This window comes from Rhizobium sp. KNZ2-6A (assembly GCF_056755475.1).
The window spans coordinates 56,366-114,036 of the sequence record NZ_JBNDIC010000001.1 but is presented as its reverse complement, the minus strand read 5'-3'; the positions used below and the strand labels follow the sequence as shown (position 1 = coordinate 114,036).

Annotated in this window: 43 protein-coding genes and 1 tRNA gene (2 of these 44 running past the window's edge); 32 read left to right on the top strand and 12 right to left on the bottom strand. The window is 60.6% G+C overall.

Annotated elements, in window-relative coordinates; all coding sequences use genetic code 11:
• Positions 1-1,385 carry the 3' portion of a 5'-nucleotidase C-terminal domain-containing protein gene (locus tag ACPYOP_RS00490; protein WP_481408438.1) on the top strand. It extends 730 nt beyond the left edge of the window, so 1,385 of the gene's 2,115 nt are visible here — the last part of the coding sequence; the start codon falls outside the window, past its left edge; it ends in the stop codon at positions 1,383-1,385.
• A 97-nt stretch (positions 1,386-1,482) separates the two neighbouring features.
• Positions 1,483-2,517 (top strand): ferrochelatase, encoded by a 1,035-nt coding sequence (gene hemH, locus ACPYOP_RS00485; protein ID WP_481408437.1) that lies wholly within the window; start codon positions 1,483-1,485, stop codon positions 2,515-2,517.
• A 75-nt stretch (positions 2,518-2,592) separates the two neighbouring features.
• Here hemH and ACPYOP_RS00480 read toward each other — a convergent pair whose 3' ends face one another.
• Positions 2,593-3,501 carry a S1C family serine protease gene (locus ACPYOP_RS00480; RefSeq protein ID WP_481408436.1) on the bottom strand — a complete coding sequence of 303 codons (909 nt, stop codon included), beginning with the start codon at positions 3,499-3,501 and terminating at the stop codon, positions 2,593-2,595.
• Between the two features lie 300 nt (positions 3,502-3,801).
• Here ACPYOP_RS00480 and ACPYOP_RS00475 point away from each other — a divergent pair, with 300 nt between their 5' ends.
• A complete protein-coding gene (locus tag ACPYOP_RS00475) occupies positions 3,802-4,818 on the top strand; it encodes an SPFH domain-containing protein (RefSeq protein WP_481408435.1) in 1,017 nt (338 codons plus the stop codon).
• 1 nt (position 4,819) lies between these two features.
• Positions 4,820-5,278, top strand: coding sequence for an NfeD family protein (locus tag ACPYOP_RS00470; RefSeq protein ID WP_481408434.1), 459 nt, complete (start codon positions 4,820-4,822; stop codon positions 5,276-5,278).
• On the opposite strand, the gene ACPYOP_RS00465 is transcribed toward ACPYOP_RS00470, so the two are convergent.
• On the bottom strand, positions 5,279-6,274 hold the full coding sequence (locus tag ACPYOP_RS00465; protein WP_481408433.1) for a KpsF/GutQ family sugar-phosphate isomerase: 996 nt from the start codon (positions 6,272-6,274) through the stop codon (positions 5,279-5,281).
• Positions 6,275-6,472: 198 nt separating this feature from the next.
• Here ACPYOP_RS00465 and ACPYOP_RS00460 point away from each other — a divergent pair, with 198 nt between their 5' ends.
• Positions 6,473-7,996: an outer membrane beta-barrel protein gene (locus ACPYOP_RS00460; protein WP_481408432.1), complete on the top strand. Its 1,524-nt coding sequence runs from the start codon at positions 6,473-6,475 to the stop codon at positions 7,994-7,996.
• Positions 7,997-8,074: 78 nt separating this feature from the next.
• Here ACPYOP_RS00460 and galU read toward each other — a convergent pair whose 3' ends face one another.
• Positions 8,075-8,962 carry a UTP--glucose-1-phosphate uridylyltransferase GalU gene (gene galU / locus ACPYOP_RS00455; protein WP_112503007.1) on the bottom strand — a complete coding sequence of 296 codons (888 nt, stop codon included), beginning with the start codon at positions 8,960-8,962 and terminating at the stop codon, positions 8,075-8,077.
• A 202-nt stretch (positions 8,963-9,164) separates the two neighbouring features.
• On the opposite strand from galU, the gene ACPYOP_RS00450 reads away from it, so the two are divergent.
• From ACPYOP_RS00450 to ACPYOP_RS00440, 3 genes are all read left to right on the top strand, one after another.
• Positions 9,165-10,388, top strand: a complete 1,224-nt coding sequence (locus ACPYOP_RS00450; RefSeq protein WP_481408431.1) for a lytic murein transglycosylase — start codon at positions 9,165-9,167, stop codon at positions 10,386-10,388.
• 79 nt (positions 10,389-10,467) lie between these two features.
• Positions 10,468-11,658: an SGNH/GDSL hydrolase family protein gene (locus tag ACPYOP_RS00445; RefSeq protein WP_481408430.1), complete on the top strand. Its 1,191-nt coding sequence runs from the start codon at positions 10,468-10,470 to the stop codon at positions 11,656-11,658.
• 236 nt (positions 11,659-11,894) lie between these two features.
• A complete protein-coding gene (locus ACPYOP_RS00440) occupies positions 11,895-12,644 on the top strand; it encodes an aminoacyl--tRNA ligase-related protein (protein WP_481408429.1) in 750 nt (249 codons plus the stop codon).
• 67 nt (positions 12,645-12,711) lie between these two features.
• Here the strand turns inward: ACPYOP_RS00440 and ACPYOP_RS00435 are convergent, their stop codons facing one another.
• Complete coding sequence (locus tag ACPYOP_RS00435) at positions 12,712-14,166, bottom strand: glutamate synthase subunit beta (protein WP_481408428.1); 1,455 nt, start codon at positions 14,164-14,166, stop codon at positions 12,712-12,714.
• Positions 14,167-14,343: 177 nt separating this feature from the next.
• Positions 14,344-19,068, bottom strand: coding sequence for a glutamate synthase large subunit (gltB, locus tag ACPYOP_RS00430; protein WP_481408427.1), 4,725 nt, complete (start codon positions 19,066-19,068; stop codon positions 14,344-14,346).
• A 566-nt stretch (positions 19,069-19,634) separates the two neighbouring features.
• Here gltB and ACPYOP_RS00425 point away from each other — a divergent pair.
• Positions 19,635-20,681 carry a threonine aldolase family protein gene (locus ACPYOP_RS00425; protein WP_481408426.1) on the top strand — a complete coding sequence of 349 codons (1,047 nt, stop codon included), beginning with the start codon at positions 19,635-19,637 and terminating at the stop codon, positions 20,679-20,681.
• Between the two features lie 400 nt (positions 20,682-21,081).
• On the opposite strand, the gene ACPYOP_RS00420 is transcribed toward ACPYOP_RS00425, so the two are convergent.
• A complete protein-coding gene (locus tag ACPYOP_RS00420; RefSeq protein WP_481408425.1) occupies positions 21,082-21,939 on the bottom strand; it encodes a LysR substrate-binding domain-containing protein in 858 nt (285 codons plus the stop codon).
• A 109-nt stretch (positions 21,940-22,048) separates the two neighbouring features.
• Between ACPYOP_RS00420 and ACPYOP_RS00415 the strand changes: the two genes are divergently transcribed.
• Positions 22,049-23,074, top strand: coding sequence for a bile acid:sodium symporter family protein (locus ACPYOP_RS00415; protein WP_481408424.1), 1,026 nt, complete (start codon positions 22,049-22,051; stop codon positions 23,072-23,074).
• 190 nt (positions 23,075-23,264) lie between these two features.
• Here ACPYOP_RS00415 and ACPYOP_RS00410 read toward each other — a convergent pair whose 3' ends face one another.
• Entirely contained in the window at positions 23,265-23,729 is a 465-nt protein-coding gene (locus ACPYOP_RS00410; protein WP_481408423.1) for an Hsp20 family protein, read from the bottom strand.
• Positions 23,730-24,142: 413 nt separating this feature from the next.
• Entirely contained in the window at positions 24,143-24,559 is a 417-nt protein-coding gene (locus tag ACPYOP_RS00405; protein ID WP_481408422.1) for a DUF2000 domain-containing protein, read from the bottom strand.
• A 132-nt stretch (positions 24,560-24,691) separates the two neighbouring features.
• On the opposite strand from ACPYOP_RS00405, the gene ACPYOP_RS00400 reads away from it, so the two are divergent.
• The 3 genes from ACPYOP_RS00400 to ACPYOP_RS00390 all read left to right on the top strand — a co-directional run bounded on the left by ACPYOP_RS00400 (position 24,692) and on the right by ACPYOP_RS00390 (position 27,519).
• Positions 24,692-25,171, top strand: coding sequence for an Lrp/AsnC family transcriptional regulator (locus tag ACPYOP_RS00400; RefSeq protein ID WP_481408421.1), 480 nt, complete (start codon positions 24,692-24,694; stop codon positions 25,169-25,171).
• Positions 25,172-25,271: 100 nt separating this feature from the next.
• Positions 25,272-26,339: a cyclic nucleotide-gated ion channel gene (locus ACPYOP_RS00395; RefSeq protein ID WP_481408420.1), complete on the top strand. Its 1,068-nt coding sequence runs from the start codon at positions 25,272-25,274 to the stop codon at positions 26,337-26,339.
• Positions 26,340-26,544: 205 nt separating this feature from the next.
• Positions 26,545-27,519, top strand: coding sequence for an alpha/beta fold hydrolase (locus ACPYOP_RS00390; protein WP_481408419.1), 975 nt, complete (start codon positions 26,545-26,547; stop codon positions 27,517-27,519).
• 5 nt (positions 27,520-27,524) lie between these two features.
• Here the strand turns inward: ACPYOP_RS00390 and hisN are convergent, their stop codons facing one another.
• The gene (hisN, locus tag ACPYOP_RS00385) at positions 27,525-28,298 is read right to left on the bottom strand and encodes a histidinol-phosphatase (RefSeq protein WP_481408418.1); all 774 of its coding nucleotides are present in this window, start codon (positions 28,296-28,298) and stop codon (positions 27,525-27,527) included.
• 479 nt (positions 28,299-28,777) lie between these two features.
• Positions 28,778-29,677, bottom strand: a complete 900-nt coding sequence (locus ACPYOP_RS00380) for an N-formylglutamate amidohydrolase (RefSeq protein WP_481408417.1) — start codon at positions 29,675-29,677, stop codon at positions 28,778-28,780.
• Between the two features lie 273 nt (positions 29,678-29,950).
• On the opposite strand from ACPYOP_RS00380, the gene cpdR1 reads away from it, so the two are divergent.
• From cpdR1 to ACPYOP_RS00360, 4 genes are all read left to right on the top strand, one after another.
• On the top strand, positions 29,951-30,313 hold the full coding sequence (gene cpdR1 / locus ACPYOP_RS00375) for a response regulator CpdR1 (RefSeq protein WP_004117561.1): 363 nt from the start codon (positions 29,951-29,953) through the stop codon (positions 30,311-30,313).
• 84 nt (positions 30,314-30,397) lie between these two features.
• Positions 30,398-30,472: transfer RNA gene (locus ACPYOP_RS00370), tRNA-Val, on the top strand.
• Positions 30,473-31,442: 970 nt separating this feature from the next.
• Entirely contained in the window at positions 31,443-31,622 is a 180-nt protein-coding gene (locus tag ACPYOP_RS00365) for a hypothetical protein (RefSeq protein ID WP_481408416.1), read from the top strand.
• Entirely contained in the window at positions 31,619-32,287 is a 669-nt protein-coding gene (locus tag ACPYOP_RS00360; protein WP_481408415.1) for a Fic family protein, read from the top strand. Before ACPYOP_RS00365 ends, ACPYOP_RS00360 begins: the two co-directional genes overlap by 4 nt.
• Before the next feature lie 381 nt (positions 32,288-32,668).
• On the opposite strand, the gene ACPYOP_RS00355 is transcribed toward ACPYOP_RS00360, so the two are convergent.
• Positions 32,669-32,977, bottom strand: coding sequence for a hypothetical protein (locus ACPYOP_RS00355; protein ID WP_481408414.1), 309 nt, complete (start codon positions 32,975-32,977; stop codon positions 32,669-32,671).
• Positions 32,978-33,189: 212 nt separating this feature from the next.
• On the opposite strand from ACPYOP_RS00355, the gene ACPYOP_RS00350 reads away from it, so the two are divergent.
• Together ACPYOP_RS00350 and ACPYOP_RS00345 are read left to right on the top strand one after the other, a co-directional pair.
• Positions 33,190-33,432 carry a hypothetical protein gene (locus ACPYOP_RS00350; RefSeq protein ID WP_481408413.1) on the top strand — a complete coding sequence of 81 codons (243 nt, stop codon included), beginning with the start codon at positions 33,190-33,192 and terminating at the stop codon, positions 33,430-33,432.
• 172 nt (positions 33,433-33,604) lie between these two features.
• Positions 33,605-34,075: a hypothetical protein gene (locus tag ACPYOP_RS00345; RefSeq protein ID WP_481408412.1), complete on the top strand. Its 471-nt coding sequence runs from the start codon at positions 33,605-33,607 to the stop codon at positions 34,073-34,075.
• A 29-nt stretch (positions 34,076-34,104) separates the two neighbouring features.
• Here ACPYOP_RS00345 and ACPYOP_RS00340 read toward each other — a convergent pair whose 3' ends face one another.
• Entirely contained in the window at positions 34,105-34,356 is a 252-nt protein-coding gene (locus ACPYOP_RS00340; protein WP_481408411.1) for a hypothetical protein, read from the bottom strand.
• Between the two features lie 432 nt (positions 34,357-34,788).
• Here ACPYOP_RS00340 and ACPYOP_RS00335 point away from each other — a divergent pair, with 432 nt between their 5' ends.
• The 13 genes from ACPYOP_RS00335 to ACPYOP_RS00275 all read left to right on the top strand — a co-directional run.
• A complete protein-coding gene (locus ACPYOP_RS00335) occupies positions 34,789-35,901 on the top strand; it encodes a DUF475 domain-containing protein (protein WP_481408410.1) in 1,113 nt (370 codons plus the stop codon).
• A gap of 289 nt (positions 35,902-36,190) precedes the next feature.
• Positions 36,191-37,618, top strand: coding sequence for a mannose-1-phosphate guanylyltransferase/mannose-6-phosphate isomerase (locus ACPYOP_RS00330; protein WP_481408409.1), 1,428 nt, complete (start codon positions 36,191-36,193; stop codon positions 37,616-37,618).
• A gap of 183 nt (positions 37,619-37,801) precedes the next feature.
• On the top strand, positions 37,802-41,122 hold the full coding sequence (locus ACPYOP_RS00325) for a transglutaminase family protein (protein WP_481408408.1): 3,321 nt from the start codon (positions 37,802-37,804) through the stop codon (positions 41,120-41,122).
• A gap of 13 nt (positions 41,123-41,135) precedes the next feature.
• Positions 41,136-43,553 carry a circularly permuted type 2 ATP-grasp protein gene (locus tag ACPYOP_RS00320; protein ID WP_481408407.1) on the top strand — a complete coding sequence of 806 codons (2,418 nt, stop codon included), beginning with the start codon at positions 41,136-41,138 and terminating at the stop codon, positions 43,551-43,553.
• 4 nt (positions 43,554-43,557) lie between these two features.
• Entirely contained in the window at positions 43,558-44,436 is an 879-nt protein-coding gene (locus ACPYOP_RS00315) for a transglutaminase family protein (protein WP_481408406.1), read from the top strand.
• Between the two features lie 148 nt (positions 44,437-44,584).
• The gene (locus ACPYOP_RS00310) at positions 44,585-45,787 is read left to right on the top strand and encodes a vWA domain-containing protein (RefSeq protein ID WP_481408405.1); all 1,203 of its coding nucleotides are present in this window, start codon (positions 44,585-44,587) and stop codon (positions 45,785-45,787) included.
• A gap of 297 nt (positions 45,788-46,084) precedes the next feature.
• Entirely contained in the window at positions 46,085-48,547 is a 2,463-nt protein-coding gene (locus ACPYOP_RS00305; protein ID WP_481408404.1) for a glycogen/starch/alpha-glucan phosphorylase, read from the top strand.
• A complete protein-coding gene (gene glgB / locus ACPYOP_RS00300; RefSeq protein WP_481408403.1) occupies positions 48,544-50,751 on the top strand; it encodes a 1,4-alpha-glucan branching protein GlgB in 2,208 nt (735 codons plus the stop codon). The genes ACPYOP_RS00305 and glgB overlap by 4 nt, the downstream gene beginning before the upstream one ends.
• A 25-nt stretch (positions 50,752-50,776) precedes the next feature.
• Positions 50,777-52,039: a glucose-1-phosphate adenylyltransferase gene (gene glgC, locus ACPYOP_RS00295; protein ID WP_120665028.1), complete on the top strand. Its 1,263-nt coding sequence runs from the start codon at positions 50,777-50,779 to the stop codon at positions 52,037-52,039.
• A gap of 3 nt (positions 52,040-52,042) precedes the next feature.
• Positions 52,043-53,485, top strand: coding sequence for a glycogen synthase GlgA (gene glgA, locus ACPYOP_RS00290; RefSeq protein ID WP_481408402.1), 1,443 nt, complete (start codon positions 52,043-52,045; stop codon positions 53,483-53,485).
• A gap of 4 nt (positions 53,486-53,489) precedes the next feature.
• Entirely contained in the window at positions 53,490-55,118 is a 1,629-nt protein-coding gene (locus ACPYOP_RS00285) for an alpha-D-glucose phosphate-specific phosphoglucomutase (RefSeq protein WP_481408401.1), read from the top strand.
• A 210-nt stretch (positions 55,119-55,328) separates the two neighbouring features.
• Complete coding sequence (gene glgX / locus ACPYOP_RS00280) at positions 55,329-57,299, top strand: glycogen debranching protein GlgX (protein WP_481408400.1); 1,971 nt, start codon at positions 55,329-55,331, stop codon at positions 57,297-57,299.
• A gap of 68 nt (positions 57,300-57,367) precedes the next feature.
• Positions 57,368-57,671: the 5' portion of a MaoC family dehydratase gene (locus ACPYOP_RS00275; RefSeq protein WP_481408399.1), read on the top strand. 185 nt of this gene lie beyond the right edge of the window; only the first 304 of its 489 coding nucleotides appear in the window; its start codon is at positions 57,368-57,370; its stop codon lies off the right edge, out of view.

Sequence of the window (57,671 nt, the reverse complement as noted above, 5' to 3'; positions counted from 1 at the left end):
GCCACTCGCATACGCTTTTGTCGAATACCGACCCGAAGGCGGCCGGCCCCTATCCGACCATGGTCGACAATCCGGCAGGCTATAAGGTGCCTGTCGTCCAGGCCGCCTCCTATGGCAAGTACCTCGGCGATCTCGTCGTCACCTTCGACGACAACGGCATCGTCAAGGATGCCAAGGGTGACCCAATCCTTCTCGATGCCTCCATCAAGCCCGATCCGGCGATCGCCGCGCGCGTGCAGGAAATGGCCAAGCCGATCGAGGAGTTGCGCAAGAAGGTCATCGGCAGCTCGCAGGCGCCGATCGAAGGCACGCGTGAAGTCTGCCGTGTTCAGGAATGCTCGATGGGCAATCTCGTCACCGATGCGATGCTCGACCGCACCAAGACGCAAGGCATTTCCATCGCCATCCAGAACGGCGGGGGCCTGCGCGCCTCCATCGGCGCCGGCGATGTCAGCATGGGCGACGTCCTGACCGTGCTGCCCTTCCAGAACACGGTCGCGACCTTCCAGCTGACCGGCGCGGAGGTAAAGGCGGCGCTGGAAAACGGCCTCAGCCAGATCGATGAAGGCGCCGGCCGCTTCCCGCAGGTTGCCGGCCTCAAATACAGCTTCGACAAGACCAAGCCGGCCGGTAGCCGTCTCGTATCCGTCGAAGTGCAGGAAGGCACCGAATTCAAGCCGATCGATCCCGAAAAAACCTATGGCATCGTCAGCAACAATTACATGCGCGCCGGCGGCGACGGCTATGCGGTTTTCGCCAAGGACGGCAAGAATGCCTATGATTTCGGCCCCAATCTGGAATCGGTGGTCTCCGATTATCTCGGCGCACACAACCCCTATAAGCCCTATACGGACGGCCGCATAAGCCAAGTCGGCACCGTCGCGGCGACTGCGCAGCCCGAGCCGGCAAAACCCGCCGATACGACGCAGCAGGCCGCGCCCGAGCAGAAGCCGGCACCGGCCACCGATGGCGGCGCAGCTTCTTCCACGGCGACGCCACCCGCCTCTTCGGCTCCGACCGTCACCACACCCAGCACGACCATGCCGGCAAATCCGACCGCAACGCCATCCGCTCCGCCAAAATCGGACCCGGCCGCGTCGACGCCTGCCACGGCAGCGCCCACGGCCGAAACTCCGGCAACGTCGGCACCCGCGACGAGTGCTCCCGCGGCAACAACGCCGGAGACAACCGCGCCGGCAGCTACGGCCAGCGAGCCGCCGAAGACACCGACGACGCATGTCATCGTCGCCGGCGATACGCTCTGGGATCTTGCCAAGACCTATTATGGCAATGCCGGCCAATGGCACAAGCTTTTGGCCGCCAACTACAATATCAAGCCGCATCATCTCCCGGTCGGCGAAAAATTGAAGATCCCGTCCAAGTAAGGACGATTTGTCTCGCATGAGAGAGCCGGTCCGGGCTTTCCCGGGCCGGCTTTTGTTCTTATGTGAAGTGCTTCATATCTTGAAAGGAATCCAATCGATGACAGCAGACCTCGCCGCGTTTCCGCCCAATCACCCAAGCGCGAAATACGGTAAGGTCGGTGTGCTGCTCATCAATCTCGGAACACCCGACGGCACCGACTATTCCTCGATGCGGCGCTATCTGCGTGAATTCCTGACGGACCGCCGCGTCATCGAATGGTCCCGCTGGAAATGGTATCCGATTCTGTTCGGCATCGTGCTCAACACCCGGCCGCGGAAGGTCGGCAAAGCCTATGAGACGATCTGGAACAAGGAAAGGAACGAGAGCTACCTGCGCACCTACACGCGCAACCAATCCGAGATGATGGCCGAGCGCCTGCGCGACCTACCCAACGTCAAGGTCGACTGGGCCATGCGTTACGGTCAGCCCTCTATCGACGATCGCATTCAGGCACTGAAGGATGAAGGTTGCGAACGCATCGTGCTCTTTCCGCTGTATCCGCAATATGCGGCGGCAACCACGGCAACCGTCAATGATAAGGCGTTCGAGAAACTGGCGACGATGCGCTGGCAGCCAGCAATCCGAACCGTCCCGCAATATCACGATGACGAGACCTATATCGAAGCGCTCGCCAATTCCGTGACCCGACACCTTGCGACGCTGGACTGGAAGCCTGAAAAGATCATCGCATCCTTCCACGGCATCCCCATGTCCTATTTCAAATTGGGCGATCCCTATTATTGCTTCTGTCAGAAGACCGGCCGCCTGCTGCGTGAAAGGCTCGGGCTCTCCGAAGATCAGTTCATGGTCACCTTCCAGTCACGCTTCGGCCCGGAGGAATGGCTGCAGCCCTATACCGACAAGATGGTGGAAGAGCTTGCCAAAGGCGGCACCAAGCGCATCGCCGTTCTCAATCCAGGCTTCGTCTCCGACTGCCTGGAGACGCTGGAGGAAATCGCCGAACAGGCAGCCGAATCCTTCCATCACAATGGCGGCGAGAAATTCACCCATATTCCCTGTCTCAACGACAGCGAAGACGGCATGAAGGTGCTGGAAAAGGTCGTGCGGCGGGAGCTGCTCGGCTGGGTGTAAAAGCCCGCCGGAACTGCGTAAAACAAAGAGATAGAGCGGTTCAGAGATTCCGTGAAAAACCGAACCGCTCGAAGCCTATTGCAGCTGCGGCTTCTTGAGGAAGCTGCCGCGATCGGCCGACTTCACACGCAGCCAGGCCTCGCGGCCATCGCGCAGCACTCGCATGGGGATCTCGGCGCCGGCCGGCCCGCTCTCCCATACCTTGCGGTAGAAGTCCGCGAGCCCGTCGACTTCTCCGTCGCGGATCTCCGAAATGACGTCGCCCCGGCGCAAGCCCGCCTTGGCCGCCGGGCCGCCCTCGGTGACGCTCATGACAACGACCTCGCCATTGCTTTCGGCCGAAAAAGCGCCGAGCCAGGGGCGTGGCGGCTTGTTGACCCGGCCACGCTTGATGAGATCCTCCAGGATCGGCAATAGCAGGTTGATCGGCACGACCATGTTGATGTCGGCGCTATCGCCGTTCTGGGTTGCCATCTGCAAATGCAGCGAGCCGACGCCGAGAAGCTTGCCATCTTCGTCGAGAAGAGCCGCGCCGCCCCATGAGGGATGCGCCGGCGCAACGAAGATCGCCTCATCGACCAGATATTCCCAATAACCGGCAAACTCCTGCTTTGCGACGATCTTCGCCTCGACGAATTGGCCGATCCCGTCGGCAACGACGACTGCATCGCCGATCTCGGCCTTGTCCGCGTCGCCGAACTCCAGGGCGGGCACGTCGAGCGGGCCGAGTGCCTGCACCAGGCCGAACCCGGTTTCCTGATCGTAAGCCAAGGCATGGCCAGGCACGACGCGTCCGCTATTGGTCGTCAACCAGACATTGTCGGCTTCCGTGATCAGGTAGCCGATGGTCAAGACGAGCCCGTTGCCCCGGATGACCACGCCGCTGCCTTCCCTGCGGGTGCCGAGCGTTGCCGCTGTGAAGGCATCTTCCGGAATTGAGGCGTGCACGGCCACGACCGACCGCAAGGTCCTATCGATATTCATAGCTCCACCCTGATGATACGCGATGGTTTGGCTCGAAAGGCTGCATAGCAGCGGAGCCGAAAATTCTTACAATAAAGTATGAAGATCAACCGCCGGAAGCAAGACCCGGTCGCAATTGATTGATTGGAGCCTGCAAGCGCCTTCCCCTTCGACGCCCATTCCTCACTTGTCGAGAACATGCTAACCCACCACATTTGATTGAGCTGCCGCCTCCTATGCTCGGGCGAGCAATGGGAGGCAGAACGGCAGCGATTGACGCGACGCGGTTCGCTGCAGGCGGGGCGTCCATGGAGGAATTCGATGGTAGTCGGTGGTTTCAGCATCGTGGTGATTGCCCTGATCGTCCTGGTCATCCTGGTGCTGTTCGCAGGGATCAAGACCGTACCGCAGGGATATCGATACACGGTCCAGCGCTTCGGCCGCTATACCCGCACGCTGGAGCCGGGGCTCAACCTGATCGTGCCCTTCATCGAAACGATTGGCGCACGCATGAACGTGATGGAACAGGTGCTGGCCGTGCCGACACAGGAAGTCATCACCAAGGACAATGCCAGCATCTCGACCGATGCGGTCGCCTTCTTTCAGGTGTTGAACGCAGCGCAGGCCGCCTATCAGATCACCAATCTCGAAAACGCGATCCTCAATCTCACCAAGACCAACATCCGCTCTGTCATGGGATCGATGGATCTCGATGAATTGCTGTCGAACCGCGATGCCATCAACGAGCGGCTACTGCGCGTGGTCGATGAGGCGGCCGAACCCTGGGGCATCAAGATGACGCGCATCGAGATCAAGGACATCCAGCCGCCGAAGGATCTTGTGGATGCCATGGCGCGGCAGATGAAGGCGGAGCGTGAGAAGCGCGCGCAGGTTCTGGAGGCGGAGGGTCTGCGCAACGCCCAGATCCTGCGCGCCGAGGGCGCCAAGCAGGCAGCCGTGCTGCAGGCGGAAGGCCAGCGCGAGGCGGCGTTCCGCAATGCCGAAGCGCGCGAGCGTCTCGCCGAGGCCGAAGCGAAGGCAACCCGTGTGGTGTCCGAAGCCATCGCCGAGGGCAATGTACAGGCGATCAACTACTTCATCGCGCAGAAATACACCGAAGCTTTGACCGCGATCGGCTCCGCCGGCAATTCGAAGATCGTGCTGATGCCGATGGAGGCCAGCTCCATCATCGGCTCGCTCGGGGGCATCGGCGCCATCGCCCGCGAAGTCTTCGGCGACAATGGCGACGGCAATGGCGCGCCGCAACCCTCCCGGCCCCGGTCGGGCACGGCTCGCACCACACCTTCCGTCAATCCGCTGCCGCCTCGGGAGAGCTGAGATGTTCGACAATCTTGTCGTGGAACTCGGCCCCTGGAGCTGGTGGCTGTTCGGATTGGTGCTGCTTGCCGCCGAGTTGATCCTCCCGGGCTTCTTCCTGGTGTGGATCGGGCTTGCCGGCGTCATCGTCGGCGCTTTGTCGCTGCTTTTTTGGGACAGCGCCTTCTGGGTCTGGCAGGTGCAAGGGCTCGTTTTCGCCGCCACGGCGGTGGTCGTCACCCTGATTGGGCGCCGTTATCTCTATAACAACAACCAGGTTACGGACGAGCCGTTCCTGAACCAGCGCGGCGCTAGCCTGGTCGGACGAACGGCAACGCTGGATCAGCCGATCACCGAAGGCCGGGGGCGCATTCGCCTGAACGATACTTATTGGACGGTCAGCGGGCCGGACTTGCCGATCGGCACGCGCGTCAAGGTCGTCGCCAGCAACGGCCGCGAGCTTACGGTCGAACCCGTCTGATCAGGCTACGCCGATCCGCAGCAGATCGTGGAAATGCACGACGCCGATCGGCCGGGCTGCATCATCGACGACGATAAGCGCCGAGATATTGTGGCGATTGAGCACGGCCATGGCGCTCGTCGCCAGCGTCGTTTCCTTCACCGTCTTCGGATTGGGGGTCATCACCTCATCCACGCGCATCTCGGCGAGACTGGTGCCGAGATTGCGGGCGATATCGCCATCGGTGACGATGCCGCAGAGGCAACCGTCGTCATCGATCACGCCGACGCAGCCGAAACGCATTCGCGAGAGGGTCATCGCCGCTTCCGGCATGCCGGTGCCGAGCTTGACCAGGGGCACACGATCCCCCTTGTGCATGATATCTGCGACATGCGAGAGGCTGGCACCCAACTTGCCGCCTGGATGGAAGGTGCGGAAATCCTCGGCCGTAAAGCCCCTCGCCTCCAGCAGCGCCACGGTCAGCGCATCGCCGATGGCAAGCTGCAGCAGCGTCGACGTCGTCGGCGCCAGCCCGTGCGGGCAAGCCTCCTGCTCCTTCGGCAGCAGCAGAACCACATCCGACTCGCGTGCAAGGGTGGAAGTCTCGCCTGATGTAATGGCGATCATCGGGATCGAGAAGCGGCGAGAATAGCTGATGATGCCGCGCAGCTCCGCGCTTTCACCGCCCCAGGATATCGCGATGATGACGTCATCCTGCGTGATCATGCCGAGATCGCCATGATTGGCTTCGACGGGATGCACGAAGAAAGCCGGGGTCCCGGTGGAGGCCAGGCTGGCGGCGAGCTTGTTGCCGATATGGCCGCTCTTGCCGACGCCGGTGATGACGACGCGGCCGCTGATGTCGCCGATGATCTCCACCGCGCGGCTGAAGGGCTCGGCCAGACCGTTGGTCAGAGCGCGTTCCAGCGCCTCCATGCCCCGCCTCTCGGTCTCGATCGTTCGCATTGCGGATTCGATCGCACCGTTCTCGATGAGTCTTACAGCTCTCTTATTCATGAGCGAGGCCTAACGCTTTTCTCCAAATCTGTCCACAGAAGATCGACTTATGGCCATAGCGCCGGCCGGCCATGCCATATCGATAATATTGCCGATCCACATCCATGCGTAGTCCTTTGGCAACCAAGCGTTAACCACGCGGCTTTACACTTGGGTAAGAATTTTAAGACATTTCCAGCAGGGTCAGACATAAATAAAATGAACATCGGCAAGGATAAGGCGGGTCATGGTGCCCTCCGGCTGACGGCATGGGCGATCTCCGCCGTGCTCGGCTGGGGTATCGCATTCGCCGCGCCGGTGTCGGTCAACGCGCAATCTCTCTCGCCCGGCCAGAACCTCGACGACAGTTTACCTGCATCGACATTGGCATCCCCAACCGATCCGGCGACCGCCTCCGCAGGCGGTACGCAAGCAGCCCAGCCAACGAACCCGGCATCCACCAGTTCGTCGGATAGCGGCTCGCCGAACATGCGCCTCCGCCTTGACGGCGTCGATCCCACGACCACGGGCTCCACGCTCGATAACGACCTGCGCCGCGTCAACCTGCCGGAGCAGACCGTCGACGGATTGAAGGCGCGGCAATATCCGGATCGCGGCGAAGTCCAGGGCTTACCGCTTGGCACTTTCACCCTGCGCCCTTCCGTCAACCAGTCGATCAATGTCGAGCGGGATCGCACCGGCTCCACCGAGGACAACCGCACTTTCCTGCAGACGGATCTGCGCAGCACCTTGACCTCGGATTGGGACCGTCATGCCCTGACCGTTACCGGCGAAGGCGTTTGGCAAAAGAACCTCAGCGGCACGAGCGAAGAAAAACCAACCATCAATCTCAACGCCGACCTGCGGCTTGATCTTCCCGCCGATACCACCGCGCACGTCACCGCCGGCTATCAGTTCTACCGCGAGGATACGAGCGACCCGAACGCGATTGCCGGCGCCTCGAAGCAATCGGCCGTCAACCAGTTCACGACCGGGCTTTCGCTGGAACGCGACTTCGGCCTGCTGCGCGGCACAACGGCACTGGCGCTGACGCGCACGGTCTATTCCGATGCCGTGCTTTCCGACGGAACCAAGGTCACGCTCAGCGACCGCGACCAGACGGCCGGCACCTGGCGCGGACGCATCGGCTACGAGCTCTCGCCGGCCATCATTCCCTTCGTGGAAGTCAATCTCGGCCGAGCCTTCTACGACCAGACGCGCGACAGCAACGGCTATGCCCGGTCGAACCAGAGCTATGGCGGCAAGGGCGGCGTCGAATTCGACCTTGGCGAAAAGTTCAAGGGCGAGCTCGGTTTCGGCTATCAGCATACGCAATTCGACGATTCGCGCCTGGCGTCTGTGGACTCGCCGACGATCGACGGCAATCTCGCCTGGTCGCCGCAGCGCGGCACGGATGTCAGCATCGGCCTTTCGACCACGGTCCAGCCCTCCACCACGGCCGGCCTCAGCGGCTATACCGCCTACCAGCTCACGAGCACCGTAAGCCATCAGTTGCGCGACGACCTGACCGCCAAAGTGACGGGCGGAACGATCTGGCGCGACTATCCTTCCAACGGCGGCGCCTCCGACGAAACCGAATACGACACGGCTTTCGGCCTGACCTGGGGGATCAACCGCTACCTCGATCTGACCAGCAATATCGGCTATCAGCTGACCACCAGAAAGGCCGGTGACGATACGCACCAGCTTCAGGCCGGCGTCGGCCTGACGGTGAAGCGCTGATGAAATTTTATCAGCGCAAATGAAATGAGGCCCGGCATGACCGGGCCTCGATGTTTTACCTGCGAAGATCGTAAGCGCCTATTTCAGGGCTGCGATCAGCGCCTTCAGCTCATTTTCGATGGTCGGGCGGATATCCGCGCGCGCCAGCGAGAAAGCGACGTTGGCGAGGATGAAGCCATCCTTTGCGCCACAGTCGAAGGTCTGGCCTTGAAAGTGATAGCCGGCGAAATCCTGCGTCTGCGCAAGCTTCAGCATGCCATCGGTCAGCTGGATCTCGTTGCCGGCGCCGCGTTCCTGGCTTTCAAGGATACGGAAAATTTCCGGCTGCAGGATGTAGCGGCCGTTGATGAAGAAGTTGGACGGAGCCGTGCCCTTGGCAGGCTTTTCGACCATTTCGGTGATGCGGAAACCGTTGCCGATCGTCTCGCCGACACCGACGATACCGTATTTATGGGTCTGGTCCGGCGCGCATTCCTCGACGGCGATGACGTTGCCGCCGCTGTGCTCGTAAAGCTCGATCATGCCCTTCATGCAGCCCTTTTCGGCGCGCATGACCATGTCGGGCAGCAAAAGCGCAAAGGGCTCGTCGCCGACGATCTCACGGGCGCACCAGACGGCGTGGCCGAGGCCGAGCGGTTCCTGCTGGCGCGTGAAGCTCGCCGTACCCGCCTTCGGCAGCAGGCCGTTCAGCAGCGACAGTTCGGCATTCTTGTTGCGCTGGCGCAGCGTCTGCTCGAGCTCGAACTGGATGTCGAAATAATCTTCGATGACGTGCTTGCTGCGGCCCGTCACGAAGACGAAATGCTCGATACCAGCTTCCATCGCCTCGTCGACGACATACTGGATCACCGGCTTGTCCACGACAGTCAGCATTTCCTTCGGCACTGCCTTGGTCGCCGGCAGGAACCGCGTCCCTAGTCCGGCAACCGGAAATACTGCCTTACGCACCTTCTTATGCTGTCCCACTCATACCTCCTGGGCATTAAAACGCTGGCGCCAAGCCATTCGAAACGTCAGTAGATTAAATTTGCTACTGTTTTGCAAATAATGACTGACCCTCACTTCCATGGTAAAGAATTTGTTGACTTCGTTCCTTTAGTGTCACGCTTGGGCGAATGCTGTTTGCTTCGCCGCACCGAAATCCAACGATTGATGGACCAGGCTGTAGATGACCTTAAACCGCAAAAACTCCCTTCGTGGTCTTGCTCTGGCGCTCGCGCTCGGCGCCTTTGCGGGATTCTTCCCCGTTAACGCCAATGCTGACCCTGGGTTCCAGAAATGGATCGCGGGCTTCTACGCTACCGCTGCAAAGAGCGGCATTACACAATCGACCTATCGCGATGCATTTGCCGGCGTGACGGACCCCGACCCCACGGTCCTCGAAAAAGCGCAGTATCAACCGGAGTTCAAGTCCCAGATCTGGGACTACCTCGACTCCCGTGTCAATCCCTATACCGTGGATATTGGCCGGAAGATGGCGGTCAAATATGCATCCACACTGCGCGTGCTCGAGCAGCGCTTCGGCGTCGACAGGAACATCATCCTGGCGATCTGGTCGATGGAATCGAACTACGGCGCCGTGCTGGCGAAGAACGACCGGCTGCATTATGTGCCCCGCGCGCTCGCGACGCTCGCCTACGCCGACCCGAAGCGGGCCAATTATGCCAAGAAGCAGCTGGTCGCCGCGCTGAAGATCCTGCAGAAGGGCGATATCTCGCGCAAGGAGCTGAACGGCTCCTGGGCCGGCGCCATGGGTCACACGCAATTCATTCCGACCAGCTACCTGCTCTATGCCGTGGATGCCGATAACAGCGGCCATCCGGACATCTGGAACTCCATTCCGGACGCCTTGGCGACCACGGCCAATCTTCTTGCTAAGAATGGTTGGGATACCGGGCGCACATGGGGTTATGAAGTCGTGGTTCCGCCCGGCGGCGGCGCACAGGCTGGCAAGACCCACACCGTCGCTCAATGGGCAGCGCTCGGCTTCGTCCGTCCGAACGGCAAGGGCTTCCGCCAGACCTCGGACCGCGCCCAGCTGAAGATGCCGGGCGGCCCGGACGGCCCCGGCTTCCTGATGACCGGCAACTTCTTCACCGTCAAGCGCTACAATGCCTCCGACAGCTATGCACTGGCCGTCGGCCTGCTTGCGGATCAGATCGCCGGCTATGGCGGCATGCAGCAATCCTGGCCGCGCCCGAGCGGCACACTCGACGTTAAGCAGAAATTCGAGCTGCAGACGCGCCTGAAGGAGCTCGGCTATTATGACGGCGTCGTCGACGGCAATTTCGGATCGGGCTCCAAGGCTGCGATATCAGCCCTTCAGCAACGCATGGGCATGGATGCGGATGGCGAGCCCTCGATGGGCCTGCTGAAGGCATTGCGCAAGTAGGTAGCATAGAACGAACCCGGGATCGCTGGACGGGAAAATTGTCCTCACGCGATCGCGGGGCGTGAGCGGAAAAGTAGCTATGATAAAACCACCTGCCCGCGCGACCATGGCAATGATAAGGATTGTCCTTACGGCATTTCTTGCCGCCGTCATCATGCTCGGCTGCCTGTGGAGCGCAGCCGAAGCGCAGGAGCGGCCGCGCAGAAACCTGCTCGATATGCTGTTCGGCACCCGCGAGCCCGACTATCCCGACCAGTCCGCCGAGCAGCCGCCGCCACGGCGAAAGGCCCAGCCACGCAAGCGGCCGACCCCGCCACCCCGCCAGGCGGTCGTGCAGTCGGAAACGCCGGCGCCGGCGGAAAAGCTTACTGATGCCAAGACCATCCTCGTTGTCGGCGACTTCCTGGCGAGCGGCCTGGCGGCCGGACTGGAGGATGCGTTCTCGACCTCCCCCGGCGTCGTCATCCAGGCGCGCGGCAACGTCGCTTCCGGTCTTATCAGGCAGGATTATTACAACTGGCCGCAGCAACTGCCCGGGATGATCGATCAGCTGAAGCCGGCCATGGTCGTCGTCATGATCGGCGCCAACGACCGCCAGCAGATGATCGGCGACGGACTCAACGAGAAATACGGCACCGACCCGTGGTTCCTCGCCTATGAAGAGCGCGTGCAGCAATTCGCCAAGCTGGTGACGAGCCGCCATATCCCGCTGCTCTGGGTGGGGCTGCCTTCCTTCGGTTCGGATCAGTTGAGCGCCGGTGCGGTCAAGCTCAATCAGATCTATCAGAGCCAGACGACTAGCGTCGGCGGCGAATTCATCGACATATGGGACGGATTTACCGACCAGAACGGCGAATTCATCGTCACCGGCTCCGATATAAACGGCCAGCAGGTCCGATTGAGGACGGCCGATGGCGTCAACCTGACGGTGGCCGGCAAGCGCAAGGTCGCCTTCTATGTCGAAAAGCCGGCGCGCCGAATATTGGGAGATCAGGCAAGCCCCGACATCACCCGCCTCGACACCGGCAATCCGCTGCCGGCGCAGCAGGCCAACCTGCCCGCAACGGAAATGGAAAAAATAACCCGCACGCAGCCGATAAGTCTCTCCGATCCCGATCTCGACGGCGGCTCGCAGCTACTGGGCAGCGCGCCCGCTCCCGCCGTGACGACGCCCTCGCCACGCGACCTGCTTGTCGACAAGGGCCGAATGGACCCCGCGCCCGCCGGCCGCGTGGACGACTACCGGTTGCCGGGATCGGTGGCGCGATAGGTGCCTGGAACGGTTTGACAAGCTCGCAGCCCGCCAATAGAAGAACCGCATGAGCACAAACAGCGCAGATCATATCGATCGTAACCGCACCTGCCCGCAGGCTGTGGTTTTGCGCGCCTTCTCCGGCCGAGGTCTCCGCGTCCAGTCGTGACAGCCGGAGCGATTGGCGTGTCCGGCGACTGCTGGACGTAAAGCCCTCACCTCAAGACATCAACGTTGCCCATGGAGAATGGCACGTGCTCAATATCTATAACGTCAATTCGCTCGTTCATTGGGAAGAGCGGGACATCAAGCTGCGCGACGACCTCGTCCGGTTCTTTTCCGATGAAGTCGCAAGCTTTCTGCGGTCCGCAAACCCTGCCTGGGATATCCGCAGGGTCGAGGCTCCGACCCTGATGCCTCGAAGCCTCGTCTCGGATGCCTATTCCAATTCGGACATATGGGTGCAGGAGCAGATATCGAACACCGAGGCCGAACTTGTGCTTCGGCCCGAAACGACGCCGTCGACCTATGTCTACATGCAGCATCTTCTCGGAAACCATTCCAGAACACGGCTGCCTTTGTGCGTCTGGCAGGCGGGGAAATCCTACCGCCGCGAACAGGACCAGCCGAGCAAGCATGTGCGCCTCAAGGAATTTTGGCAGCTTGAATTCCAATGCGCGTTTACCGCCGATAGCGGCAATGATTACCATGCCGCCTCCTTGGAACCGATTCGCCGCATGATCGCTTCAATGATCCATTTGCCGACAAGAATCGTGCCATCCGACCGCCTTCCGGCCTATTCGGAGATCACGATGGATATCGAGGTCGATAACGGCGACAAATGGATGGAGGTCTGCTCGATTTCGAGACGCACGGACTTTCCCCAGCGCTATCGCAGTCAACCGAAGAAGGGGCCGGCGATAGAGCACGACGTCGCAGTGCTGGAAATCGCCATCGGTCTCGATCGCTGCATCTACAACTGGAACATCGCCGCAAGCCGATGAAAACAAAGAAGGCCGGGTTCGTCGTGAACCCGGCCTTTTGACAGCCACACAAAAACGGCAGCAATGTTTACTGCGGCAGAACCGTCGAGCCCATCAGGGCCTCGTCGATGGCGCGGGCGGCCTGGCGGCCCTCGCGGATGGCCCAGACCACCAGCGACTGGCCGCGGCGAATGTCGCCGGCCGTCCAGAACTTGTCGATCGAGGTCTTGTAGTCCTTGTCGTTGGCAACGACGTTGGTCGAACCACGGCGATCCGTGTTCAGCGTCAGCTTGCCGTCGAGTTCCTTGAGCACGCTGTCTGTGAACGGGCCGCGGAAGCCGATGGCGATGAAGGCGAGGTCGGCGCGGATGACGAATTCCGTGCCGGCGATCGGCTTGCGGCGCTCATCGACTTCGCAGCACTTCACGCCCGTCAGAACGCCATCTTCGCCGATGAACTCAAGCGTCGCGACCTGGAATTCACGAACGGCGCCTTCTGCCTGAGAGGAAGAGGTGCGCATCTTCGTCGCCCAGAACGGCCATACGGCGAGCTTGTCTTCCTTTTCCGGCGGCTGCGGACGAATGTCGAGCTGGGTCACCTTCACCGCACCCTGGCGGAATGCCGTGCCGACGCAGTCCGATGCCGTATCCCCGCCGCCGACGACGACGATATGCTTGCCGCCGGCAAGGATCGGATCGCCGGGCCAGCCGACGCTGTCGATGTTTTCGCGGCCGACGCGGCGGTTCTGCTGCACGAGATAGGGCATGGCGTCATGGACGCCGGCAAGTGTCGTGCCGGGAATGCCGGCTTCGCGCGGGGTTTCCGAGCCACCGCAATAGAGCACGGCATCATGGTCGGCCAGAAGCTGCTCGACCTTGACGTCGACGCCGACATTGACGCCGCAATGGAAGGTGACGCCTTCGCCCTTCATCTGCTCGACGCGGCGATCGATGAAGTTCTTCTCCATCTTGAAGTCCGGGATACCATAGCGCAGTAGGCCGCCCGGCTTGCTTTCGCGCTCGTAGACGTGGACGTCGTGACCTGCGCGGCCAAGCTGCTGAGCGGCAGCCATGCCGGCAGGGCCGGAGCCGATAATCGCGACCTTCTTGCCCGTATGCACGGTTGCCGGCTGCGGCCGGATGAAGCCGAGCTCATAGGCCTTGTCGGCAATCGCCTGTTCTACCGTCTTGATGGCGACCGGGGCATCTTCCAGGTTCAGCGTGCAGGCTTCCTCGCAGGGTGCGGGACATACCCGGCCGGTGAATTCCGGGAAGTTGTTGGTCGAATGCAGGTTGCGGATCGCCTCTTCCCAATTGTTGTTGTAGACGAGGTCGTTCCAATCGGGGATCTGGTTGTGCACCGGGCAGCCGGTCGGGCCGTGGCAATAGGGAATGCCACAGTCCATGCAGCGCGCTGCCTGTTTCTGCACTTCCGGGTCCGACATGGGGATCGTGAATTCACGGAAATGCCGGATGCGATCCGACGCCGGCTGATACTTCGCCACCTGCCGGTCGATTTCCAAGAAGCCTGTTACCTTGCCCATGCTTTCGTTTCCTCACTCTAAAAGAGGAGCTTGTGGCTCCCGTGCCTGAGGGTCATCTCGGTTTCCCTGTCCGGCACTTTAATTCAATTCCGATTCCGCTGTTCGACCGTCGCGATCGCCATAGTGGCGACCGCAATGCGAGGCGAAACCCTCGACTGGCTTTTGAGCCGGGGCGGATTACTCCGCCGCCACGCTCATCCGGCTGCGCTCCATTTCCTCAAGGGCGCGACGGTATTCGACCGGCATGACCTTACGGAATTTCGGGCGGTAGTCGGCCCAGTGATCGAGGATCTCCTTGGCCCGCGTCGAGCCCGTATAATGGACGTGGTTCGAAATCAGCTGGAAGAGACGCTCTTCATCATGGCGCGTCATGTCATCGGAGACGTCGACGCGTCCCTTGTGCATGATGTCGCCGCCATGATGATGCAGCTTCTCCAGGAGTTCGTCCTCTTCGGGAACCGGTTCCAGTTCGACCATGGCCATGTTGCAGCGACGGGCGAAATCGCCCTTCTCGTCGAGCACATAGGCGACACCGCCCGACATGCCGGCTGCAAAGTTGCGCCCGGTCTCGCCGAGCACGACGACGACACCGCCGGTCATGTATTCGCAGCCATGGTCGCCCACGCCTTCAACGACGGCGATCGCGCCGGAGTTTCTGACCGCGAAGCGTTCTCCCGCGACACCGCGGAAGTAGCACTCGCCCTCGGTCGCACCGTAGAGCACGGTGTTGCCGACGATGATCGAGTTTTCAGCAACGATCTTCGAGTTCTCCGGCGGGCGGATGATGATGCGGCCGCCCGAAAGGCTTTTGCCGACATAGTCGTTGCCGTCGCCGACGAGGTTGAAGGTCACGCCGCGCGCCAAGAACGCACCGAAGGACTGACCGGCGGTCCCCTTCAAAGTGACATTGATCGTGTCGTCCTTCAGGCCGCGATGACCGTAGCGCTTGGCAACCGCACCCGACAGCATGGCACCGGCGGAACGGTCGACGTTCTTGATGTCGACCTCGAAGGCGACGGGCGTCTTGGAAGAAAGCGCCGGCTCCGCCTTCTCGATCATCTTGCGGTCGAGAATGTCGTGGATCGGATGCTGCTGCACCGTCGTCCAGTAGGTCTCTTCCTTCGGCGCATCGACCTTGTGGAAGATGCGGCTGAAATCGAGGCCCCTGGCCTTCCAGTGGGCGAGCATATCGTCCTTTTCCAGAAGCTCGGACGCGCCGATGATATCGTCCAGCTTGGCAACGCCAAGCGAGGCGAGGATCTCGCGCACTTCCTGAGCCACGAAGAAGAAGTAGTTGATGACATGCTCCGGCGTACCCTTGAAGCGCTTGCGCAGGACCGGATCCTGGGTGGCGACGCCAACCGGACAGGTGTTGAGGTGGCACTTGCGCATCATGATGCAGCCGGCCGCGATCAGCGGCGCGGTGGCAAAGCCGAATTCGTCGGCGCCCAGCAGCGCGCCGATGATGACGTCGCGGCCGGTCTTGAGGCCGCCATCCACCTGCAGGGCGATGCGCGAACGCAACCCGTTCAGGACAAGCGTCTGCTGGGTTTCGGCAAGACCGATTTCCCAAGGCGAACCTGCATGCTTCAGCGAGGTCAGCGGCGAAGCGCCGGTGCCGCCGTCATAACCGGAGACGGTGATGTGATCGGCGCGGGCCTTGGCGACGCCGGCGGCAACCGTGCCGACGCCGACTTCCGAGACGAGCTTGACCGACACATCCGAGGTCGGGTTGACGTTTTTCAAGTCGAAGATCAGCTGTGCCAGATCTTCGATCGAATAGATGTCATGGTGCGGCGGCGGCGAAATGAGGCCGACGCCCGGTGTCGAATGCCGGGTCTTGGCAACCGTCGCATCGACCTTGTGGCCGGGCAACTGGCCGCCTTCGCCGGGCTTGGCACCCTGTGCGACCTTGATCTGTAGCACGTCGGCATTGACCAGATATTCGGTCGTCACGCCGAAGCGGCCGGAGGCGATCTGCTTGATGGCGGAGCGTTCCGGGTTCGGCGAGCCGTCGAAGAGCGGCATGTAGCGGTCGGATTCCTCACCGCCCTCGCCGGTGTTCGACTTGCCGCCGATGCGGTTCATGGCGATCGCCAGCGTCGTATGTGCCTCGCGGCTGATTGAACCGAAGGACATGGCGCCCGTCGAGAAGCGCTTCACGATATCGGCGGCGGGCTCGACCTCATCAACCGAGATCGGCTTGCGGCCGAGCGCTTCCGCGCCCTTGATCTTGAAGAGGCCGCGGATGGTGTTCATCCGGAGCGCCGATTCGTTGACCATTTCGGAGAATTCGCGGTAGCGGTCCTCGGCGTTGCCGCGCACGGCATGCTGCAGGGCAGCCACGGCATCCGGCGTCCAGGCGTGGCTTTCGCCGCGCATGCGGTAGGCATATTCGCCGCCGATGTCGAGCGTGCTTGCCAGCAGCGGATCGCGGCCGAAAGCAGCCTTATGACGCGAGACGGTTTCCTCGGCGATCGTCTCGAGGCCGATGCCCTCGATCATGGTCGCCGTGCCGAAGAAGTACTGGTCGACCAACTCCTGCTGCAGGCCGATCGCATCGAAGATCTGCGCGCCGCAATAGGATTGATAGGTCGAGATGCCCATCTTCGACATGACCTTGAGGATGCCTTTACCGACCGCCTTGATGTAGCGGTAGACGACTTCCGTCGCGTCCACTTCCTTCGGGAATTCGCCGCGCTGATGCATGTCGAGCAACGTGTCGAAGGCGAGGTACGGGTTGATCGCTTCCGCGCCGTAACCGGCCAGCAGGCAGAAATGATGCACTTCGCGCGGCTCGCCGGTTTCGACGACGATGCCGACCGAGGTGCGCAGGCCCTTGCGGATCAGGTGGTGATGCACCGCCGCGGTCGCCAGCAGCGCCGGGATCGCGATGCGGTCCGGACCAATCTGGCGGTCGGAGAGCACAATGATGTTGTAGCCGCCGCGAACGGCCGCTTCCGCGCGTTCGCAGAGGCGGTCGAGCATTTCGGGCATGCCTTCGGCGCCGCGTTCGACATCATAGGTGAAGTCGAGCGTCTTGGTGTCGAAGCGATCCTCCGTATGACCGATGGAGCGGATCTTTTCGAGATCGCCATTGGTCAGGATCGGCTGGCGCACTTCCAGGCGCTTGGCGTTGGCCATGCCGGTATGGTCGAGCAGGTTCGGGCGCGGGCCGATGAAGGAGACGAGGCTCATCACCAGCTCTTCGCGGATCGGGTCGATCGGCGGGTTCGTCACCTGCGCGAAGTTCTGCTTGAAATAGGTGTAGAGCAGCTTCGGCTTGTCGGACATGGCCGAGATCGGCGTATCCGTGCCCATGGAGCCGACGGCCTCCTGCCCGGTCGTCGCCATCGGCGACATCAGGAGCTTGGTGTCTTCCGTGGTGTAGCCGAAGGCCTGCTGGCGGTCGAGCAGCGACACGTCGCGGCGCAGCGCCCGCGGCTCCACCGGCTTCAGGTCTTCGAGGATCAGCTGCGTGCGGTTCAGCCAGTTGCGATAAGGATGCTTGCTTGACAGTTCCGACTTCACCTCGTCGTCGGAGATGATGCGGCCCTTTTCCATGTCGATGAGCAACATCTTGCCCGGCTGCAAGCGCCACTTCTGGATGATCTTCTCTTCCTCGACAGGCAGGACGCCGGCTTCGGAGGCCATGATGATGCGGTCGTCGTTGGTGACGAGATAACGGGCCGGACGCAGGCCGTTACGGTCGAGCGTCGCGCCGATCTGTTTGCCATCGGTGAAGGCGACGGCGGCCGGGCCATCCCACGGCTCCATCAGGGCGGCGTGATATTCGTAGAACGCCTTGCGTTCCGGCGCCATCAGCTGGTTGCCGGCCCATGCCTCGGGGATGAGCATCATCATGGCATGCGCCAGAGAATAGCCACCGCGCACGAGGAATTCGAGCGCGTTATCGAAACAGGCCGTGTCCGATTGCCCCTCATAGGAGATCGGCCAGAGCTTGGAGATATCCTCGCCGAACAGCGGCGAAGAGACCGATGCCTGGCGGGCGGCCATCCAGTTGACGTTGCCGCGCAGCGTGTTGATTTCGCCGTTATGCGCGACCATGCGGTAGGGATGCGCGAGCTTCCATGACGGGAAGGTGTTGGTCGAGAAACGCTGGTGCACCAGGGCAACCGCCGTCTCGAAACGCGGGTCGGACAAGTCCTTATAATAGGCGCCGACCTGGTAGGCGAGGAACATGCCCTTGTAGACGATGGTCGAGCTCGACAGCGACACGGGGTAGAAGCTGCTCTCCTCGCCCTCATATTCCGCGTAGATGCGGTTGGAGATCACCTTGCGCAGGGTGAAAAGGCGGCGTTCGAACTCCTCGTTCGTGCCGGCATCGCGGCCGGCGCCGATGAAGACCTGCACATGATGCGGCTCGGTGGCGGCGATATCGGCCGCCTTCGACAGCGAGGAATTATCGACAGGCACGTCGCGGAAGCCGAGCAGCACCTGGCCCTCTTCGGCAACGACCTGCGTGATGGCAGTCTTGAAATGCTCTATCAGCGCCTCGTCGCGCGGCAGAAAGAAATGGCCGACGCCATATTCGCCCGCCTTCGGCAGGATCACGCCCTGCTTCGCCATCTCCTCGCGGAAGAAGCGGTCGGGAATCTGTACGAGAATGCCAGCACCATCGCCCATCAGCGGATCGGCACCAACGGCACCGCGGTGCGTCAGGTTCTCGAGAATGAAAAGGCCGTCGCGCACGATCTGGTGCGACTTCTGGCCCTTCATGTGGGCAACAAAGCCGACGCCGCAGGCATCGTGCTCGTTGCGCGGATCGTAGAGGCCCTGCTTCGGCGGGATGCCAACAGCGCGTTTCGACGTTTTGGCCGTAGCGGCAGCATTCACTGCAGCGGTCTGGTCAAAACTCGTGGACGTCGTCCTGTTCGTCATCGTCTTCCCTCCGGTAAGGCCCGCGTCGCGGGCGCTCCTTCGTCCCGCGCGGTCCGTTACCAGGGCCGACGCGCGACAGCGCTGTTGCATTGTGAAGATCCGGCCGCGAACAGCGGCTCCTGAAGTGGAGCCCGTCGTCAGCGTTCCGCGCCTTGCTATTCCACCGCCGCATTGCCCGTCGCCTGAAAGGCTTGAAAGGGCATGCTCCGGATAACTATAGCTCGAAATCCCGACATCGTCAGGACCCTCTAGCGCATCTTCGGCCTCGGCGGCCAAAATAGGACAGCAACCCTGTCCTAATTCATCAGCTCTATGCCAGAAAGTGGACGCCTTCGCAAGAGCAAAACGGCAAAATTTCGTCAACGAAAGACGGAAGATTGCCAATGCCGCACAAATCAAGCAATAAAGTTTCGCTGCGGCGCATCATTTTATTTGTTGATTGCGTATATCAATTTCTGTGATGCATTCTTCAAGTTCATGCGCTTGATAGGTTTTTGCATTGGCGTAAGGTCCGGCGGACTCTATTTATGTCACCGCAATTCACTCCTTATAATTGGTGCACCTCCATGTTTTTTGCCTCCGACAATTGGGCCGGCGCCCATTCCAAGATCGCTGAACGTCTGCTTGCAGAGTCGGGAGGCTTTGCCACCGCCTATGGCTTGAGCGAACTGGACCAGAAGGTCGAGGCAAAGTTCTCGGAGATATTCGAGCGCGAGGTCGCTGTCTTTTTCGTTGCCACCGGCTCCGCCGCCAACTCCCTGTCGCTCGCCAGCGTCCAGAAGCCGGGGGGTATTACCTTCTGCCATAGCGAAGCGCATGTTGCCGAGGACGAATGCGGTTCGCCGGACTTTTTCAGCGGCGCGCGTCTGGCAACCGTCAAGGGTGGGTCCGGCAAGATCGACCCAAAGGCTCTTGCTGTGAAAATTGCCCGCTTCCCGCAGGATGCCATCCATCACGGCCGCGCCGCCGCCGTGACGATCACCCAGGCAACGGAGATCGGCACTGTCTATTCGCTCGACGAGATCGATGCCATCGCCGCCGTCGCCAAGGCGGACCGCCTGCCGCTGCATATGGATGGCGCGCGCTTCGCCAACGCCCTAGTCGCGCTCGGCGCCAGCCCGGCTGAGATGACCTGGAAGCGCGGTATCGACATCCTTTCCTTCGGCGGCACCAAGAACGGCTGCTGGTGCGCCGAGGCGATCGTCGTCTTCGATCCCGAGAAGGCAAAGGAAATGCATTTCATCCGCAAGCGCGCCGCCCAGCTGTTCTCCAAATCGCGCTTCATTGCCGCCCAGTTCGACGGTTATTTCCAGGATGGCCTCTGGCTCGATCTGGCCCGCCATTCCAATGGCATGGCCGATCGTCTGCGCGCCGGCATCGAAAGGGCGCGGGGCGCCCGCCTCGCCTGGCCGACGGCGTCGAACGAGGTTTTCGCGATCATACCGAAATCCTCCGCCAAGACAGCCGAGGATAAGGGAGCGAAGTTCTACGAATGGCCGATCCCGGAATCACAACCGGATCTCGTCGGCAATAATGAAACCCTGATCCGCCTAGTGACGAGCTTCGCCACGACCGAGGCCGATGTGGCGAACTTCCTCGCCTGCTTGGCGTGACACATATGAAAAAGAGCGCCGGAGCCGGCTTAGGCCGGACGGCGCTGAAATGGCGACAACGAGGGTTAGTTTTGATTCCGATGGGCGAACATTGCAAAGTTCGATAAATCATCGCGATCGGACGCGGGCTTATGATGAACGATCATCGTCATCGCCACGACGCAGGCTACAAGTCCGGAAATGAAGATGGCACCATATATCATCGAGACGGATATTCCCCCGCAGTTCACCCATCGCCACCTAGGATAGCAGCAGAAGCTGACTTTGAGCTGAATCTTGGGCGTCGCAAGGCGCGGCGCGCGCAGAAAACGACAGCCGGCAAAGGAAATTCCAGAAAACTCCCAGCGCTATCCGCATGATCCGCATTGCCTTTATCGCGAGGCCGCGAGCGGCATCATCCTCAGTTTGATCTCGGCCCTCGGACCTTTGTCAGAATGTCTTCCGACAGGGCGTTGATCAGGAGTTGACTGGCGCCCTTGCGTGGCACCAGCACGAATTCGACATCCTCCAGCGCCGGCAGCCAGCCCGGCGCAATTTCGCTCAGGCCGGCTGGGGCCATGCTCTGCGGCTGGACGAGAACGCCCATGCCCGCGCGGGCAGCAGCTGTCAGCCCGCTGAGGCTGCCGCAGGTACAGACGATTCGCCACGGCACCTGCTGCCGGCGCAATGCCTCCAGCGCCACCGCACGGGTGACGCTGGGCGCGGGAAAGGCAATCAACGGCAAAGGTGCCGCAAGCCGGCGAATGCGCTCCGGATCGCGCGCCAGCCAGACCAGCGGCTCGCGATAGACGAGCTTGCCCCTCGCATCACCGAGCCGCCGCTTGGCAAGCACCAGATCGAGATCGCCATTGTCCTGCATTTCATAGAGCGTCCCGCTGAGCGCAACCGTCAGCTCAAGATCGACGGACGGATGCGAGCGCACGAATTCCTCCAGCACATCGGGGAGCTGGCTGGTGACGAAATCCTCGGAAACGCCGAGCCGAAGATTGCCGCGCAGGCTGTTGCCGGCAAAAAGCTGCCGCACCTCCCCTTCGATCGACAGCATCTGGCGCGCATGGCCGAGCAACACCTCACCGTCATCGGTCAAAACGACGCGATGTGTGTCCCGCGCCAGCAATTTGCGTCCGATCTCCGTCTCCAGCCGCTGTATATGCTGGCTGACGGTCGATTGCCCGAGACCGAGCCGCTCCGCCGCCAACGTGAAGCTACCCATCTGGTCGACGGCGACGAAGCTGCGCAACTGGGTAAGGTCTAGCATCCCGCTTATCCTATATTACGATAACTGTTATTCCTTGCATCGTGGATCAGGATAGGTCTATCTGCAAGGAGTATCATCAAGACTTGTAATTGCGATTGGGGTAGGCACGATGCGCCGCTTTCTTCCTGACACCTTCACCATGCTGTTGGTGCTCACCGTCCTGACGGCATCCTTCTTTCCGGTGCAGGGGGCAAGCGCTCATTATTTCGGCATTGCCACCAACTTCGCCATCGGGCTCCTGTTCTTCCTGCACGGCGCGCGCCTGTCGCGCGATGTCGTCATCGCCGGCATGCTGCATTGGCGGCTGCACCTTGTCATCCTTTTGACGACCTTCGGCATCTTCCCGCTGCTGGTACTGGCCATGGGCCATATCGTCCCGAACAGTATCCTACCCGTATCGCTCTATACCGGCATGCTGTTCCTGAGCGTGCTGCCCTCGACGGTGCAATCCTCCATCGCCTTCACTTCGATCGCCGGCGGCAATGTGCCCGCCGCCATCTGCGCCGCGTCGGCTTCAAACATCTTCGGCATGTTCCTGACGCCGCTGCTCGTCGGCATCCTGTTTTCGGTCGGCGGCCAAGGCGGTGGCTTTTCTTGGGATGTCCTGTGGCAGATCATGCTGCAGCTGCTCGCTCCCTTCATCGCCGGCCAGCTGCTACAGCCATGGATCGGCGACTGGATCCGCTCGAAGAAGAAGATCCTGATGCCCGTCGATCGCGGCTCGATCCTCATGGTCGTCTATTCGGCCTTCAGCGAGGCCGTGGTCGAGGGGCTGTGGCACACCTTCTCGGTGATCGACATCGCCACCGTGATCGTCGCCAACATGGTGCTGCTTGCCATGGTAATCTGCATCACCATGTTTGGCAGCCGCGCCCTTGGTTTCTCGAAGGTCGACGAGATCACCATCACTTTCTGCGGCTCGAAGAAGTCGCTGGCGAGCGGCGTGCCGATGGCCAACGTCATCTTCGCCGGCCAGGGTATCGGCGCTATCGTGCTGCCGCTCATGCTGTTCCATCAGATCCAGCTGATGACCTGCGCCGTGCTTGCCCAGAAATATGCCGATGCCGCCAAACGGCGCGAGGCTGCAAAGGCACAGGCGGGCGCAAAGTCCGGTGAAGCCACCAACGCGGCCTGAGTCCTTCGACATAGCGGCAAAACAAAAGCGGCGCCCCGATGGAGCGCCGCTTCGTTTTGATCTTGGGAGGATCAAGGGCATGACGTTCTAAGTCCGTCAGCCCGGGCATGACGGCTCAAGTCCGTCAGCCCGGGCATGACGGCTCAAGTCCGTCAGCCCGGATATGACGATCGAGAACCGTCAGCCCGCATTAGTTGATGTGAGCCTCGATGGACTTCGGAGCATCGACCTGTTCGGCCGCAATGGAGATGCGGCGGGGCTTCATGGCTTCCGGAATGTTGCGCAGCAGATCGATGTGCAGCAAACCATTCTTCAGCGAAGCAGCCTGGACCTCGACATGGTCGGCGAGCTGGAAACGACGCTCGAAGGCGCGCTTGGCGATACCCCGATAGAGATATTCGCTGGCTTCAGCCGGCTCCTCGCTCTTTTCACCCTTGACCTGAAGAACGTGGGCGTGAGCCTCGATGCTCAGTTCCTTTTCATCGAAACCGGCAACGGCCATGGTGATGCGATAGGTGTTTTCACCGGTGCGCTCGATGTTGTAGGGCGGATAGGTCTGGGCCTGATCCGGCTGGGCAAGGCTGTCGAGCATGGTGAACAGACGGTCGAAACCGACGGTGGAACGGTAAAGGGGAGAGAAGTCTACGTGACGCATGGAGTCCTCCTGTGAGCGACAATTGCGATTCAAGCTTTGCCCCACGGCCCCACTACTGGCGGCCTCGGGACGGTTCTGCGAGCCCGTTTGGCACCCGCGAAAAAGAGATGGGGATCGCTTTTGCGGAGTTCAAGACCCCTGCGCCGATCGGGAAATTCCAAGGAAAAACCTGCGTGAACCGCAGATGAACGCGTGGTTCGGAACCCGTTCAGGCGGGCCGACCTATCGTCAAATCATCGGAACACCATCGTCCGATGACTGAAGTGTATCGTCCCTTCTTCTTCAGTCCTTGCTCGGCCGGCGAAGCGGATCTCTCTATCTCCGCAAGCCGGCCTTTTTTCTTTTGGGCGCCCAAGCAATTCCAGGAAAAGTGTGAAGCGGTTTTCCGTCCGGAATTGCATCGAAGCACACAGCTACCGCAGCAATTTCAGCGAGCCGGTCAGCGACTTCACCCACTTCGAAGGCCCCGCCAGTCCCAGCCCATCGATCGCCTCACCGGCGAGATCGCGATCGGGAAACGTTGCCTCATATTCCCTGTAATCGTGCAGCGAGCGGGCAAAGGCAGGAAAGGGAACGATCGCGCGGTCGTCTTCCACCGGCAAGGTCTTCAGCAACAGAGATCGTATGGTCTCGGCGTCCGCCTGCAGTATCGGAACGGGCATGCTCGAGCTGATGTCGATGGTACGCTCCTCCCTGTCGGTCAATTGCCTGGCCGCGAGCGCGGGAAACTTTGCACCCAGTCCGATCGAAATGGCGCCGGCGGTGTTGGCGATCAGACCGAGCGGCAATGCCGGATTGATGACGATGGCAAGACGAATATCGGGAAGCATGGAGACCTGCTGCTGTTGAGACTGATGTGCGCATAGGATATCCCCGAGATCCGGGATATTCTTACCTTTCGTTGTCGCGAATAATGCAATTATGGTAGATCCTACCAAATTCTGCTGAAATTGAGGTTGGACATGCCTGAGCCCCTTGAACCCGTCGATCTGCGCATCCTCGACGCGCTCCAGAAGGACGGGCGCCTGACGAATCAGGCGCTTTCCTCCGAAGTCGGGCTCTCGACATCGCCATGCTGGCGGCGCGTGCGCCAGCTGGAGGAAACAGGCGTGATCCAGGGCTATTCGGCCACGCTTGACCGACGTCGGATCGGCCTCGGCGTTCTTGCCTTTATCAGGGTGAAGATCGACAGCCACAGCGAGGCCGAAGCCGAGGAATTCTCGCGCGATGTCCTGAAACTCAGCGAAGTCGTAGCCTGCTACAGCATCGCCGGCGACGCCGATTTCCTGCTGCAAGTGGTCGCGACCGATCTCGACAGCTATGCGGATTTCGCCATGGCGGTCGTTCGCCGCTTGCCGCGCATCAAGGAAATGCAGACGACCTTCGTGCTCAAGGAAATCAAGCCTTTCAAGGGCCTTCCACTTGAGGTCGGCCAGCGATAACGGCACAACGCCTGGCTGCCACGTCTATCCTGCAAGCCCTTTACGTTTGGATAGAAGCCATCCTATTCTAGCTGAGTGGCAGCCCACCCCGGGGTATTGAATGTCGGCGCTCCCTTTTTCGAAGATTTCCGCATCGCTGAACGCGGTGCTCGCTGCAATCGGTCTGTTGACGGTGGCGGCACTCACGACGCCTGATATAACCGGACAGACCAGGCTCATCCTGCATGTTTTGCTCGCCGGCATCTGGGCCGTCTACGTTCTGCAACTCATCGAGACGCTGATCGTGCAGCGGACGAAAGACCTTCGCGGTAGCGCGCCGGAGATCGCCGTCGACATACTGGCTGTTTTAGTCCCTCTGGCCGCGTTCCTTCTGGTGCGCGGGCGCGACCAAAGCCTCTATTGCGCCATATGGCTCTTGAAGCCGCTGCGTGGCTCGACCTTTTTCCGGCTGCTGGGCAGGGTCCTCACCAAGGAAGCGCGCAACCTGATCGGCGTCACCTCGATCTTCGGCATCGTCCTGTTCGGCGCGGCGCTCATTGCCTATGTCATCGAGCGCGACGTCCAGCCGGACAAATTCGGCAGCATCCCGCTGGCAATGTGGTGGGCGGTGGTGACGCTGTCGACGACGGGCTATGGCGACGAGATTCCGCAAAGTTTCGCCGGTCGCGTCCTTGCCGGCCTGGTCATGATGAGCGGAATCGGCATCTTTGCGCTCTGGGCCGGCATCCTCGCCACCGGCTTTTATGAAGAAGTCCGTCGCCAGGACTTCGTGCGCAATTGGCAGCTGGTTGCGGCGGTGCCGCTCTTCCAGAAACTTGGTTCGGCCGCGCTCATCGAGATCGTGCGGGCGCTGAGACCGCGTGTCGTGCCGGCGGGCGGCATCATCTGCCGCAAGGGCGAGGCCGGCGATCAGATGTTCTTCATCGTCGAGGGCCGCGTCAGCGTCGCCACGCCGAACCCTGTGGAGCTCAGCACCGGCAGCTTCTTCGGCGAGATGGCCCTGATCAGCGGTGAGCCACGCTCCGCGACCGTCAGTGCCGCAACCGAGGTCTCCCTGCTGTCGCTCTATTCCTCGGATTTCCAGATGCTGTCGAGCAGTAGCCCGGAGATCGCCGACATCATCCGCAAGACCGCGCTCGAACGACGCGGCGCGACGCCGAAGACCTGAAGCCGACGACCTTCGCGCGGAAGGAGATCAAGCCCTTTCCAAGGGCTTTCCTCTTGATATCGGGCAACCATAGGCGGGGAGAGCACGGCTGTCGCGTCGGCCCTCGCGCGCACCGTTCCGAGAAAAACCATAAACCTGTTGCAATTCGCTCCACCTGCGCTATCCCCTTGAGATGAACCATTTGTCAGCGAGGCGCGACATCGTTATGGATTCGGTCCTCTATTCCACGGCAGACAATCCGGTGCCGGAGAACCGCACTGAAGGGTTTTTCGAGAGCTTCGACGGGCGCAAGCTGCGCTACGCCATCTTCCGTTGCGAACAGCCGGTTGCCAAGGGAACCGTGGTTCTGCTGCAGGGACGCAACGAATTCATCGAGAAATATTTCGAGACGATCCGCGACCTCACGGCCAAAGGTCTCTGGGTCGCGACCTTCGATCTGCGCGGCCAGGGCGGATCGGAACGGTTGCTGAAGGATCCCTTGCGCGGCCATATCCGACACTTTTCCGACTATGAACGCGACCTGACGGCCTTCCTCGACAAGATCGTCCTGCCGGATACGCGCCTGCCCTTCTTTCTGCTGGCCCATTCGACGGGCGCGCTGATCGCGCTGTCGGCTGCACCGGGGCTGGCAACCCGCATCGACCGCATGGTGCTGTCTGCCCCCTTCATCGGCCTGACCGGTCACGGCGTATCGCCGGCCTTCATCCGCTTTCTTTCCGGCACGGTCAGCGGCATCGGTCTTGGCCGGATGCAATTCAGCAAGAAATTCAAGGAGAGACCCTTCGCCGACAATCCGTTGACGACGGACGAGCAGCGCTATCGGCGTAATATCGGCATCGGCACCACCTATCCGCAGCTTTGCCTGGGGCCGCCGACGGCGCGCTGGCTGTCGCAGGCCTTGCGGGCGATCGAACGGGTCAACAGGCCCGAACACCTGTTTTCGATTCACGTTCCCACTGTCCTGCTCGCGCCGACGCGGGACGGCGTGGTGCCCTATGCCGATCAGGAGCGGTTGTCGCGCTATTTCCGCGCCGCTCAGCTCGTACCCATTCATGGCGCCAAGCATGAGATCCTGCAGGAGCGCGATGTCTACCGCAATCAGGCTCTCGCCGCGATCCACGCCTTCATTCCCGGCAGCGATGCCGAAACCAACGCCTACGAGATAGAAGCGGAAGCCTGAGTAATTTACAGGGACAGAACCGCCAGAGCCTGCTCGTAAACTGCGCGGCTACCGGCTGCGATGATCGTTCCACCCATCTCCGGCCGGCCGCCATCCCAGGTGGTCATGATGCCGCCGGCCTGCTCGACGACGGGGATGATGCCGCCGACATCATAGGGTTTCAGCGAATTCTCGATAACGAGATCGACATGGCCCGCGGCCAGCAGCGCATAGGCATAGCAATCCGTGCCATAACGGAAAAGCCGGACTTGGCTTTCTATCTCGCGATATCTCTCAAGCTCCTCGCCGACGAAGAGATGCGGCGAGGTGGTGAAGAGGATTGCATTCGAAAGGCTGCCGCAATCGCGGACCTGCAGCCGCTTTTCGCCATCCGGCCCCGAATAGGTGGAACCATTGCCATCGGCAAAATAGCGCTCGCCCGTAAAGGGCTGGTCGATCAGCCCCATGATGGCGCGGCCGTTCTTCTGCAGGCCGATCAGCGTTCCCCAGACCGGAACGCCCGAGATGAAGGCGCGCGTGCCGTCGATCGGATCGATCACCCAGACATGCTCGCGATCGAGCCCGACGCTGCCGTGCTCCTCGCCTAGAATGCCATGCTCCGGAAACTCGGCCTCGATCAAGGCGCGAATCGCCTCTTCGGCGGCGCGGTCCCCTTCCGTCACCGGATCGAAGCCCCTCGCTTCCTTGTTGACCACATCTATGCCGGCGCGGAAGCGCGGCAGGGTTTCAGCCTTAGCCGCCTCGGCCAGACGATAGAAGAACGAGCGATCGGGAAGCATGGTCAATCCACGTAGAGAACAGGATGGGCGATGTCATATCCCATATGGGCCGTGAAGCAAACCGGATGATGATACGGCAGGCGCCCTGCCCGCCAATCAGGCAGGATTTTTGAATCTGCCCAAATATTTTGCAGTGCAATAAAGTGCTTGACATTTGTGCAATGCGATATCAATATCCAGTTACAGTCTTCTGACTGTAAATACCCTCCTTGGGTGTTTCCTCCCTAGACTTAGCCGCGCCACAAGCGCGGTTCTTTTTTGGCGGAGTGATTCCCTCGCTCCACTTGCGGGGAGAGGGCCAGGTACTAAGCAAGCAACGACAAACACGTCTGACCATCACCATAGCCAAACGATTCGACGGATTCTGTTCGCTCTGAAAGTTCCGAGACAACCCCTCATCCGAGGCGTCGACATTTCGTCCTGCTCAATGTCTCCGCCCGATCTTCTCCCCTGCCTTTGCGGGGCGAAGGGGCTTTGCCTTATTCCGCCGCCAGCGCCGGATCGCCCGTATAGGATTCCACATGCTCGGCCATGCGCTTCATGAAAAGCGTAATGGCGGCGGCGACTTCGTTGAAATCGGGACGCTTCTCCAGCGTCGTCTCGTCGACATAGAGCGAACGGTTGACTTCGATCTGCAGAGCATGCAGCCCGCGGGAAGGACGGCCGTAATGCTCGGTGATAAAACCGCCGGCATAGGGCTTGTTGCGCACGGCGTTGAAGCCGAGCTCCTCGAGGATCTGCATGGCGGCGCGCGAAAGCTCAGCCGAAGCACTCGTGCCGTAGCGGTCGCCGAGGATGAAATCCGGGCGCATATTGCTGCCGGCGATCCGGATATTGCCCGGCATGGAATGGCAATCGACCAGCACGCCGAAGCCGAATTTGACATGGGTGCGCGCAATCAGCCGCCGAAGCGTCGCATGGTAAGGCTTGTAGATCGTATCGATGCGCTGCAGCGCATCTTCGACCGGCACACGCCGCGCATAGATTTCCATGTTTTCAGCGACGATTCGCGGGATCGTCCCGAGCCCGCCGGCGACCCTGAGCGAATTGATGTTCGCGTAAGGCGGCAAGGCGCCGTCGAACATACGCGGATCGAGCTCATAGGGCTCACGATTGACATCGATATAGGCGCGCGGAAAATTGGCAAGCAGCAGCGGCGCGCCGAGAGAACTCGCCGCCGAAAAAAGCTCGTCGACGTAATGATCTTCCGAGCGACGGATGGCGATGCCTTGCAGGCGGGACTGGGCGATGAAATCGGGGGGATAGATGCGACCACTATGAGGCGAGCTGTAGACAAACGGTATGGTCTGGGAGACAGGCTCCAATACCTCGAAAATCTCGAAACTACGCATTTCCGCGGACATCAACGTCTTTACCATGTCAACAACTTGTCGCAGCAATCATGTTGCCAGTTGCATGACCGCAAGTCCATAGTAACTTGACCGAAATGGCCTTAATCCAAAGCGCCGTATTCGAAATCTCCCGATGTCCGCGCAGCGGAAACGCAGGGCGTTTTCGCAGAACGAAGTCATGCTTTGAACAAAAGCGGGATTGGCGCGTTTTGGCCGACTATTCACGGCTTGTTTACGGCGTGGCGCTACCCTAAAAGCTGGACAAGTCCAACAAGACAAAGTTGATTAGCGATAGAGATGATGACCCAGAAGATACTTCTTGCCGAAGACGACAACGACATGCGTCGCTTTCTCGTGAAGGCACTCGAAAAAGCCGGCTACAAGGTCTTATCCTTCGACAACGGAGCAAGCGCCTATGACCGGCTGCGCGAAGAGCCCTTTTCGCTGCTCTTGACCGATATCGTGATGCCGGAGATGGATGGCATCGAGCTGGCGCGGCGCGCCACCGAACTCGATCCGGACCTGAAAGTGATGTTCATCACCGGCTTTGCCGCCGTCGCGCTGAACCCCGATTCGAAGGCGCCGAAGGATGCCAAGGTCCTTTCCAAGCCTTTCCACCTCCGCGAGCTCGTCGACGAAGTCAACAAACTCCTTGCCGCGTAAGGCTTTCGGCGGCGACGTCACAAAACCGAAAAAAAGCCTATTGACGGCCACCAAGGTTTTGTGATCTATGCGCCGCCATCGGATGGGCGTGTAGCTCAGCGGGAGAGCACTACGTTGACATCGTAGGGGTCACAGGTTCAATCCCTGTCACGCCCACCATCCGATCCCTTTGACCCAAAAAGGATTTTCGCCAAGTCGTTGATTGGTGAAGTTTCGACTTTCATAGAGTTGCCCGTTTATCGCCACAAACCATCGTTTGGTGGCGATAAGGAAGTCCGGGTTATGATGCCCGTAACTTTCCGGATCATTTATTCAGATGTGCCGGAAAAGGCGCCCCTCAAATCGGATCGCCGCGCTGCATCATGAATGTATGCTTAAGGATGTGTGGCGTAATATCCTCCCCAAGTCTTGGCAGCTCGCGAGCACGAGCAAAGCCTTTACGCTCCTTCACTACAAGCTGAGCGTGATGTTCCATAGGCCGAACGACTGTGATTCACCTCCAACGCTCGACGTAAGGAACGAGGCTTTCAGGAATCGGAACGGGAGGACGGCGCTTGTTCGTCTCGCGCTCGCCATGGCTACGTCGATACAGAATAGCGCTGACGAGATCGAGCCAGCCACCACTTGAGTTAACACCTCACCGCGGTTTGAGGATGGCTCATGTCTATCGTCGCCGAATAAACGGCTATCAGGATGAAGCGAGCGATATAATAGGATGGCCGAAACGTTGCCCCCCATTTGCCGACCGCCCGGCTCCGCGGTGGCTTCCTGTTATAAGTCAATGTGTTACAGCATTTGTTCGCTGCGAAACATCCAGCTTCTTTTCGACATCCATGAAGGACTCCTTGCCGAGGTCTAACAGGTGCCATACATTACAGGCAAATCAGTATGCGGAGCCTTACAGCCGCCTGTCTCGACCGACGTGATGCGTAACCGGAAAAATTGACCCTGACCAAGGAGCGGCGGAAGTTGGCTGATGTTCTTTGGAGCGCGTCCGATGCATGAGACCTTTGCTCGAATTGCAACACAGCTTCATAAGGTTGGCGCAAAGGCTGCGCATTATACGATTTTGGATTTGCCATAAATCGCCGATTTGGCTTTATGGGCGAACTTATGAAAGGAACTCGCGATGAATGAGCCGCTCAAAAACCTGCTGGAAGCAGCAAAGAAGGTCGCGCCATCTAAGACGGATATGGAAGTGCAACGCCGCAGCTTTGCCTATGGCAACACTCACTTTGAAAATTCGATGATCACACGCGAGATGGTCGACCGAATCGCTGACGATATGGCGAGCAAGCAGCAAAAATGAGTGACGAAACGCGCCGCCACAGCGTGGCATCTGAAGCCTATCTAATAACAGATCCTGCTCAGAGAGCCGAAGCAGAAGCCCGTAACGGGCTTCTGCAATTTGATGCGGCGTGCCATATGATTATTGATGCGATTGAAAAAGCTCCGAACTGGAAGCTGCGGCCATCGACGATCCTCGCGTTGCACCGTGAAGCGCTCCAGGGCATCAGCTCATATGCGGGTAACTTCCGTCCGGCGTCAGTTGAGATCCAGGGTAGCGCCCATAAGCCGGTAGATGCACATCAGGTTCCGGAGCTGATCGAAGACTTATGCGACTATGTGAACGCACACTGGAACGACAAGACGGCCGTTCACTTGGCGTCCTTCGTGATGTGGCGTTTGAACTGGATTCACCCCTTCAGCGACGGCAACGGCCGCACCTCGCGAATGGTGTCGTATCTTGTTTTGTGCGTTAAGTCGGGGTTTCTATTACCTGGTCGAAACACGATTCCAGATCAGATCGTCGACAATCGAAATCCATATTTCGCGGCACTGGAAGCCGCAGACAAGGCAAATTTCCAGAACGGTGCCTTGGATCTTTCTAAGATGGAAGAGCTAATCGAAGGCATGCTCGCGACCCAGCTGGCGGCAGCCTTAGAAACGGCGACTGGAAAGCAGTTTTTGTAAGCAAAGCGTGCCCAAGCGTCGCCTCCATTTATTATGCCCTCCAATTGATCAAGAATTCGCTATGAGCAGACTATCCGAGATCATACGACCACAAACGACGACGTGCGGACAATCAAGAGGAGCGCGGTCGATAAATTGAATGGTGTAGAATCCGGCAGGCGCATTGCAACGGAGATGCTTACAAAAGCATTGACCGCCGAAAACGACTAAATAATACAGACTAGATAATTGGGATGGTTGGCACTGAACCACTACCGAATTAAAGGCCTTTCGAGAAATCGAAAGGCCTTTTTAGTTTCGTCATCGACTTACAGAATCTCAAGTTTGCCTTGGAGCGGATCGGCCAAAGAGCCGAGCGGAAGGCAAATGAATTGCAGACGATCAGCGATCCAGAAAATGCCGGAACACCGCCGTCGTCGGATAGGCATAGACACCGCGATCGACAAAGCCCTGACGATAGAGGCAGGCTCTCAGTGCCAGCCAATACATCGTGCTGTTCGGATCCGGCGAGCTGCGGTACCAGGAATATGCTTCGGGCTCGCAGCGATTGAGAGCCCTGTCGTATTGTGCCAGCACCACCGGATCGCCGTCGGCGCGAATGCCGTGATAGGTCTGATAGTTTGAAGGCGCCTCACCTGCGGAGACGCATGCCAGGCTCAAAATCGCTCCCAGCGCTAACATCATTCTCATGTGCTTCGATCTCCAACTTGCCGCGTCTCGAAAATTCGAGCGCAGGTCGAGAATAGTAGTCTTTTGGAAGATAGCCAATCACATGCTGATGTTCGCGGCGATTGCGAGTTGCGCGCAGCCTGCGACACAAGTTCCCGCCAGAAGCCGCTTGACTTCCGGCCGCGCCGTCATCCTACTGTCATATCAGCGCATCGATCATACGGGAGGACGAGATGACGGTGATGAAGCGGCAGTTCTACAAGAACCACAAGCCCAATGGCGATGAATATATGTTCCACCTCGCCCGCGACACCGATAGCGGCGAAGTCTACGTCATCCGCCAGGCGGATTACGTCGTCGACGGCGGCAGCGAGAAAACCATGACCCTCTACGAATTCCTGGCCGGCGGCGGCAACCGCCAGAATGCGTTGCTGCAGCTGATCGGCTCGCTCGTCCCGGAGTCGGCCCCACACTGAAATTCGCACAACCCTGAGCGGTCGTTTCGCGATAGCGATGTGCTCCGGTCACGGGCCTGAAGCGCAATGAGCGATCGGATCGACCGGCGGCCGCTTTAAGCTTGCGCCCGCTTTGGGTTGACTGCCACATTTTGATCGGCGAACCTGTATGGGCTTGAAAGGAGCCCTTCTTATGCGATTCGCAGGCATTGCTTTTGGATTGACCGCCTTGGCCGCCACGTCGGCCGGCGCAGTGGAAAATTTTCCGTCGCAAGGCGTCACCGTCGTCAGTGGAAAATGTTCCAAACTCATGGTCGGCAAGCTCGATGCCTCCAAAGGGTGCAAGGCCGAAATCGCTAGCGTGACGGGTCCCGACGGCTCGGTGACCTTCATCTTCACCTCGGGCGGCAAGATGCTCGGCTTCCAGGGCAACGGCAAGGGCATCAAGCCCGGCAATCAGAACGGGACCGCGCAGCTCCCGATCGATGTCATCTCGACCGGGGCCGGCAGCAAGATATCCGGCCAAGTGGAGGCAAAGGGCACATGCACCTTTGCCAATCCCTACGCGGGCAAGCCGGTTGCCATCCAATGCTCGGCAAAATCCCCGGAAATGAGCTTCAACGGCAGCTTCACGTCCGACGGCAAGGCGCCCCGGCACAAGTAAGTATTGTCGCCGTACGAGGCGCGGCCTGGTTAATGCTGCGGCCCGTTCTTTCGCTTATGGCCGTGGTCGGCATCGGCCGGCGCTTCGCGCGAAAGATCCGTGCCGTTGACATGGGCTGGGACATGCACATCCTCATGTGTCACGGGATGCAGTGTCAAATCCACCTGATGTGGCGGCAGAACCTGGGCCTGGCGAAGCGTGTTCGGCCGAGCCTTCTTCTGCCGCTCCGTCAATTCCGGCTTCTGCGATGGTTCGTTGCGGTGAATGGGATCAGGGCTCATGGGAGCTTCTCCTGTCGATCGCTGTTTTGAAGGTAGCAGATCCGCCCGAGGGATCCGCGTGGCGGACGGCGCAAACATGCCTGAGGGCCAAACGCGGTCTTTTCTGTTTGGTTCCCCAATTCGCAATTATGAATTCGCAATTATTGGGAGCAACATCGGCGCGCACCATTTCAACTCTTGACCTGCGTCGCGACATCACTAGATATTGACTATCTCCGCGCCTTCCTGACATCGGCGACGGATTGAACTTTGGTGCCGGGCCCCTCTGGCGAGAGTTTTTACGGCGCTCTCGCGATGTCGGTACCGCCTGCAGATGAGCCGGCGGACTTCTTTCATGAACAGCTTGACCATGCCTCGCCCGCATGCCGTCCTCGGCACACGGCTGCCCGCTCCATCCGAAAATCATCGATCCCTTTGCGGCGAGGTGCGCCCATGACGCCGCCCGCCGCCTCCAAATCCGTGTTCGGCTATTTCGGCTGGGCCTTCGTCGTCACCATCGGCGGCCTTGCTCTCGGCGCCTTCCTGGGCTGGAACACCACCGGCACGATGGGTGGCCTCGCCACGGCCTTCTTCATCTGCGCGGTCCTCGCCGTGTTGGAGATTTCGCTCTCTTTCGACAATGCCATCGTCAATGCCAACAAGCTGAAGGAGATGACGCCGGTCTGGCAGCATCGCTTCCTGACATGGGGTATCATCATCGCCGTCTTCGGCATGCGCATCGTCTTTCCGCTGGCAATCGTCGCGATCGCCGCGTGGATCGATCCGTGGGAAGCGCTGAAGCTCGCCGCCACCAGGCCGGAGCAATATGCTGAGATCATGCAGAATGCGCATCTGCCGATCGCCGCCTTCGGCGGCACCTTCCTGATGATGGTCGGCCTGACCTATTTCTTCAATCACGAAAAGGATGTGCACTGGATCGGCTTCATCGAGAAGCGCATGGCGCATTTCGCCACCGTCAAGGGCGTTGAAATCGCCTTCGTGCTGATTCTCGTCCTCATCTTCAGCTCCCTGCTCGACGGCGAGGATTCGACGACCTTCCTGCATGCCTCCATCTATGGCCTCCTGACCTTCCTCCTGGTGGAAGTCCTGGCCGGCTTCCTGGATGCGTCGCAGAAGACGATGAGCGCTGCCGCAAGGGGCGGCTTCGGCGCATTTCTCTATCTCGAAATCCTCGATGCTAGCTTTTCGTTCGACGGTGTCATCGGCGCATTCGCCCTGACGCAGAACCTGTTCATCATCGCCATCGGCCTTGGCATCGGCGCCATGTATGTCCGCTCCATGACGATCATGCTGGTGGAAAAGGGCACGCTTGCCCATTACCGCTACCTCGAGCACGGCGCCTTCTACGCCATCCTGATCCTCTCGGTGATCATGTATGTACAGACGCTATTCCACATTCCGGAAGTCATCACCGGCCTCGGCGGCGCGGCGCTGATCGGCATCTCGCTCTGGTCGTCGATCCGCTACAACAGGCGCAATGCCCTCAACGATGTGCCAGTGCACGGCGAGCAGCACGAAGAACGGCACGACAGGGCGGAAGCGTAGACAGCAACGCGCTGAAGGCTGCCGTTTGTGAACGAGCAATCCTGCATCCATGGCGGAGACCGTTTCGACGGCCTCCGCCTTTTCATTCGGGATGGTGCCTCCGACGGGTTTTCATCAGAGTTTCCAGGCCAAGATCGCCGAATGTTTACGCTGCCGGCATATTAGCGCTAGCGTTTTGCCGAAAAATATCGCAATGGCGATTGACGTTGTCGAAGGAGCATGGCGGAAAGCGCAGCGGTTGCGCTTCGGGCAGCCGGCTCTCGAAGGAAGTGTCTAGGAGAGGCAGAGTATGGCAGCAAAGATCGTTCCGGTGATTATGGCAGGCGGCAAGGGTACACGGCTATGGCCGCTATCGCGCGCATCCGCTCCGAAGCAATTCATTCAGTTCATCGGCGACAAGACGCTGTTTCAGAACACGCTGGAGCGCGTTGCCGATCCCGAGCTTTACGAAGCGCCGATCGTCCTCACCAATGAGGAATTCCGTTTCCTTGTTGCGGAACAGGCCCGCGAGCTCGATCTGAAACTGGCCGCCGTGCTGCTGGAGCCGGTCGCCCGCAATACCGCCGCCGCCGTCGCAGCCGCCGCCGCGCTCGTCACCGAGCTTTTCGGCAAGGACGCGATCATGCATGTCCTTGGCTCCGACTATGAGATCGACGCCAACGCGACCTATTACGATTGCGTGCGCCAGGCGCGCGACACGGCGCTGCAAGGCAAGCTCGTCACCTTCGGCATCAAGCCGACCGAACCGGCCACCGGCTATGGCTATATCGAAAGCGGCAAGGCGCTTTCGACCGGCGCCCATGCCGTCAAGCGCTTCGTCGAAAAGCCGGCGCTGGACAAAGCTCAGGAAATGGTGGCAAGCGGCAGCTTCTACTGGAACTCCGGCATGTTCATGTTCTCGGCCGCGCAGCTTTTGGACGAAATGAAGGAATATGCATCCGACGTAGAGAAGGCGACCAGCAAGGCCGTTTCCAAGGCGACTCGCGACCTCGATTTCACCCGCCTGGATGCGGACGCCTTCTCCAAGAGCCCCAACATTTCCATCGACTATGCGCTGATGGAAAAGACGGCGAATGCCGCCGTCGTTCCCTCACCCTTCACCTGGTCCGACCTCGGCAGCTGGGACGCGGTCTGGAAAGTCGGCAATCGTGACGAGAGCGGCAACGTGTCGGCCGGCGCCACGACACTGGTCAACACGAAGAATTCGCTCGTGATGACGCATAGCCTTCACGTCGCCGTGCAGGGTCTTGAAGACGTCGCCGTCATCGCCAGCGAGGACGCCGTCTATGTCGGCCACCTCAAGGACAGCCAGGAAGTCGGCAAGCTCGTGAAGCTGCTCGCAAGCGAGAAGAAGACGGCCAAGCTCACCGAGACGCACCCGACCTCCTATCGCCCGTGGGGCGGCTATACCTCGGTGCTGAACGGCGAGCGCTTCCAGGTCAAGCGCATCTTCGTGCTTCCGGGCAAGAAGCTGTCGCTGCAGAAGCATCATCATCGCTCCGAGCACTGGATCGTCGTCAAGGGCACGGCCGAAGTGACGGTCGGCGAAAACGTGCAGATGCTGCGCGAAAACGAGTCGGTCTATATCCCGCTCGGCGAAGTGCATCGCTTGTCGAACCCCGGCAAGATCCTGCTGGAGCTCATCGAAGTGCAGACCGGCTCCTATCTCGGAGAGGACGACATCATCCGCCTGGTCGACGAGTTCGGCCGAAGCTGATCGGAAGCGTGCAAACCAGGGATTTCAAAACGGCGGGCAAAAGCTCGCCGTTTTTGTTTCCGCGTTACATGGCAGGACTTCCCGAAGCGCTGAGAGACGCCTTGCTTTCTTTCGCTGCATTGCACACACTGCCTTCGGGAACAGCAATCACCGCACAACGATGCGGGCTAGGCGAAGAGACATATGGCGATCAAGGCAAGCATCTATCATCTCACCCATTATAAATACGACAATCCGGTTCGTCTCGGTCCCCAGATCATTCGCCTGAAACCCGCCTCGCATTCCAAGACGCGCGTGCTGAGCCACTCGCTGAAGGTCACGCCGTCAAATCATTTCGTGAACCTGCAACAGGATCCCTACGGCAATTATCTCGCCCGCTTCGTCTTTCCCGATCCGGTGACCGAGCTGAAGATCGAAGTCGATCTCGTCGCTGATATGACGGTCTACAATCCCTTCGACTTTTTCGTCGAAGAGGAAGCCACCAAATGGCCTTTCGATTATCCCGAGACGATCCGCGAGGATCTGTCCATCTATGTGAAGCCGGAGGAGCCCGGCCCCCGGCTGAAAGCCTTCCTCGCTACGCTCGATCGCTCGGAACAAAAGACCGTCGACATGATCGTCGGCCTCAATGCACGGCTGCAACGGGAGATCGGCTACGTCATCCGCATGGAGGCCGGCGTCCAGACGCCCGAGGAGACGCTGGAGAAAGCCAGGGGATCCTGCCGCGACACCAGCTGGCTGCTCGTGCAGGTACTGCGCCACCTTGGCCTCGCCGCCCGTTTCGTCTCCGGCTACCTCATCCAGCTCACGCCCGACCTGAAAGCGCTCGACGGCCCTTCGGGCACGGAGGTCGACTTCACCGACCTGCATGCCTGGGCGGAAGTCTATCTTCCCGGCGCCGGCTGGGTCGGCCTCGACCCGACCTCGGGGCTTCTGACAGGCGAGAGCCATATCCCGCTTGCCGCTACGCCGCATTACCGCAATGCCGCGCCAATCTCGGGCGGTTATTTCGGTGAGGCCAATACCGAATTCGACTTCGCGATGACGGTCACCCGCGTCGCCGAGCATCCACGCATCACCAAGCCTTTCTCCGACGAAAGCTGGGATGCGCTGAATGCCCTCGGCGACGAGGTCGATCGTATTCTCAACGAAGATGACGTGCGCCTCACCATGGGCGGTGAGCCGACCTTCGTCTCGATCGACGACTTTCAGTCGGAGGAATGGAACACCGCCGCCGTCGGCCCGACCAAGCGCGACATGGCCGATCAGCTGATCCGCCGCCTGCGCGAACGCTTCGCGCCCGGCGGCTTCCTGCACTACGGCCAGGGCAAGTGGTATCCGGGCGAAAGCCTGCCGCGCTGGACCTTCTCGCTCTACTGGCGCAAGGACGGCCGACCGATCTGGCAAAACCCCGCCTTGATCGCCGAAGAGACCGCAAGGACCGGCGTGGGCGCAGACGATGCCGGCAAGCTTCTCAACACGATCGCCAGGGAATTGGGCGTCGAGCCGGAGATGGTGCAGCCAGCCTACGAAGACCCGGCCGAATGGATCGTCAAGGAAGGCAGCCTGCCGGAAAATGTCGACCCGTCCAATTCGAAACTGAAGGACCCCGAGGAGCGCAGCCGCATCGCCCGCGTCTTCGAGCGCGGCTTGACGACTGCGACCGGCTATATTCTGCCGGTACAGGCATGGAACGCCCGCGCCGGTGGCACACGCTGGGTCAGTGAAAAATGGCGAACGCGCCGCGGCAAGATTTTCCTCGTCCCAGGCGATTCGCCGGTCGGCTATCGTCTGCCGCTCGGCACACTGCCCTATGTGCCGCCGTCGCACTATCCCTATATCCACACCGCCGACCCCTCCATCCCGCGCGTACCCTTGCCCGATGTCATCGTGCCGGCAGGCCGCGCCATGCCGGAAGCCTCGTTCCAGGCCGACGAGAGTTCGCAATCGCGCGTTGAGCAGACACTCGGTGAAATTGGCGGTGCGGTGCGCACGGCGATCTCCGTCGAACCGCGCGACGGCCGGCTTTGCGTGTTCATGCCGCCTGTCGAACGGATCGAGCACTACCTCGAATTGCTGGCCGCCGCAGAGAATGCAGCCGCCAATCTCGGGCTGCCGGTGCATATCGAAGGCTACTCGCCGCCGCAGGACGAGCGCATCAACGTCATCCGCGTCGCACCCGATCCCGGCGTCATCGAGGTCAACGTCCATCCCGCATCGAACTGGCAGGAATGCGTTGACATTACCACCGCGGTTTATGAAGAGGCGCGGCAAACGCGTCTCGGTACCGACAAGTTCCTGATCGACGGCCGTCACACCGGCACTGGCGGCGGCAACCATGTCGTCGTCGGCGGCGCCAATCCGAACGACAGCCCATTCCTGCGCCGTCCCGATCTGCTGAAGAGCCTGATGCTGCACTGGCAGCGCCACCCTTCCCTCTCCTATCTTTTTTCCGGCCTGTTCATCGGCCCGACCAGTCAGGCGCCCCGTATCGACGAGGCGCGTCACGACAGCCTTTACGAGCTGGAAATCGCGATAGCCCAGGTGCCCACACCCGGCCACGGCATCCCGCCTCTGCCCTGGCTTGTGGATCGCCTCTTCCGCAATCTTCTGACCGATTCCAGCGGCAACACCCACCGCTCGGAAATCTGCATCGACAAGCTGTTCTCGCCGGATGGACCGACGGGACGCCTCGGCCTCGTCGAATTCCGTGGCTTCGAAATGCCGCCGAATGCCCGCATGAGCCTTGCCCAACAATTGCTGGTGCGCGCGCTGATCGCCCGCTTCTGGCGCAACCCAATCGACGGAAAGTTCGTGCGCTGGGGCACGACGCTGCATGATCGCTTCATGCTGCCACACTATATCTGGCAGGATTTCCTCGACGTACTCGCCGATCTCCGCGAAAACGGTTTCGATCTGCGGCCTGAATGGTTCCAGGCGCAGCTCGAATTCCGTTTCCCCTTCTGTGGGGAAGTCGAATACGAAGGCAACAAGCTGGAACTGCGCCAGGCGCTGGAGCCATGGCATGTGCTGGGCGAAGAAGGTGCCATAGGCGGCACCGTGCGCTACGTCGATTCGTCGGTCGAACGCCTGCAGGTCCGTTTCGAAACTTCCAATCCATCGCGCTATACGGTGACCTGCAACGGCCGGCCCGTGCCGCTGACACCGACGGGAATTTCAGGCGTTTCGGTCGCTGGCGTGCGCTACAAGGCATGGCATCCGGCCTCGGGCCTGCATCCTGTTCTGCCCATTGATACGCCGCTGACCTTTGACATCTACGATACCTGGTCGCGCCGCTCGATCGGCGGCTGCATCTACCATGTTGCCCACCCGGGCGGCCGGAACTACGACACATTCCCCGTCAACGGCAACGAGGCTGAAGCGCGACGACTTGCGCGTTTCGAACCTTGGGGGCATACAGCGGGTGGCTACGCCTTGAGACCGGAGACTGCGTCGGTGGAATTTCCGCTGACGCTCGACCTCAGGCGGCCGGCAGGAATTTGAGACGGAACTGTGCATGGCTAGAAAACCGGCGACGGAACGACGGGATCAAATAAAGACCGGAACCGGCAAGGACCCGGCCTTTGCCTATCGTCCCTTGCCTGGCGTCGCCGATGAAATGGTCGACAATAAAGGCGCTGTCCGCCCGGTCTGGCAAAACCTCCTGTCGGCGCTGTCGCGCATGTCGGAACTGGAGCTGACGGAGCGCTTCGCCCGGGCCGACCGCTACCTGCGCGATGCGGGCGTTTTCTATCGCGCCTATGGGACGACTGGTGTCAGCGAACGCGGCTGGCCGATCTCGCATATTCCCGTCCTCATCGATGAACGCGAATGGCAATCGCTTTCGGAAGGGCTGCGCCAGCGCGCCGATCTGCTTGAAGAGGTCATGGCCGATATCTACGGCGACAGCCGGCTGGTCAGCGAAGGTCTGTTGCCACCGGCCCTGATCGCGGCCAATTCGGAATTCCTGCGTCCGCTCGTCGGCGTCAAGCCCGCGAACGGTCACTATCTGCATTTCCTGGCGTTCGAAGTCGGCCGCGGCCCGGATGGGAACTGGTGGGTGCTGGCCGATCGCGCGCAGGCGCCGTCGGGCGCCGGCTTCGCATTGGAAACCCGCGTCGCAACCACCCGCGCCTTCTCCGATATCTATGCGGAAACCAAGGTTCATCGCCTCGCCTCCTTCTTCGGCGCCTTTCGCGATGCCCTGCTGGGCGGCAAGCGCGGCGCCGAAGGGCGCGTTGCGGTGCTGACGCCGGGGCCTGCCAATGAGACCTATTACGAGCACGCCTATATCGCCCGCTATCTCGGCTTCATGCTGCTCGAGGGCGAGGACATCACCGTCGTCAACGATCAGCTAATGGTGCGCACCGTCGCCGGGCTGCGGCCGATCAGCGTGCTCTGGCGCCGCCTTGATGCCGCCTATACGGACCCGCTGGAGCTCAACCAACTATCCCATATTGGCACGCCGGGCATGATCGAAGCCTTGCGGGCGCAGACGGTGAGCATCGTCAATGCGCTCGGCTCCGGCATCCTCGAGACACGCGCCCTGCTCGCCTTCATGCCCACCATCTGTCGGCATTTGCGCGGCGAGGAACTGAAGCTGCCGTCGATCGCCACCTGGTGGTGCGGCCAGAAGACCGAGCGCGAGCATGTCGCCGCCAATATCGAGAAGATGGTGATCGGCCCCGCCTATTCCTGCATGCCCTTCTTCGACGATAACGGCCAGTCGGTTCTGGGCTCGACCTTGCGCAGCACTGCCCGCGATTCGATCGCGGACTGGCTGGCGAGCGAAGGTCACAAGCTGGTTGGCCAGGAGGTCGTCACGCTTTCGACGACACCGGCCTGGGTCAACGGCAGGCTGACGCCGCGGCCGATGAGCCTGCGCGTCTTCGCCGCCCGCACCGAAAACGGCTGGCAGATCATGCCCGGCGGCTTTGCCCGCATCGGCAGCGGCGACGATGTCGCCGCCATCGCCATGCAGGCCGGAGGTTCGGCCGCCGACGTCTGGATCGTCTCCGACAAGCCCGTCGAAGCCCATACGCTGCTGCCGGCCGAAGAGACCTTCACCCGCAACATGCCGGGCAGCCTGCCGAGCCGGGCCGCCGACAACCTCTTCTGGCTTGGCCGCTATATCGAGCGCGCCGAAGGCGCCTTGCGCATTCTGCGCGCCTGGCATGGGCGTTTCGCCGAAGCGGCGGATCCGAAGCAGCCGCTGCTTGCCGATGTCAGCGCCTATCTCGCCGCCATCGACATCGACACCCGGGAAGCGGTGCCCGAAAACCTGCTGCGCAACATAGACAGCGCGGTTTATTCGGCCAGCAACATCCGCGACCGGTTTTCCCCGGATGGCTGGCTGGCGCTGAACGACCTCGCCAAGACCGCCCGCCGCTTCAAGGAAAGAGTGAAGCATGGCGATGACGCCAGCCATGCCATGACGATCCTGTTGCGCAAGCTCGCAGGCTTCGCCGGCCTCGTGCACGAAAACATGTATCGCTTCACCGGCTGGCGCTTCCTGTCGCTCGGGCGCTACATCGAGCGCGGCCTGCATATGACGCGGCTGCTCGGCCATATGTCCGGCCCCGATGCGCCCGATGGCGCGCTCGACATGCTGCTGGAAATCGGCGACAGCGTCATGACCCATCGCCGTCGCTACAACGTCAATACGGCCCGCCTGACGGTGACCGATCTGCTGGCGCTCGACCCCCTCAATCCGCGCTCGATCCTCTTTCAGATGAACGAGATCCACCGAGAAGTGGAACAGCTGCCGAATGCCTTCGTCAACGGCCAGATGTCGCCCTTCTACCGTGAAGCCATGCGGCTGCATTCGGGACTGGCTGTCATGACGCCGGAAACCATGACCGTCGAAGTCTACCAGCAGCTGGCGCGCGAATTGGAGCGGCTTTCCGATCTGCTGGCACGTACCTATCTCGGATGACGTGATGCTCTACGACCTCTCGCTTCACATGGGTTATATCTACGACGTGCCGGCAAGCGGCGCGCGGCATATATTGCGCGTCATGCCGCTATCCCTGCCCAATCGGCAACGGCTGATCGCCGGCTCGGTGAAAATAACCCCAGGCCCGGACGAGCAATCGAACTTCACCGATTTCTTCCAGCATCCGGCAACCTCGATCCTGGTGCGCGATCCGCATGAAAGGCTCGACATCCGCATGCAGGCGCGTGTGCAGGTGGAAAGCCAGCCCGTCGGGGCGGACTTTTCGCCGCTGCTTGCCAAACTGCCCGAAGAAATCGATGATTGCTGGTCGGTCGATCCTTCCTCGCCCCACCATTTCCTCGGCAGCAGCCCACGTCTGCCGGAAACAAGCGAAATCACCAATTACAGTAGGCAGTGGCGATCGACCAATCTGACGACCCTGCAGATCGCCCATGCCGTCTGCGCGCAGATACACAAGGATTTCACCTACGACGCGAAAGCGACGACGGTCGACACCACGCCGAAAGAGGCCTTCCGTCTCAAGCGCGGCGTCTGCCAGGATTTCTCGCATGTGATGATCATCACGCTTCGCAGCCTCGGCATCCCCGCCGGCTATGTCAGCGGCTTCCTGCGCACCATCCCGCCGCCAGGCAAGGAACGACTTGAAGGCGCCGACGCCATGCATGCCTGGGTGCGCGTCTGGTGCGGGGAGACGGCAGGCTGGATCGAGCTCGATCCGACCAACAATATTCCCGCCGGCACGGACCATATCGTCGTTGCCTATGGCCGCGATTATTCCGATGTCGCACCCGTCATCGGCGTGCTCAAAAGCTATGGCAGCCAGAAGGCCGTTCAGGCAGTAGATGTTATTCCACTAAAATAGCAAAGTTTAAAATAGCAAAGTTTCGGCACAAATTTGGGGCTGATCGGGCAATTTGTTAAAAATCAACTTGCCGCTTAAACGCTCAACTAAGATTTGTAATTGATAGTTCCGTCGTTCTTGAGGATTTAGCTCTTTTCGATAGGCGGACATGATGATTGCCGGCTCTGATTTACTTTGCGCATTAAAACAACTTCTACGCGATAGAGCCGGAAACTTTGGCATCCTGACGGCGATTTCGATACCCGTATTGGTAGCGGCAGGCGGCTTGGCGGTAGACGTTACCAACATGTCGCTGTCGCACAGCGAGCTTCAGGAAGCAACGGACTCCGCCGCCCTTGCGGCAGCGACTTCGCTTGCCGATGGTAGCGCGACTACGACGACTGCCAAGGATCTCGCCAACAACTTCGTACTCGGCCAGATGTCGAACTATCTGCCGGGAGATGCTACGACAGGGAATGCGTTGAAGTCAGGGACGTCGACCACCGTAACATCCAGCAGCAATTCATCCGGCGGCACGAGCTATACGGTTACGGTCAACTCATCCTACGACATGTCAGTCAACGGCATGAGCCGCCTGCTCGGCATGACATCGATGACAATTTCGTCGTCGAGCTCAAGCACGAGCGGAACGGCCGTTCAAAAAACCGCCCTGTCGATGGAAATTGCACTCGATAAGTCCGGATCGATGCTGCTGAACACGAATGTCATCGACAAGACAAAAACCGGCTGCACACAATATTATACCAACGGCAACTATCTGTATCAGTATCCAAATCCGATAAGCCCTTGCTATATCAAGAAAATAGATGCGCTGAAGACAGCAGTTGGCAATCTTCTCGATCAGTTGGACGCTGCCGATCCCAACTCACAATATGTTCGCACAGCAGCCATTGCCTGGAGCAGCCAGGTCGACAGCTTCAGCAATCTCGATTGGGGAACGAAAACGACCCGTACCAATGTCGTGAGCGGATTGAACGCCGAAGGGGGCACCGAATCGAACGCCCCGATGAAAAAGGCCTACAACAGCGTTACCGCTACTGCCGAGGCAACTGCACAAAGCAACAACGGCAATAAGACCTTTCAGAAATACATAGTCTTGATGACAGACGGCGAAAACAACGACACAAGTTCCGATCAAAAAACGCTGAATACATGCAAGGCAGCAAAGGACGCCGGCGTGCAGATCTACACGGTCGCCTTCATGGCTCCGGCACGGGGACAGACCCTGCTCGCCGCCTGCGCCTCGAGCTCATCCAACTATTTCGATGCGCAACAAATGTCCGATCTCGTTGCCGCCTTCAAGACCATCGGCGCCCAGGCCGCCAAGCAAATGACGCTCCTGACCAAGTGACCGAACCCGGCATCCGCACTGAGCAACCATAGATGGACGGCAAAGAAAAAGCCGCGCGATGCGAGTATCGCGCGGCTTTTCGTTTGATCGATGCGCGAATAAGAGCCCGAAACATCATCGGAATCAAGTCTTTTCCCGCAAAGAGGAAATCTTTCGCGGCTATTTTCGCGTCCGTCCAACTCGTATGTTGCAACTGCTTTACATCAGTGCGTAAACTGATAGTGAAACGGAAAGGCAATTTGATTTATCAAGGCGTAACACCCTGAATATAAATCACAAATGGCGAGAGTTGATAATATGAATAACTTGACGACGGCCGATCTCCCCGTTCCCGCCCCACGCAGTTCCCGCCCCGAAATCCTTGCTGAAGAAATCATCGAGCGCCTGACCTATCGCATCGGCAAGGACGCCAAGGTGGCCAAGCCGCATGATTGGTTGACGGCAACGATCCTCGTCATCCGCGACCGCGTCATCGACAAGTGGATTGAATCGACCCGCAAAACCTATGAGACCGGCGCCAAGCGCGTCTACTATCTATCGCTCGAATTCCTGATCGGCCGCCTGATGCGCGATGCCATCTCCAACCTCGGCCTGATGGAGGAGATCACCAACGCGCTTTCCTCGCTCGGCGTCGACATCCGCGTCATCGCCGGCATCGAGCCCGACGCAGCCCTCGGCAATGGTGGCCTTGGCCGTCTCGCCGCCTGTTTCATGGAATCCATGGCGACGGTCGATGTGCCGGCCTATGGCTACGGCATTCGCTACGTGCACGGCCTGTTCCGCCAGCAAATGGCCGATGGCTGGCAGGTGGAGCTGCCCGAAACCTGGCTGGCGCACGGCAACCCGTGGGAATTCGAACGGCAGGAGAGCTCCTATGAAATCGGTTTCGGCGGCGCCGTCGAGACCGTCAACGGCCATGACGATCAGCCGCGTTACGTCTGGAAGCCGGCCGAGCGCGTCATAGCCACGGCCTTCGACACGCCCGTCGTCGGCTGGCGCGGCAAGCGCGTCAACACGCTGCGCCTCTGGTCGGCGCAGCCGATCGACCCGATCCTGCTCGATGCCTTCAACGCCGGCGACCATATCGGCGCGCTGCGCGAGAGCAACAAGGCCGAAAGCCTGACGCGCGTTCTCTATCCGGCCGATGCGACGCCCGCCGGCCAGGAGCTGCGCCTACGCCAGGAGTTCTTCTTCTCGTCGGCATCCCTGCAGGACATTCTGCGCCGCCATCTGCAGCAATATGACGATCTGACCAATCTCGCCGACAAGGTTGCGATCCAGCTGAACGATACGCATCCGGCTGTTTCCGTCACCGAGATGATGCGCCTGCTGGTCGATGTCCACGGTTTCGAATTCGACAAGGCCTGGGATATCACCAGAAACACCTTCGGCTACACCAACCACACCCTGCTGCCGGAGGCACTGGAAAGCTGGCCCGTGCCGCTGTTCGAGCGGCTTTTGCCGCGCCATATGCAGATCATCTACGCCATCAACGCCAAGATTCTTGTCGAGGCACGCAAGCTGCGCAACTTCAGCGATACGGAAATTCGCTCGATCTCGCTGATCGACGAGAACGGCGATCGCCGGGTGCGCATGGGCAACCTCGCCTTTGTCGGCTCGCATTCGATCAACGGCGTTTCCGCGCTCCATACGGACCTGATGAAGGTTACGGTCTTCGCCGACCTGCACAAGCTCTACCCCGACCGCATCAACAACAAGACGAACGGCATCACGCCGCGCCGCTGGTTGATGCAGTGCAATCCCGGCTTGACCGGCCTCGTGCGCGAAACCATCGGCGACGCTTTCCTCGACGATGCCGAGCAGCTGAAGCCGCTGGATCAGTTCGCCCGCGACAGCGCCTTCCAGGAGAAGTTCGCCGCCATCAAGCGTGCCAACAAGGTGCAGCTCTCCAACCTCGTCGCCAGCCGCATGGGCATCAAGCTCGATCCGAATGCGATGTTCGATATCCAGATCAAGCGCATTCACGAATACAAGCGCCAGCTTCTCAATGTCATCGAGGCCGTGGCGCTTTACGATCAGATCCGCTCGCATCCAGAACTCGACTGGCAGCCGCGCGTCAAGCTCTTTGCCGGCAAGGCGGCGCCGAGCTATCACAACGCCAAGCTCATCATCAAGCTGATCAACGATGTCGCCCGCGTCATCAACAACGATCCATCCGTGCGCGGCCTGTTGAAGGTCGTCTTCGTGCCGAACTACAATGTCTCACTCGCGGAAGTCATGGTTCCGGCCGCCGACCTTTCCGAGCAGATCTCCACCGCCGGCATGGAAGCCTCGGGCACCGGCAACATGAAGTTCGGCCTCAACGGCGCCTTGACGATCGGCACGCTCGACGGCGCCAATGTCGAAATGCGCGACAATGTCGGCGAGGACAATATCGTCATCTTCGGGCTGCGGGCCGATGAGGTCGCCAACCTGCGCAGCGATGGTCACGATCCCCGCGCCATCATCGAGCGTTCGCGCGAGCTCGCCCAGGCGCTGTCGGCCATCGCCTCCGGCGTCTTCTCCCCCGATGACCGCAACCGCTATGCCAGCCTGATCGACGGCATCTACAGCCACGACTGGTTCATGGTCGCCGCCGATTTCGACGCCTATGCCTCGGCGCAGCGCGAAGTCGATATTCTCTGGGCCAATCCGTCGGAGTGGTATGCCAAGACGATCAACAACACTGCTCGCATGGGCTGGTTCTCTTCCGACCGCACGATCCGCCAATACGCCAAGGAAATCTGGAGAGCCGGATGAAGAAGCCGAAAAAAGCCGGTGATGGCACCAGCTTGAGGGATATTTCGGCAGACGAGATCGCTGCAATTCTCAAAGGCACCCATTCCGATCCGTTTGCCATGCTGGGCGTCCACAAGACGGATGACGGCTATGTGGCGCGTTGTTTCATCCCCGGCGCAGAAGCCGTCACCGCCTTGGCGCTGGATGGCTCGGTCGTCGGCGAACTGGCCTGCCTCGATCCGGCGGGCTTCTTTTCCGGTGATGTGAAGCTCGGCAAGCTGCAACCGCTCCGTTATCGCGCAAGGCGCGGCGATGCGGAATGGGCAGTGACCGATCCCTATAGCTTTGGCCCGATCCTCGGGCCGATGGATGACTATTTCGCCCGTCAGGGTACGCATCTGCGCCTGTTCGACAAGATGGGCGCGCACCCGATAAAGCATGAAGGCGTCCAGGGCTTCCATTTCGCCGTCTGGGCACCGAATGCGCAGCGCGTTTCGGTCGTCGGCGATTTCAACAATTGGGATGGCCGGCGGCATGTCATGCGCTTCCGCTCGGACTCCGGCATCTGGGAGATCTTCGCTCCGGACGTGCCGGCCGGCGTGGCCTACAAGTTCGAGATCCGCGGCCATGACGGCGTCGTGCTGCCGCTGAAGGCTGATCCCTTCGCCCGCCGCAGCGAACTGCGCCCCAAGACCGCCTCGGTCACTACCATCGAGCTAAACCAGGTCTGGGAGGATTCGGCTCACCGCGAGCATTGGGCAAGCGTCGACCAGCGCCGCCAGCCGATCAGCATCTACGAGGTGCACGCAAGCTCCTGGCAGCGTCGCGACGACGGCTCGATGCTCTCATGGGACGAGCTTGCCTCGCGTCTCATCCCCTACTGCGTCGACATGGGATTTACCCATATCGAATTCCTGCCGATCACCGAACACCCCTATGATCCGTCCTGGGGCTACCAGACCACGGGCCTCTACGCGCCGACCGCCCGCTTCGGCGAACCGGAGGGCTTTGCCCGTTTCGTCAACGGCTGCCACAAGGTCGGCATCGGCGTTATCCTGGATTGGGTGCCGGCGCATTTCCCGACCGACGAACATGGCCTGCGCTGGTTCGACGGTACCGCGCTTTATGAGCACGAAGACCCGCGCAAGGGCTTTCATCCCGACTGGAACACGGCGATATACAATTTCGGTCGCACCGAGGTGCTCGCCTATCTCTTGAACAACGCGCTCTATTGGGCCGAAAAATTCCATCTGGACGGTTTGCGTGTCGATGCCGTCGCCTCCATGCTCTACCTCGATTATTCGCGCAACCATGGCGAATGGATCCCGAACGAATATGGCGGCAACGAGAATCTTGAGGCCGTCCGCTTCCTGCAGTCCATGAACGCGCGGATCTATGGGGCTCATCCCGGCGTGATGACGATCGCCGAGGAATCGACCTCATGGCCGAAAGTGTCGCAGCCGGTCCATGAAGGCGGCCTCGGCTTCGGCTTCAAGTGGAATATGGGCTTCATGCACGACACGCTGAGCTATCTCTCCCGCGAGGCCGTGCATCGCAAGTATCACCATAACGAGCTGACCTTCGGGCTGATCTACGCCTTCTCCGAAAACTTCGTCCTGCCGCTCTCACATGACGAAGTCGTCCACGGCAAGGGATCGCTGATCGCCAAGATGGCCGGTGACGACTGGCAGAAATTCGCCAACCTGCGTGCCTATTATGCCTTCATGTGGGGCTATCCCGGCAAGAAGCTGCTGTTCATGGGTCAGGAATTCGCCCAATGGAGTGAGTGGAGCGAAGAGCGCGCGCTCGACTGGAACCTCCTGCAATACCGCATGCATGAGGGCATGCGGCGTCTCGTGCGCGATCTCAACTTCACCTATCGCAGCAAGCCGGCACTCCATGCCCGCGACTGCGAGGGCGACGGCTTCGAATGGCTTGTCGTCGACGATTTCGAAAACTCGGTCTTTGCGTGGCTGCGCAAGGCGCCGGGCGAAAAGCCGGTTGCCGTCATCACCAATTTTACGCCAGTCTATCGCGAGAACTATACCTTGCGCCTGCCAGCTGAGGGGCGGTGGCGCGAGATATTGAATACCGATGCCGATATCTACGGCGGCAGCGGCAAGGGAAATGGCGGGCGCGTCCAGGCCGTCAGCGCAGGCGGGGGCGTACAGGCGATAATAACGCTGCCTCCATTGGCGACCATCATGCTCGAACCGGAATTTTGAGATCACTACGGACAGGGAGGAATAAATGGTAGAAAAACGTTTCCAGCCGCTGGCGCGCGATGCCATGGCCTACGTTCTTGCCGGCGGGCGCGGGAGCCGCCTGAAAGAACTGACCGACCGCCGTGCCAAGCCGGCCGTCTACTTCGGCGGCAAGACGCGAATCATCGATTTCGCGCTGTCAAACGCACTCAATTCCGGTATCCGCCGCATCGGCGTCGCCACGCAATACAAGGCGCACTCGCTGATCCGCCACATGCAGCGCGGCTGGAACTTCTTCCGCCCGGAACGCAACGAAAGCTTCGACATCCTGCCAGCATCGCAGCGCGTCTCGGAGACGCAATGGTACGAAGGCACGGCCGACGCCGTCTACCAGAACATCGACATCATCGAGCCCTACGGCCCGGAATACATGGTCATCCTCGCCGGCGACCATATTTACAAGATGGACTATGAGTGGATGCTGCAGCAGCACGTCGATTCCGGCGCCGATGTCACCATCGGCTGCCTGGAAGTGCCGCGCATGGAGGCTGTCGGCTTCGGCGTCATGCATGTCGACGACAAGGACCGGATTATCGATTTCGTCGAAAAGCCGGCCGATCCGCCGGGTATTCCCGGCAATCCCGATTTCGCGCTTGCCTCGATGGGCATCTATGTCTTCCACACGAAGTTCCTGATCGAATGCCTGAAGCGCGACGCGGCCGACCCGAACTCCAGCCGTGACTTCGGCAAGGACATCATCCCCTACATCGTCAAGAACGGCAAAGCCGTCGCCCACCGCTTCGCGCAGTCCTGCGTCCGCTCCGATTTCGAGCGCGAGGCCTATTGGCGCGATGTCGGCACGATCGACGCTTACTGGCAGGCCAATATCGACCTGACCGCCGTGGTGCCGGAACTCGACATCTACGACAAGTCCTGGCCGATCTGGACCTATGCCGAAATCAGCCCGCCAGCCAAGTTCGTCCATGACGACGAGGATCGCCGCGGTTCGGCAGTCTCCTCCGTGGTTGCCGGCGATTGCATCATCTCCGGCGCCAGCCTTTACAACAGCCTGTTGTTCACCGGCGTACGCGCCAACTCCTACTCCAAGCTGGAGGGGGCCGTGGTGTTGCCAAGCGTGAAGGTCGGCCGGCGCGCGCAGCTCAAGAATGTCGTCATCGACCATGGCGTCACCATTCCCGAGGGCCTGATCGTCGGCGAGGATCCGGAACTCGATGCCAAGCGCTGGCGCCGCACGGAAAGCGGCATCTGCCTGATCACGCAATCGATGATCGACAAGCTGGATTTGTAACTTATGAAGGTTCTCTCGGTTTCGTCCGAAGTCTTCCCCTTGATCAAGACAGGGGGCCTGGCCGACGTGGCCGGCGCCCTGCCTATCGCACTGAAGCCCTATGACGTCGAGACCAAGACGCTCATTCCGGGCTATCCGGCGGTCATGAAGGCCATCCGCGATCCGGTTGTCCGTCTGGAGCTTCCGGATCTCCTCGGCGAGCCGGCCACTATCCTCGAAGCCGAGCACGCGGGCATTTCCTTCCTGGTGCTCGACGCGCCGGCCTATTACAGCCGCACCGGCGGCCCCTATGTCGATGCGACGGGCAAGGATTATCCCGACAACTGGCGGCGTTTCGCCGCGCTGTCGCTGGCCGGCGCGGAAATTGCCGCCGGCCTCCTGCCGGGCTGGCGGCCGGATATCGTGCATGCCCATGACTGGCAGTCGGCCATGGTGCCGGTCTACATGCGTTACTATCCGGCGCCGGAATTGCCGAGCGTGCTGACGATCCACAACATCGCTTTCCAGGGCCAGTTCGGCGCCGATATCTTCCCCGGCCTGCGCCTGCCGGCGCATGCCTTTTCGATGGAGGGCGTGGAATATTACGGCGATGTCGGCTTTCTCAAGGGCGGGCTGCAGACTGCGCATGCACTAACTACGGTCAGCCCTTCCTATGCCGAGGAAATCCTGACGCCGGAATTCGGCATGGGTCTCGAGGGTGTCATCGCCAGCAAGGCCTATAACCTCTACGGCATCGTCAACGGCATCGACGACGACATCTGGAATCCGGCGACCGATCCGATGATCGCCCAGACCTATAGCGCGGCGACGCTGAAGGATCGCGCCGTGAACCGCCACCGCGTCATCGAGCATTTCGGCCTCGACGACGATGACGGCCCGATCTTCTGCGTCGTCAGCCGCCTCACCTGGCAGAAGGGCATGGATCTTCTGGCAAGCGTTGCCGGCGAGATCGTCCACATGGGCGGCAAGCTTGCCATCCTGGGGGCCGGAGATGCGGCACTGGAGGGGGCGCTGTTTGCCGCGGCCGGCCGTCATCGCGGCCGCGTCGGCGTTTCCGCCGGCTATAACGAACCCATGTCGCATCTGATGCAGGCCGGTTGTGACGCGATTATCATCCCCTCGCGCTTCGAACCCTGTGGCCTCACGCAGCTTTATGGCTTACGCTATGGCTGCCTGCCGATCGTTGCGCGGACAGGCGGGCTCAACGATACGATTATCGACGCCAACCACGCCGCGCTGCAGGCAAAAGCCGCGACCGGCATTCAATTTTCGCCCGTCACCCCCGAAGGGCTGTTGCAGGCCATACGCCGTGCCATGCACCTCTTCCAGGATCGAAAGGTCTGGACGCAGATGCAAAAGCAGGGCATGAAATCCGACGTATCCTGGGGCAGGAGCGCAGAACGCTACGCCGCTCTCTACTCCAGTCTAGTCTCGAGAGGCGCTTAACCCGATGATTAAAACCCTACCCACCACCCCTTACGCGGATCAGAAGCCCGGCACCTCCGGCCTGCGAAAGAAGGTTCCCGTATTCCAGCAGCCGAATTATGCGGAAAACTTCATCCAGTCGATTTTTGATTCGCTCGAAGGCTATCAGGGCAAGTGCCTGGTCATCGGCGGCGACGGCCGCTACTACAATCGCGAAGTCATCCAGAAGGCCATCAAGATGGCCGCCGCGAATGGCTTCGGCAAGGTGATGGTCGGCAAGGGCGGCATCCTCTCCACGCCCGCGGCCTCCAACATCATCCGCAAATACAAGGCTTTCGGCGGCATCATCCTGTCTGCGAGCCACAATCCCGGCGGCCCGACCGAAGACTTCGGCATCAAATACAATATCAGCAATGGCGGCCCCGCGCCGGAGAAGATCACCGACGCCATCTATGAGCGCTCGAAGGTCATCGACAGCTACAAGATATCCGATTTCCCGGACATCAACCTCGATCGCATTGCCCGCGAGGATGTGGGCGGCATGATCGTTTCCGTCATCGACCCCGTCGAAGACTATGCGGCCCTGATGGAAGAGCTGTTCGATTTCGGCGCGATCCGCAATCTGATCAGCCTCGGCTTCCGCCTGAGCTTCGACGCCATGAGCGCCGTCACCGGCCCCTACGCCAAGGAAATCTTCGAGATCCGCCTCGGCGCGCCGGACGGATCGGTTCGCAACTTCCTGCCTCTGCCGGATTTCGGCGGTCATCACCCGGATCCGAACCTCGTCTACTGCAAAGAGCTTTACGACGACATGATGAGCGACGATGCGCCCGATTTCGGCGCGGCATCGGATGGCGACGGCGACCGCAATCTCATCATCGGCAAGGGCATCTACGTCACCCCGTCTGACAGTCTGGCGATTCTCGCGGCCAATGCCAATCTCGCTCCCGGCTATTCACACGGCATTGCCGGCATCGCCCGCTCCATGCCGACCAGCGGCGCCGCCGATCGCGTTGCCGAAAAACGCGGCGTCGGCATCTATGAAACGCCGACCGGCTGGAAGTTCTTCGGCAACCTGCTCGATGCCGGCATGGCCACCATCTGCGGCGAGGAAAGCTCCGGCACCGGCTCCAATCACGTTCGCGAAAAGGACGGCCTCTGGGCCGTGCTGCTCTGGCTGAATATCCTGGCCGTTCGTGGCGAGAGCGTCATCGATATCGTGACGCAGCATTGGGCCACCTACGGCCGCAACTATTATTCCCGCCACGACTATGAGGGCGTCGACACTGATGCCGCCAACGGCCTGATCTCGACGCTGCGCGAAAAGCTGCCGACCCTGCCGGGCACGAAGTTCGGCGATCTCACCGTTTCCGCCGCCGACGACTTCGCCTATCACGATCCGGTCGATAAGTCGGTCAGCCAGCATCAGGGCATCCGCATCCTCTTCGAAGGCGGCTCTCGCGTGGTCTTCCGTCTCTCCGGCACCGGCACGACGGGCGCGACGCTGCGCGTCTATATCGAGCGCTACGAGCCCGATCCGACCCGCCACAATATCGAAACGCAGGAAGCGCTGGCCGACCTCATCATCGCCGCCCAGGATATCGCCGATATCAAGGGCCGCACTGGCCGTGACGCACCGACGGTGATTACCTGAATTTGCGACCTAAGCCCCTTCTCCCCACGGATGCGGGGAGAAGGTGGCCAGGAGCCGCCGAACAAGGTGAGACGGCGACTGGCCGGATGAGGGGCATTCTCAAAATTCGCCGCGACTGCACAATTTGCCGAACGCTCCGCCCCTCACCCTAACCCTCTCCCCGCAGGCGGGGAGAGGGAACAATCTCCAGCGATCCGGAAAGCCCCCAGCATGTCAGAGCCGACAACCCGCTGCCTTGGAGCGACCCTCACCGAAACAGGTGTTGAATTTGCCGTCGCATCCAAACATGCCGAGCGGATAGAACTGTGCCTGTTCGATGCCGAGGGTCACAAGGAAATCGCGCGTCTGCCGCTCACTCGCGACGGTGACGAGCACCGCCTCTTTGTGAAGGATGCCAAGGAGGACACGCGCTACGGCCTGCGCGCCCATGGCACCTATGATCCCGATCGCGGCCTGTGGTTCGACCCGTCCAAGCTGCTGGTCGATCCCTGTGCGAGGGAGATCGATCGGCCGTTTCGTTACGATCCGCGCCTGGGAGTCTTCGGTGCCGACACGCAGGATCTCATGCCGAAGGCGATCGTCTCGCGCGATGTCGCCGTCAAGCCGGCCAAGCCGTTGTTTCAGCCCGGCGGCCTGATTTACGAAATCGCCGTGAAGCCTTTCACGATGCTGCATCCGGATGTGCCGGCGGAGATAAGCGGCACGCTCGGCGCCCTCGCCCACCCTTCCATAATTGCCCATCTCAAGCGCCTGCAGGTCGACGCCGTCGAGCTGATGCCGATCACCGCCTGGATCGACGAACGGCACCTGCCGCCGCTCGGCCTTACCAATGGCTGGGGCTACAACCCGGTTGCCTTCATGGCGCTCGATCCGCGTCTCGTGCCCGGCGGCATGAAGGAGTTGCGCGAGACGGTCGCTGCCCTTCACGCCGAAGGGATCGCCGTCATCCTCGATCTCGTCTTCAATCATACCGGCGAAAGCGACCGCCAGGGCCCGACCTTGTCATTGCGCGGCCTCGACAATACAACCTATTTCCGCCACCTGCCAGACCAGCCCGGCACGCTCGTCAACGATACCGGCACGGGCAATACCATTGCCTGCGACCAGCCGGCGACGCGCAAGCTCATCATCGACAGCCTGCGCCATTTCGTCCGGACCGCCGGCATTGACGGCTTCCGCTTCGATCTCGCCACCGTGCTCGGCCGCAACGGCAAGGGCTTCGATCCGGAAAGCATGACGCTGCGCACCATGCTGGCGGACGAGGTGCTGCAGGATCGGATCATGATCGCCGAACCCTGGGATATCGGCGCCGGCGGCTATCAACTGGGGAATTTTCCCGCACCTTTTCTTGAATGGAACGACCGCGCCCGCGACGACCTGCGCCGCTTCTGGCGCGGCGATGCCGGCATCGGCGATCTCGCGACCGTGCTTGCCGGCTCCTCCTCCGTCTTCGGCCGCGACGGGCGCGCGCAGACGCGCAGCATCAATTTCCTCGCCGCCCATGACGGCTTCACGCTGATGGACCTCGTTTCCTACGAGAACAAGCACAATGAGGCCAACGGCGAAAAGAATCGCGACGGCCACAACGAGAACTTCTCCTGGAACAACGGCGTCGAAGGCAAGACGGACGACCCGTCGATCCAGCGCAAGCGCCGCAGCGATATCGAAGCCATGCTGTCGACGCTCTTTGCCACGCGCGGCACGATCATGCTGACATCAGGCGACGAAGCCGGGCGCAGCCAGCAGGGCAATAACAACGCCTATTGCCAGGACAATGCCATCACCTGGATGGACTGGAAGGCGCTGGACGAGGAACTGATCGGCCATACTGCATGGCTCGCCGGCCTGCGCCGCCGTTTCACCGCCTTCGGCGACATGGACTTCTTCAACGGCGATGGCGATGTGCTCTGGTTCTCAAGCGCAGGGACGCCGATGGCGGTGCCGGATTGGGAAGCGCCAAGTGCGGCCATGCTCGGCATGACGCTGCGGACGCAGGATCGCGCCACCGGCCGGTCGACACGGCTTGCCATCCTGTTCAACCGCGCGGCCGAAGAACTCCATGCCACATTGCCCGCCTCGGAAAATGGTGATTGGTCGCTGCTGACTATGGCAGGCGAAGCGACAACCGGTGAGCAAATCACCGTTCCCGCCCGCTCCGTCGCCTTCCTTCTGGAAAAATGATCGCGGTTGCACTTTCGGTCCCGATTCGCCAGAAAGGGTCAACAGCCACTTAGATTGACGAGGATGGAATGCCCGGCGAAATTTCGCTTGTTGAGATCATGAAGCTGACGGGAACGGAGATCGGCATTTCCGACTGGATCATCGTGGAGCAGACGATGATCGACACTTTTGCCGATGCGACGCTCGATCATCAATTCATCCATGTCGATCCCGAACGCGCCAAGGCGGAAACGCCCTATGGCGGCACCATCGCCCACGGCTTCCTGACGCTCTCGCTGCTCTCGGCAATGAACTACAGCGGCCTGCCGAAGATCCGCGAACAGACCATGGGCATCAATTACGGCTTCGAGAAGATCCGCTTCATGTCGCCGG

Coding starts and splice junctions, on each gene's coding strand:
- ACPYOP_RS00285 (WP_481408401.1), top strand. CDS start 53,490: ATGATTAAAACCCTACCCACCACCCCTTACGCGGATCAGAAGCCCGGC.
- ACPYOP_RS00335 (WP_481408410.1), top strand. CDS start 34,789: ATGACGCCGCCCGCCGCCTCCAAATCCGTGTTCGGCTATTTCGGCTGG.
- glgX (WP_481408400.1), top strand. CDS start 55,329: ATGTCAGAGCCGACAACCCGCTGCCTTGGAGCGACCCTCACCGAAACA.
- ACPYOP_RS00360 (WP_481408415.1), top strand. CDS start 31,619: ATGAGTGACGAAACGCGCCGCCACAGCGTGGCATCTGAAGCCTATCTA.
- ACPYOP_RS00465 (WP_481408433.1), bottom strand. CDS start 6,274: ATGAATAAGAGAGCTGTAAGACTCATCGAGAACGGTGCGATCGAATCC.
- ACPYOP_RS00315 (WP_481408406.1), top strand. CDS start 43,558: ATGCTCTACGACCTCTCGCTTCACATGGGTTATATCTACGACGTGCCG.
- ACPYOP_RS00330 (WP_481408409.1), top strand. CDS start 36,191: ATGGCAGCAAAGATCGTTCCGGTGATTATGGCAGGCGGCAAGGGTACA.
- ACPYOP_RS00435 (WP_481408428.1), bottom strand. CDS start 14,166: ATGGGCAAGGTAACAGGCTTCTTGGAAATCGACCGGCAGGTGGCGAAG.
- glgB (WP_481408403.1), top strand. CDS start 48,544: ATGAAGAAGCCGAAAAAAGCCGGTGATGGCACCAGCTTGAGGGATATT.
- ACPYOP_RS00320 (WP_481408407.1), top strand. CDS start 41,136: ATGGCTAGAAAACCGGCGACGGAACGACGGGATCAAATAAAGACCGGA.
- ACPYOP_RS00415 (WP_481408424.1), top strand. CDS start 22,049: ATGCGCCGCTTTCTTCCTGACACCTTCACCATGCTGTTGGTGCTCACC.
- ACPYOP_RS00395 (WP_481408420.1), top strand. CDS start 25,272: ATGTCGGCGCTCCCTTTTTCGAAGATTTCCGCATCGCTGAACGCGGTG.
- ACPYOP_RS00405 (WP_481408422.1), bottom strand. CDS start 24,559: ATGCTTCCCGATATTCGTCTTGCCATCGTCATCAATCCGGCATTGCCG.
- ACPYOP_RS00350 (WP_481408413.1), top strand. CDS start 33,190: ATGACGGTGATGAAGCGGCAGTTCTACAAGAACCACAAGCCCAATGGC.
- ACPYOP_RS00355 (WP_481408414.1), bottom strand. CDS start 32,977: ATGAGAATGATGTTAGCGCTGGGAGCGATTTTGAGCCTGGCATGCGTC.
- glgC (WP_120665028.1), top strand. CDS start 50,777: ATGGTAGAAAAACGTTTCCAGCCGCTGGCGCGCGATGCCATGGCCTAC.
- ACPYOP_RS00400 (WP_481408421.1), top strand. CDS start 24,692: ATGCCTGAGCCCCTTGAACCCGTCGATCTGCGCATCCTCGACGCGCTC.
- ACPYOP_RS00445 (WP_481408430.1), top strand. CDS start 10,468: ATGATAAAACCACCTGCCCGCGCGACCATGGCAATGATAAGGATTGTC.
- ACPYOP_RS00425 (WP_481408426.1), top strand. CDS start 19,635: ATGTTTTTTGCCTCCGACAATTGGGCCGGCGCCCATTCCAAGATCGCT.
- glgA (WP_481408402.1), top strand. CDS start 52,043: ATGAAGGTTCTCTCGGTTTCGTCCGAAGTCTTCCCCTTGATCAAGACA.
- cpdR1 (WP_004117561.1), top strand. CDS start 29,951: ATGACCCAGAAGATACTTCTTGCCGAAGACGACAACGACATGCGTCGC.
- ACPYOP_RS00475 (WP_481408435.1), top strand. CDS start 3,802: ATGGTAGTCGGTGGTTTCAGCATCGTGGTGATTGCCCTGATCGTCCTG.
- ACPYOP_RS00310 (WP_481408405.1), top strand. CDS start 44,585: ATGATGATTGCCGGCTCTGATTTACTTTGCGCATTAAAACAACTTCTA.
- ACPYOP_RS00470 (WP_481408434.1), top strand. CDS start 4,820: ATGTTCGACAATCTTGTCGTGGAACTCGGCCCCTGGAGCTGGTGGCTG.
- ACPYOP_RS00305 (WP_481408404.1), top strand. CDS start 46,085: ATGAATAACTTGACGACGGCCGATCTCCCCGTTCCCGCCCCACGCAGT.
- hemH (WP_481408437.1), top strand. CDS start 1,483: ATGACAGCAGACCTCGCCGCGTTTCCGCCCAATCACCCAAGCGCGAAA.
- ACPYOP_RS00450 (WP_481408431.1), top strand. CDS start 9,165: ATGACCTTAAACCGCAAAAACTCCCTTCGTGGTCTTGCTCTGGCGCTC.
- ACPYOP_RS00480 (WP_481408436.1), bottom strand. CDS start 3,501: ATGAATATCGATAGGACCTTGCGGTCGGTCGTGGCCGTGCACGCCTCA.
- ACPYOP_RS00390 (WP_481408419.1), top strand. CDS start 26,545: ATGGATTCGGTCCTCTATTCCACGGCAGACAATCCGGTGCCGGAGAAC.
- ACPYOP_RS00460 (WP_481408432.1), top strand. CDS start 6,473: ATGAACATCGGCAAGGATAAGGCGGGTCATGGTGCCCTCCGGCTGACG.
- ACPYOP_RS00410 (WP_481408423.1), bottom strand. CDS start 23,729: ATGCGTCACGTAGACTTCTCTCCCCTTTACCGTTCCACCGTCGGTTTC.
- ACPYOP_RS00345 (WP_481408412.1), top strand. CDS start 33,605: ATGCGATTCGCAGGCATTGCTTTTGGATTGACCGCCTTGGCCGCCACG.
- hisN (WP_481408418.1), bottom strand. CDS start 28,298: ATGCTTCCCGATCGCTCGTTCTTCTATCGTCTGGCCGAGGCGGCTAAG.
- ACPYOP_RS00380 (WP_481408417.1), bottom strand. CDS start 29,677: ATGGTAAAGACGTTGATGTCCGCGGAAATGCGTAGTTTCGAGATTTTC.
- ACPYOP_RS00325 (WP_481408408.1), top strand. CDS start 37,802: ATGGCGATCAAGGCAAGCATCTATCATCTCACCCATTATAAATACGAC.
- ACPYOP_RS00365 (WP_481408416.1), top strand. CDS start 31,443: ATGAATGAGCCGCTCAAAAACCTGCTGGAAGCAGCAAAGAAGGTCGCG.
- ACPYOP_RS00340 (WP_481408411.1), bottom strand. CDS start 34,356: ATGAGCCCTGATCCCATTCACCGCAACGAACCATCGCAGAAGCCGGAA.
- gltB (WP_481408427.1), bottom strand. CDS start 19,068: ATGACGAACAGGACGACGTCCACGAGTTTTGACCAGACCGCTGCAGTG.
- ACPYOP_RS00420 (WP_481408425.1), bottom strand. CDS start 21,939: ATGCTAGACCTTACCCAGTTGCGCAGCTTCGTCGCCGTCGACCAGATG.